Source organism: Sphaerisporangium aureirubrum (assembly GCF_042658925.1).
In the GTDB taxonomy this organism is placed as follows: Bacteria; Actinomycetota; Actinomycetes; order Streptosporangiales; family Streptosporangiaceae; genus Sphaerisporangium; species Sphaerisporangium aureirubrum.
On the sequence record NZ_JBHSRF010000053.1, the window covers coordinates 1 to 57098 of the forward strand.

The 57098-nt window shown below is 71.0% G+C and carries 50 protein-coding genes (1 of these 50 running past the window's edge); 20 read left to right on the forward strand and 30 right to left on the reverse strand.

Annotation, left to right across the window (positions count from 1 at the left end):
- Positions 1-1131: 1131 nt before the first annotated feature.
- Together ACFP1K_RS27720 and ACFP1K_RS27725 are read right to left on the reverse strand one after the other, a co-directional pair.
- Positions 1132-1737, reverse strand: coding sequence for a TetR/AcrR family transcriptional regulator (locus ACFP1K_RS27720; protein WP_380758618.1), 606 nt, complete (start codon positions 1735-1737; stop codon positions 1132-1134).
- Between the two features lie 7 nt (positions 1738-1744).
- Positions 1745-3256, reverse strand: a complete 1512-nt coding sequence (locus tag ACFP1K_RS27725) for an MFS transporter (protein ID WP_380758621.1) — start codon at positions 3254-3256, stop codon at positions 1745-1747.
- 470 nt (positions 3257-3726) lie between these two features.
- On the opposite strand from ACFP1K_RS27725, the gene panB reads away from it, so the two are divergent.
- Entirely contained in the window at positions 3727-4578 is an 852-nt protein-coding gene (gene panB, locus ACFP1K_RS27730; protein WP_380758624.1) for a 3-methyl-2-oxobutanoate hydroxymethyltransferase, read from the forward strand.
- 49 nt (positions 4579-4627) lie between these two features.
- On the opposite strand, the gene ACFP1K_RS27735 is transcribed toward panB, so the two are convergent.
- The 3 genes from ACFP1K_RS27735 to npdG all read right to left on the reverse strand — a co-directional run bounded on the left by ACFP1K_RS27735 (position 4628) and on the right by npdG (position 7560).
- Positions 4628-5539, reverse strand: coding sequence for a threonine/serine dehydratase (locus ACFP1K_RS27735; protein WP_380758626.1), 912 nt, complete (start codon positions 5537-5539; stop codon positions 4628-4630).
- A gap of 83 nt (positions 5540-5622) precedes the next feature.
- Complete coding sequence (locus tag ACFP1K_RS27740) at positions 5623-6807, reverse strand: trans-sulfuration enzyme family protein (RefSeq protein WP_380758628.1); 1185 nt, start codon at positions 6805-6807, stop codon at positions 5623-5625.
- Positions 6808-6891: 84 nt separating this feature from the next.
- Positions 6892-7560 carry an NADPH-dependent F420 reductase gene (gene npdG, locus ACFP1K_RS27745; RefSeq protein WP_380758630.1) on the reverse strand — a complete coding sequence of 223 codons (669 nt, stop codon included), beginning with the start codon at positions 7558-7560 and terminating at the stop codon, positions 6892-6894.
- Positions 7561-7685: 125 nt separating this feature from the next.
- On the opposite strand from npdG, the gene ACFP1K_RS27750 reads away from it, so the two are divergent.
- Positions 7686-8270, forward strand: coding sequence for a hypothetical protein (locus tag ACFP1K_RS27750; protein WP_380758632.1), 585 nt, complete (start codon positions 7686-7688; stop codon positions 8268-8270).
- A gap of 30 nt (positions 8271-8300) precedes the next feature.
- Here the strand turns inward: ACFP1K_RS27750 and ACFP1K_RS27755 are convergent, their stop codons facing one another.
- Positions 8301-8678, reverse strand: a complete 378-nt coding sequence (locus tag ACFP1K_RS27755; protein ID WP_380758634.1) for a VOC family protein — start codon at positions 8676-8678, stop codon at positions 8301-8303.
- A gap of 78 nt (positions 8679-8756) precedes the next feature.
- On the opposite strand from ACFP1K_RS27755, the gene ACFP1K_RS27760 reads away from it, so the two are divergent.
- A complete protein-coding gene (locus tag ACFP1K_RS27760) occupies positions 8757-9278 on the forward strand; it encodes a C40 family peptidase (RefSeq protein WP_380758636.1) in 522 nt (173 codons plus the stop codon).
- Between the two features lie 57 nt (positions 9279-9335).
- On the opposite strand, the gene ACFP1K_RS27765 is transcribed toward ACFP1K_RS27760, so the two are convergent.
- On the reverse strand, positions 9336-9518 hold the full coding sequence (locus tag ACFP1K_RS27765) for a hypothetical protein (protein WP_380758638.1): 183 nt from the start codon (positions 9516-9518) through the stop codon (positions 9336-9338).
- Positions 9519-9623: 105 nt separating this feature from the next.
- Between ACFP1K_RS27765 and map the strand changes: the two genes are divergently transcribed.
- The 3 genes from map (at position 9624) to ACFP1K_RS27780 (ending at position 12173) form a co-directional block, all read left to right on the forward strand.
- The gene (gene map / locus ACFP1K_RS27770) at positions 9624-10472 is read left to right on the forward strand and encodes a type I methionyl aminopeptidase (protein WP_380758640.1); all 849 of its coding nucleotides are present in this window, start codon (positions 9624-9626) and stop codon (positions 10470-10472) included.
- 34 nt (positions 10473-10506) lie between these two features.
- Positions 10507-11535, forward strand: a complete 1029-nt coding sequence (locus ACFP1K_RS27775; protein WP_380758642.1) for a MerR family transcriptional regulator — start codon at positions 10507-10509, stop codon at positions 11533-11535.
- A 185-nt stretch (positions 11536-11720) separates the two neighbouring features.
- On the forward strand, positions 11721-12173 hold the full coding sequence (locus tag ACFP1K_RS27780; protein WP_380758644.1) for a hypothetical protein: 453 nt from the start codon (positions 11721-11723) through the stop codon (positions 12171-12173).
- On the opposite strand, the gene ACFP1K_RS27785 is transcribed toward ACFP1K_RS27780, so the two are convergent.
- From ACFP1K_RS27785 to ACFP1K_RS27795, 3 genes are read right to left on the reverse strand one after another with little or no spacing between them, the layout of a single operon-like run.
- Entirely contained in the window at positions 12121-12483 is a 363-nt protein-coding gene (locus tag ACFP1K_RS27785; protein ID WP_380758646.1) for a hypothetical protein, read from the reverse strand. The genes ACFP1K_RS27780 and ACFP1K_RS27785 overlap by 53 nt on opposite strands.
- A 47-nt stretch (positions 12484-12530) precedes the next feature.
- Positions 12531-12953, reverse strand: coding sequence for a nitroreductase family deazaflavin-dependent oxidoreductase (locus ACFP1K_RS27790; protein WP_380758648.1), 423 nt, complete (start codon positions 12951-12953; stop codon positions 12531-12533).
- Positions 12953-13588 carry an NAD(P)-dependent oxidoreductase gene (locus tag ACFP1K_RS27795; RefSeq protein WP_380758650.1) on the reverse strand — a complete coding sequence of 212 codons (636 nt, stop codon included), beginning with the start codon at positions 13586-13588 and terminating at the stop codon, positions 12953-12955. Before ACFP1K_RS27795 ends, ACFP1K_RS27790 begins: the two co-directional genes overlap by 1 nt.
- 107 nt (positions 13589-13695) lie before the next feature.
- Between ACFP1K_RS27795 and ACFP1K_RS27800 the strand changes: the two genes are divergently transcribed.
- Entirely contained in the window at positions 13696-14061 is a 366-nt protein-coding gene (locus ACFP1K_RS27800; RefSeq protein ID WP_380758652.1) for a winged helix-turn-helix transcriptional regulator, read from the forward strand.
- Between the two features lie 1328 nt (positions 14062-15389).
- Here ACFP1K_RS27800 and ACFP1K_RS27805 read toward each other — a convergent pair.
- On the reverse strand, positions 15390-16322 hold the full coding sequence (locus ACFP1K_RS27805) for an SDR family oxidoreductase (RefSeq protein WP_380758654.1): 933 nt from the start codon (positions 16320-16322) through the stop codon (positions 15390-15392).
- 140 nt (positions 16323-16462) lie between these two features.
- Between ACFP1K_RS27805 and ACFP1K_RS27810 the strand changes: the two genes are divergently transcribed.
- Positions 16463-17032, forward strand: coding sequence for a TetR/AcrR family transcriptional regulator (locus ACFP1K_RS27810; RefSeq protein ID WP_380758656.1), 570 nt, complete (start codon positions 16463-16465; stop codon positions 17030-17032).
- 94 nt (positions 17033-17126) lie between these two features.
- On the opposite strand, the gene ACFP1K_RS27815 is transcribed toward ACFP1K_RS27810, so the two are convergent.
- From ACFP1K_RS27815 to ACFP1K_RS27825, 3 genes are read right to left on the reverse strand one after another with little or no spacing between them, the layout of a single operon-like run.
- Positions 17127-17321: a DUF397 domain-containing protein gene (locus tag ACFP1K_RS27815; RefSeq protein ID WP_380758658.1), complete on the reverse strand. Its 195-nt coding sequence runs from the start codon at positions 17319-17321 to the stop codon at positions 17127-17129.
- Between the two features lie 24 nt (positions 17322-17345).
- On the reverse strand, positions 17346-17543 hold the full coding sequence (locus tag ACFP1K_RS27820) for a DUF397 domain-containing protein (RefSeq protein ID WP_380758660.1): 198 nt from the start codon (positions 17541-17543) through the stop codon (positions 17346-17348).
- Positions 17534-18322, reverse strand: coding sequence for a helix-turn-helix domain-containing protein (locus tag ACFP1K_RS27825; protein ID WP_380758662.1), 789 nt, complete (start codon positions 18320-18322; stop codon positions 17534-17536). The genes ACFP1K_RS27820 and ACFP1K_RS27825 overlap by 10 nt, the downstream gene beginning before the upstream one ends.
- Before the next feature lie 181 nt (positions 18323-18503).
- Here ACFP1K_RS27825 and ACFP1K_RS27830 point away from each other — a divergent pair, with 181 nt between their 5' ends.
- On the forward strand, positions 18504-18908 hold the full coding sequence (locus tag ACFP1K_RS27830) for an ATP-binding protein (protein ID WP_380758664.1): 405 nt from the start codon (positions 18504-18506) through the stop codon (positions 18906-18908).
- A gap of 10 nt (positions 18909-18918) precedes the next feature.
- On the opposite strand, the gene ACFP1K_RS27835 is transcribed toward ACFP1K_RS27830, so the two are convergent.
- Positions 18919-19590, reverse strand: coding sequence for an SLATT domain-containing protein (locus tag ACFP1K_RS27835; RefSeq protein ID WP_380758665.1), 672 nt, complete (start codon positions 19588-19590; stop codon positions 18919-18921).
- A 107-nt stretch (positions 19591-19697) separates the two neighbouring features.
- On the opposite strand from ACFP1K_RS27835, the gene ACFP1K_RS27840 reads away from it, so the two are divergent.
- Positions 19698-22382 carry a metallophosphoesterase gene (locus ACFP1K_RS27840; RefSeq protein WP_380758667.1) on the forward strand — a complete coding sequence of 895 codons (2685 nt, stop codon included), beginning with the start codon at positions 19698-19700 and terminating at the stop codon, positions 22380-22382.
- Complete coding sequence (locus ACFP1K_RS27845) at positions 22379-25039, forward strand: WD40 repeat domain-containing protein (RefSeq protein ID WP_380758669.1); 2661 nt, start codon at positions 22379-22381, stop codon at positions 25037-25039. Before ACFP1K_RS27840 ends, ACFP1K_RS27845 begins: the two co-directional genes overlap by 4 nt.
- A 55-nt stretch (positions 25040-25094) precedes the next feature.
- On the opposite strand, the gene ACFP1K_RS27850 is transcribed toward ACFP1K_RS27845, so the two are convergent.
- Both ACFP1K_RS27850 and ACFP1K_RS27855 read right to left on the reverse strand, forming a co-directional pair.
- The gene (locus tag ACFP1K_RS27850) at positions 25095-25601 is read right to left on the reverse strand and encodes a hypothetical protein (protein WP_380758671.1); all 507 of its coding nucleotides are present in this window, start codon (positions 25599-25601) and stop codon (positions 25095-25097) included.
- A gap of 273 nt (positions 25602-25874) precedes the next feature.
- Positions 25875-26870 (reverse strand): helix-turn-helix transcriptional regulator, encoded by a 996-nt coding sequence (locus ACFP1K_RS27855; protein ID WP_380758673.1) that lies wholly within the window; start codon positions 26868-26870, stop codon positions 25875-25877.
- Positions 26871-27334: 464 nt separating this feature from the next.
- Here ACFP1K_RS27855 and ACFP1K_RS27860 point away from each other — a divergent pair, with 464 nt between their 5' ends.
- From ACFP1K_RS27860 to ACFP1K_RS27875, 4 genes are read left to right on the forward strand one after another with little or no spacing between them, the layout of a single operon-like run.
- Positions 27335-28153 carry a helix-turn-helix domain-containing protein gene (locus ACFP1K_RS27860; RefSeq protein ID WP_380758675.1) on the forward strand — a complete coding sequence of 273 codons (819 nt, stop codon included), beginning with the start codon at positions 27335-27337 and terminating at the stop codon, positions 28151-28153.
- A complete protein-coding gene (locus tag ACFP1K_RS27865) occupies positions 28144-28389 on the forward strand; it encodes a DUF397 domain-containing protein (protein WP_380758678.1) in 246 nt (81 codons plus the stop codon). The genes ACFP1K_RS27860 and ACFP1K_RS27865 overlap by 10 nt, the downstream gene beginning before the upstream one ends.
- 40 nt (positions 28390-28429) lie before the next feature.
- Positions 28430-28936, forward strand: coding sequence for a GNAT family N-acetyltransferase (locus ACFP1K_RS27870; RefSeq protein ID WP_380758680.1), 507 nt, complete (start codon positions 28430-28432; stop codon positions 28934-28936).
- Positions 28937-28996: 60 nt separating this feature from the next.
- The gene (locus ACFP1K_RS27875; protein ID WP_380758682.1) at positions 28997-31909 is read left to right on the forward strand and encodes an ABC transporter substrate-binding protein; all 2913 of its coding nucleotides are present in this window, start codon (positions 28997-28999) and stop codon (positions 31907-31909) included.
- Between the two features lie 591 nt (positions 31910-32500).
- Here the strand turns inward: ACFP1K_RS27875 and ACFP1K_RS27880 are convergent.
- The 5 genes from ACFP1K_RS27880 to ACFP1K_RS27900 form a co-directional block, all read right to left on the reverse strand.
- Entirely contained in the window at positions 32501-32896 is a 396-nt protein-coding gene (locus ACFP1K_RS27880; protein ID WP_380758684.1) for a sensor histidine kinase, read from the reverse strand.
- 256 nt (positions 32897-33152) lie between these two features.
- Entirely contained in the window at positions 33153-35162 is a 2010-nt protein-coding gene (locus ACFP1K_RS27885; RefSeq protein ID WP_380758686.1) for a cytochrome c oxidase assembly protein, read from the reverse strand.
- A gap of 178 nt (positions 35163-35340) precedes the next feature.
- On the reverse strand, positions 35341-35931 hold the full coding sequence (locus ACFP1K_RS27890) for a copper resistance CopC family protein (protein WP_380758689.1): 591 nt from the start codon (positions 35929-35931) through the stop codon (positions 35341-35343).
- A 1027-nt stretch (positions 35932-36958) separates the two neighbouring features.
- Positions 36959-38254: a helix-turn-helix domain-containing protein gene (locus tag ACFP1K_RS27895; protein WP_380758691.1), complete on the reverse strand. Its 1296-nt coding sequence runs from the start codon at positions 38252-38254 to the stop codon at positions 36959-36961.
- 194 nt (positions 38255-38448) lie between these two features.
- Entirely contained in the window at positions 38449-40059 is a 1611-nt protein-coding gene (locus ACFP1K_RS27900) for a PucR family transcriptional regulator (RefSeq protein WP_380758693.1), read from the reverse strand.
- 117 nt (positions 40060-40176) lie between these two features.
- Here ACFP1K_RS27900 and ACFP1K_RS27905 point away from each other — a divergent pair, with 117 nt between their 5' ends.
- Positions 40177-42417: a xanthine dehydrogenase family protein molybdopterin-binding subunit gene (locus tag ACFP1K_RS27905; protein WP_380758695.1), complete on the forward strand. Its 2241-nt coding sequence runs from the start codon at positions 40177-40179 to the stop codon at positions 42415-42417.
- Here the strand turns inward: ACFP1K_RS27905 and ACFP1K_RS27910 are convergent, their stop codons facing one another.
- Positions 42418-44043, reverse strand: a complete 1626-nt coding sequence (locus ACFP1K_RS27910; RefSeq protein WP_380758696.1) for an excalibur calcium-binding domain-containing protein — start codon at positions 44041-44043, stop codon at positions 42418-42420.
- Between the two features lie 321 nt (positions 44044-44364).
- On the opposite strand from ACFP1K_RS27910, the gene ald reads away from it, so the two are divergent.
- A complete protein-coding gene (gene ald / locus ACFP1K_RS27915) occupies positions 44365-45480 on the forward strand; it encodes an alanine dehydrogenase (protein ID WP_380758699.1) in 1116 nt (371 codons plus the stop codon).
- A 4-nt stretch (positions 45481-45484) separates the two neighbouring features.
- Here the strand turns inward: ald and ACFP1K_RS27920 are convergent, their stop codons facing one another.
- Positions 45485-46243, reverse strand: coding sequence for a DUF3105 domain-containing protein (locus ACFP1K_RS27920; protein WP_380758701.1), 759 nt, complete (start codon positions 46241-46243; stop codon positions 45485-45487).
- 126 nt (positions 46244-46369) lie between these two features.
- Between ACFP1K_RS27920 and ACFP1K_RS27925 the strand changes: the two genes are divergently transcribed.
- Entirely contained in the window at positions 46370-47026 is a 657-nt protein-coding gene (locus ACFP1K_RS27925; RefSeq protein ID WP_380758703.1) for a DUF305 domain-containing protein, read from the forward strand.
- A 15-nt stretch (positions 47027-47041) separates the two neighbouring features.
- On the opposite strand, the gene ACFP1K_RS27930 is transcribed toward ACFP1K_RS27925, so the two are convergent.
- The 3 genes from ACFP1K_RS27930 to ACFP1K_RS27940 are packed head-to-tail and all read right to left on the reverse strand — an operon-like array spanning position 47042 to position 50831.
- Positions 47042-48103 (reverse strand): threonine aldolase family protein, encoded by a 1062-nt coding sequence (locus ACFP1K_RS27930; RefSeq protein WP_380758705.1) that lies wholly within the window; start codon positions 48101-48103, stop codon positions 47042-47044.
- Positions 48100-48762 carry an SDR family oxidoreductase gene (locus ACFP1K_RS27935; protein ID WP_380758707.1) on the reverse strand — a complete coding sequence of 221 codons (663 nt, stop codon included), beginning with the start codon at positions 48760-48762 and terminating at the stop codon, positions 48100-48102. The genes ACFP1K_RS27930 and ACFP1K_RS27935 overlap by 4 nt, the downstream gene beginning before the upstream one ends.
- Positions 48759-50831, reverse strand: a complete 2073-nt coding sequence (locus ACFP1K_RS27940; RefSeq protein ID WP_380758709.1) for a DUF6421 family protein — start codon at positions 50829-50831, stop codon at positions 48759-48761. The genes ACFP1K_RS27935 and ACFP1K_RS27940 overlap by 4 nt, the downstream gene beginning before the upstream one ends.
- A gap of 411 nt (positions 50832-51242) precedes the next feature.
- On the opposite strand from ACFP1K_RS27940, the gene ACFP1K_RS27945 reads away from it, so the two are divergent.
- Both ACFP1K_RS27945 and ACFP1K_RS27950 read left to right on the forward strand, forming a co-directional pair.
- Complete coding sequence (locus ACFP1K_RS27945) at positions 51243-52928, forward strand: hypothetical protein (RefSeq protein WP_380758711.1); 1686 nt, start codon at positions 51243-51245, stop codon at positions 52926-52928.
- Positions 52925-54757, forward strand: coding sequence for a serine/threonine-protein kinase (locus ACFP1K_RS27950; RefSeq protein WP_380758713.1), 1833 nt, complete (start codon positions 52925-52927; stop codon positions 54755-54757). Before ACFP1K_RS27945 ends, ACFP1K_RS27950 begins: the two co-directional genes overlap by 4 nt.
- Here ACFP1K_RS27950 and ACFP1K_RS27955 read toward each other — a convergent pair.
- The 3 genes in view from ACFP1K_RS27955 to ACFP1K_RS27965 are tightly spaced (at most 39 nt apart) and all read right to left on the reverse strand, a layout consistent with a single transcriptional unit that may run on beyond the window.
- A complete protein-coding gene (locus tag ACFP1K_RS27955) occupies positions 54754-55395 on the reverse strand; it encodes an adenosylcobinamide amidohydrolase (protein ID WP_380758715.1) in 642 nt (213 codons plus the stop codon). The two genes, ACFP1K_RS27950 and ACFP1K_RS27955, sit on opposite strands and share 4 nt — an antisense overlap.
- Positions 55396-55434: 39 nt before the next feature.
- Positions 55435-56235 (reverse strand): ABC transporter ATP-binding protein, encoded by an 801-nt coding sequence (locus tag ACFP1K_RS27960; protein ID WP_380758717.1) that lies wholly within the window; start codon positions 56233-56235, stop codon positions 55435-55437.
- Positions 56232-57098 carry the 3' portion of a FecCD family ABC transporter permease gene (locus tag ACFP1K_RS27965; protein ID WP_380758719.1) on the reverse strand. It continues 198 nt past the right edge of the window, so the window shows 867 of its 1065 coding nt (coding positions 199-1065); its start codon lies beyond the right edge, outside the window — the gene reads right to left on this strand; it ends in the stop codon at positions 56232-56234. Before ACFP1K_RS27965 ends, ACFP1K_RS27960 begins: the two co-directional genes overlap by 4 nt.

Consider the following 57098-nt stretch of genomic DNA (forward strand, 5'->3'; position numbering starts at 1 on the left):
ATTGAGCCCTTCCCCTCGACCGTCACACGATGGCTCACTTTGTGCTAGCCGTCGATCGCTGATCGTCACCACTTACACCACTCGGCGGGACGTCACCCGCACATCACTCGCGTCGGCGCCGCGGGGAAGAACCAGTCGACCAAGGAGCCGATTATCCGCTTAAAGCGCGCCACCCAGCGTGGACCTCGCCGTCTCGGCGGAGCCACCCAGAGGGGTCCACACTGTCGTTGACGGCCATCCTTGATCTCCTTCGAACTTGATCTACGCACTCGACGGATCTGTGAGTCTTTCGATGGCGCCGTTGGTAGAGCGCTGCCACGCCCGGTGCCGGTGGTCTTGGCTGACTCTCGAAGGATCTGGCCGTCTGCGGGCGTACCCTGCGCGTGACTCGTCGCCGAGATCATCGGCATCGGCCTGGTTCACTTCGCTGACTTGATCAGAAGCCTGTCCGCCGTTGCGGCGTAACTCCTCACAGATATGTCCCCGCGGTGTGGGGAACGAGAAGCCCGGCAGGGCCGGGGGCGCGGGGGTGTCCCCCGCATAAGAGCAGCCCTTGCGGCTTCCGCGCGGAGCGCGCTCTTCGCAAGGACCGTTTCACCGGGCGGCCCGCGCACGCCAGGTTACCCGCCGTAAGACGGCGCCGGATTTGCCCTATACGGACTTCACTGCCTCGGCGCCGGGTGGCGTCCCGCCAAATGGTGCAATTCTGTGCCCGAACCGAAGCACCGAGATGTCCCCGATACCTAGTGGTCAGACCTTCGTACCCTCATCAAGGTGCACAATTCCCGCCACTCCAGGGAACGTCATCACCCGGCGCCGGAGAAGTGACCCGTGAGTGGGGCGGAGGTACGTCTGGGCGGGGTGCGGTGGCGCGGTGGGAACGATGGAGCCCGGCAGGGCCGGGGGCGCGGGGGTATCCCCCGCATAGAGCAGCCCTTGCGGCTTCCGCGCGGAGCGCGGCCTTCGCAAGGACCGTTTTACCGGCGCCCGCGCACGAGCCCGGCAGGGGCGGGGGTGCGGGGGTGTCCCCCGTACAAGAACAGTCCTTGCGGCTTTCGCGCGCAGCGCGCTATCCGCAAGGACCGATTCACCGGCGCAAGGACTATTTCACCGGCGCCCGCGCTACCTGGGTTACGGGAGGAGGCCGGGGAGGATCTGGTCGGCGATTCGGTCGGCTAGGTCGGGGGGGAGGGGGTCGTCGTTTTCGCGCCACTTGGTGAAGAAGAGCATGGCGCCGGTCAGGGAGGCCATGGCTACCTCCACGTCCAGGTCGGGGCGGAGTTCGCCGGAGGCGGTGCCGCGCTGGAGGACGACGCGGAGGGCCTCGCGGCGGGGCTTGATGGCGATCTCGCGGAAGCGTTCGGCGAGGGTGGGGAAGCGTTCGGACTCGCTCATGGCGATGTTCATGATGCAGCGGGTGCGGCGACTGTGGGACTCGTGCTGCATGGCGGCGAGGTAGCGGACGATGTTCTCGCGGACGGTGGGGGCGTCCAGGTCGGGGATCGGCGCCTTGAGGCTGGTCAGGGCGTCGACGACCAGGTCTTCCTTGCCGGACCAGCGGCGGTAGATCGTCGTCTTGCCCACGCCGGCCCGGGCCGCGATCGCCTCGATGGACAGCTCGGCCACCGTGGCGCCCTCGGCGATCATGTCGATCGTCGCGTCGATGATCGCCTTCTCGGCCTTCTCACTACGGGGACGGCCCGGAGTACGGGCCGTCCCTAGCTGATCAGTCACCATGGTGATCTCACACTACTGCCGGTTCCTTGGTTTCCGGTCGCGTCACCGGCACCTCGGCCGCCTCCTTGCCAGGAAGCCACTTCGCGACCACGGCCGCGCCGAACAGCGCCACCACCGCGGCGGCGATGGCCGCGACGTGCATGCCGTCCATGAACGCCTCCTTGGCGGGCGTCACGAGCGAGGCCCCCTGCGGGCCGAGCGACTGCGCGACCCCCATGGTCGCGGTGATCGACTCACCCGCGACGTGCCGCACGTTCTCCGGCAGCACCGTGAGCGAGCCCGCGATGTTGTCGCGGTAGACCGCCGACAGCACCGAGCCGAGGATCGCGACGCCGAGGGCGCCGGCCACCTGCCGGACGGTGTTGGTCATGGCCGACCCCACGCCCGCCTTCTCCCGGGGCAGCGACGACATGACCGCCTCCGTGGCGGGCGCGCCGATGTTGGCCATGGCGGCACCCTGCACGAAGCCGAGCACCTCGAACATCCAGATCGGCGTGTCCGCCTGCAGGAAGACGTATCCGGTCAGCGCGGCCGCGACCAGGAGCATGCTGACCGTCGCGACCTTCTTCCCGCCGAACCGGCGCACCATGCCGGCGCTGAGCGGGGAGAAGATGAGCTGCGCCGCCGCGAACGGCAGCACCAGGGCGCCGGACTGCAGCGGGCTGTACCCCTTGACGATCTGCAGGTAGAACGCCATGAAGAACATCACGCCCATCATGGAGAAGAACACGATGCCGACGCTGGCGACGGCGGTCGAGAACCTCGGAATCGCGAAGGAGCGCACGTCGAACGCCGGGTGCGCCGTCCGCCGCTCGTGCCAGACGAACAGCGCGAGCACCGCGACACCGGCGAGGGTGGGCAGCCACACCTGCGGCTCGGTGACGGTGCCGAGCTCGCCGCCCTTGATGATGCCCCACACCACGCCGACCAGGCCGACGATGGACAGCAGCACGCCCAGCGGGTCGAGCTGCGCCTTGTCGGGGTTGCGGGAGTCGGGCACCAGCACCGCGATCAGCACGGAGCTGATGATCACGACCGGCACGTTGATCAGGAAGACCGAGCCCCACCAGAAGTGCTCCAGCAGCAGGCCGCCGGTGATCGGGCCGATGGCGACGGCCAGGCCGACGCCGCCCGCCCAGATGCCGATCGCCTTGCCGCGCTCCCGGGGCGCGAAGACGTTCGAGATGATCGCCAGGGTGGCGGGCATGACGGCGGCGCCGCCGAGCCCCATCGCCGCCCGGGCGAAGATCAATTGTGTCGGGTCCTGTGCGTAGGCACTGGCCAGGGACGCGAGGCCGAACAGCACCATGCCGATCTGCAGCATCCGCTTGCGGCCGAACCTGTCACCGAGCACCCCGAAGGTGAACAGCAGGCCGGCGAACACCAGTGTGTAGGAGTTGATGGCCCACTCAAGCTGGCTCTGCGTCGCGCCGAGCCCGGCCACCGGGTCGGAGATGACCTTGAGAGCCACGTTGAGAATCGTGTTGTCCAGAACGATCGCCAGCAGGCTGAACACCATCACGCCGAGGACTTGCCATCTGCGCGGGTGACCTGACGCCGTTTCCACTTACTTTGCCCCCCATTAGAGCTGGTACATAAGTTTCGATACGCTGTAGTTTCGCAACGCAACCGTAGCGCTGGGACCTACGATACGCAACCGTCCCGTATCGAAACATCTTCCCAAGTATCCGGACATGTTCCGTTCACCCGCCCGCGCTCGCCCCCACCCCCGCATTAGGGCCGCTTTAGGGATCTTGGCAATACGGCCAGGCCGCCCGGCGCTCTCCCGCGGTGACCCCGCAAGTCAAGCCTGAGCCCCCCGATCGAGGGCAGGCGGCGGGGGAACGGACGCGTCCGGCACCGGGTGTGGACGCCTCGGTGAAGGGACTAGGAAGGGCTGTCCCCGGTGTTGTCAGGAAGGTCGCGCGTGCGATGATGCTGACCGTCCGGGGACGCCACAAGGGCGCCACGAGGCTGGAGGGATCAACGATGTCCTCTGTGTCAAGTATGTCCAGCTCACCGACCATGTTGTACGGCGGTAAGGCTGGCCGAAGGGTAACCGTCCGCGACATCTCCGCCGCCAAGGAGCGAGGCGAGAGATGGCCCATGGTCACCGCCTACGACGCGATGACCGCCAGGGTGTTCGACGAGGCCGGGATCCCGGTCATGCTGGTCGGCGACTCCGCCGCCATGGTCGTCTACGGCTACGACTCCACCCTGCCCGTATCCGTCGACGACCTCATCCCGCTCACGGCGGCCGTCGTCCGCGGCTCCTCCCGCGCCATGGTCGTGGCCGACCTGCCGTTCGGCTCCTACCAGTCGTCTCCGCAGCAGGCGCTGGAGTCCGCGGCCCGCTTCATGAAGGAAGCCGGCGCGCACGCCGTCAAGCTCGAAGGCGGCCGCCGCGTCCTGCCCCAGGTCGAGGCCCTCGTCTCGGCCGGCATCCCGGTGATGGGCCACCTCGGCCTCACCCCGCAGTCCGTCAACGTCTTCGGCGGCTACCGCGTGCAGGGCCGCGGCCAGTCCGGCGACGAGCTGATGGCCGACGCCAAGGCCCTGGAGCACGCGGGCGCCTTCGCCGTCGTCCTGGAGTGCGTCCCCGCCGACCTCGCCGACCGCGTCACCGCCGCCCTGTCGGTCCCCACCATCGGCATCGGCGCCGGCCCCGCCTGCGACGCCCAGGTGCTGGTCTGGCAGGACCTCATGGGCCTGACCCCGCACCCCGCCAAGTTCGTCAAGAAGTACTTCGACCTGGCCACCGAGATGAACCACGCCGTCCGCGCCTTCGCCGACGAGGTCGTCTCCGGGGCCTTCCCCACTCCCGAGCACACCTACCGCTGACCCCGCCTGAGGCCGTGCCGGGCCCGCCCGGCACGGCCTTCCCATCACGTCAGGCCAGGGTCGACGGGTCGGTGTTGGCGCCGCAGACCAGTACGACGACCCGCTCGCCGGGCGCGGGGGTGTAGGCGCCGGAGCGGAGGGCCGCCATCGCGGTGGCGCCGGAGTGTTCGGCGGCGATGCGGTACGTGCGCCACAGGTGGTCGCGGGCCTCGACGATGGCGTCCTCGCCGACCAGGACGGAACGGATCCCGGCGGCGGCCACGGTGTCGTAGGCGACGCGGCCGAGACGGCTGGCGCCGAGGGCGTCGGCGGCCACGCCGCTGACGGGGACCTGGACGGGGCCGCCGTTCGCCAGGGCGTCGTGCAGGGTGGGGATCAGGGCCGGTTCGACGGCGACGACGCCGGCCGCGCCGTCCAGGGCCGCCGTGATGCCCGCGACCAGGCCCCCGCCGCCGACGGCGACCAGGATGGTGTCGAACGCACCGGTCTGCTCCAGCAGCTCCAGGCCCACCGTGCCCTGACCCGCGACCACGTCGGCGTGCTCGTAGGCATGGATCTCCAGGGCGCCCGTCTCGGCCGCCCGCTTGGCCGAGGCCTCGTACGCCTCGGCGTAGATGGCCCCGGTCTGGGTGACATGGGCGCCGAGGGCCCGCAGGCCCGCGACCTTGACCGGCGCGCAGATCTCCGGGACGAAGATCTCGGCCCGGACGCCCAGCATCCGGGCCGCGTACGCGACGCCCACGCCGTGGTTGCCGCCGCTGGCGGCGATGACGCCCGCCTCGGGGAGGTCGCCCGCGGCCAGGATGCGGTTGAAGGCGCCGCGCGCCTTGAACGAACCGCCGTGCTGGAGGAGTTCGAGCTTCAGTGTCAGGTCCGGTGTGTCCTCGAGGACCGGGGTGCGGCGCACGTGCGCGGCGATCCGGGTGGCGGCTCGCTCGACGTCGGGACGTGTCACGACCATGTGCGGCTCCTCGTCTCCAGGCACGGCCACGCGGCCGACCAGGCAGTTTCCTGACTCCCTCGCCGGGTGTCAAGCCGGGACGGTCAGCCGCCCACCTGGTCGAGGGCCTGCGCGAAGTCGTCCCAGATGTCCTCGGCGTGCTCGATGCCCGTCGACACCCGCACACTCCCCTGCCCGATCCCCACCGCGGCAAGCTCCTCCGGAGTCAGCATGCGGTGTGAGGATGTGGCCGGGTGGAACACCAGGGTCTCCACGCCGCCGAGGGACGGGGCGAGTTGCGCCAGCCGTACGGCGGTCATGAACCGCTCCCCCGCCTCCCGCCCGGCGGCCAGGTCGAAGGTGAACATGCCTCCGAAGTCGGACATCAGCTTGGCGGCCAGCCCGTGGGACGGGTGGCTCGGCAGGCCCGGCCAGTGCACGGCGCCGACGGCGGGGTGCTCGGCGAGGCGGGTGGCGAGCACGCGGGCGTTGTCGCAGTGGCGGGCCATCCGCAGGGACAGGGTGCGCATGCCGCGCAGCGTGAGCCAGGCTCCGAACGGGTCGGGGGTGGCGCCGAGCTCGATGGCGTACGACCACACCTTGCGGTACAGCGCGTCGCCGGCGAAGACCGCGATGCCGCCGAGCACGTCGCTGTGCCCGCCGAGGTACTTGGTGGTGGAGTGCACCACGATGTCGGCGCCGTGCTCCAGCGGGCGGCAGAGCACCGGCGAGGCGAACGTGTTGTCCACCACCGAGATCAGGCCGGCCTCGCGGGCGGCCGCGCACATGCCGGGAATGTCGGCCACCTGGGTCATGGGGTTGGCGATGGTCTCCAGGTACAGCAGCCGCGTCTCGGGCCGGATCGCCGCGCGGGCCGCCTCCGGGTCGTCCTGCGCGACGTAGGTGACCGCGATCTGGAACCGGGCCGCCATGTCGGCGATCAGGCCGGCCGTGCCGCCGTACAGGGCGGGCTGCGCGATCAGGTGGTCGCCCGGCTTGAGCAGCCCGAGCAGCACCGCGCTGATCGCCCCCATGCCGGACGACGCCGCCACCGAGGCCACCCCGCCCTCCAGCCCGGCCATCGCCTCCTCCAGCGTCCGCACCGTCGGGTTGCTCAGCCGCCCGTAGACGAACGCGCCGTCCGGCCGGCTCAGCCCGTCCGCCACCACCGCCGGGTCGTCGAACGCGAACCCCGACGTCTGGTAGATGGGCGGCGCCATGGGCCGGGCGCCGTCCAGCGGGGGGACGGGCAGGTGGACGGCACGGCTGTCGAAGTGCATATCGGTCATATGGCTAAGGATGACGCCCTACACACCATTTGTCAGATCTGTCGTTTTCGTCACATATCAGTGTCCGACAGCTCCGGCACGACCTCACACGTCGGTGATCCGCAGCCCCGCGTGCGCCTTGTACCGGCGGTTGATGGAGATCAGGTTCGCGGTCAGCGCCTCCACCTGCCGCGCGTTGCGGAGCCGACCGCCGTACACCCCACGGGCCCCCGGGATGCGCGCCGCGAGGGCCTGCACCAGGCCGGTCGCCTCGCGGTCGTCGCCCAGCACCAGCACGTCCAGGTCCACCGCATCGACGGCCGGGTCGAGCAGCACCACGGCCGACACATGGTGGAACGCCGCCACGACCCGGCTGTCCGGCAGCACCGCCGCCGCCTGCTGCGCCGCGCTGCCCTCCTCGACCTCCAGCGCGTACGCCCCCTGCTTGTCGAAGCCCAGCGGGTTCACGCAGTCGACCACGATCTTCCCGGCCAGCTCGGACCGGAGCGACTCCAGCGTGGCCCGGTGCCCGTCCCACGGCACCGCCACGATCACGATGTCGGCCCCGGCCGCCGCGGCGGCGTTCTCCGCGCCGCGCACCGGCAGGTCCCCGAGGCTCGCCGCCGCCTCCTCGGCCCGGCCCGCGCTGCGCGACCCGATCACCACCTGGTGCCCGGCCAGCGCGAACCGCCGCGCCAGCCCCTTGCCCTGGTCACCGGTGCCGCCGAGGATGCCGATGGTCAGGCCGTCCACGTCTCGAAGCTCATCACCCATGTCCACGATCATGCCAGGCGCACCCGGCGAGGACGGCAGGCGGACCACGCCGTTCCGCAAACCGCCACATCACGCCAGTGGTTTTCGCCGGACGGCGGCGGCGCCGCTGATGCACCATGGAGGCCATGGACGCTGCGTCGGTGGCCTTCCTGCGCGATGTGCTCTCCACGACCGGCTGGGTCGAGCGCACCCGCCATCTCGGTCTCTCCCTGCGCGCCACCCGCACCCCCGGTGGCCTGCTGGTGGTCGGCACGCCGGACGAGGAGCCGTGGCACCTCACCGCCCACCTGAGCGACGAGGCCCGCCTGTCCGGCCTCGTCCAGCTGGCCCCCACGCTGGTCCGCTGGTCCCCTCCCCCGGGCGCGCCGCGCCATCTGGCCGTCGGCATGGAGCGCGTCGAGACCGCCGGGCGCGGCGAGACCGTCTTCGTGGTCGCCGAGCGGAAGGCCCCGGTGCCGCTGCTGGAGCGCGTCGACGACGCCCGCCGGACCGGCGCCACGATCATCGCCCTGGACGGCGGGGACCCCGAGCTGGAGTACCTCGCCCACGACGCGCTGGCCGTGCCCCCCAAGGACGACCTGTTCACCTTCGACGCCGCCCAGCACCTGGTGAGCGCCGCCGCGGGCGACACCTCCCGCTCCCGCACCAAACTGCTGGAGCGCCTGGCCCGCCTGGCCGAGCGCATCACCGGCCCGCGCGTCACGGACTGACGGTCACCGCCCCGGGGTCATCAAGGGACGTCACAGATGGCGGAGCAGGCAGAACGGGTGCCCCGCCGGGTCCGCGTAGACGCGCCATCTGCGTCCCTCGGCCGGGTCCAGCACCGTCGCGCCGCCCGCCAGCACCACCTCGTGCGCCTTCTCCAGGTCCGGGACCCCGAAGTCCAGGTGGAACTGCTGCGGGTGCGCCGGGTCCGGCCACTTCGGCGGCCGGTAGTCCTCGACCCGCTGGAACGCGAAGACGTTCCCGGACGGCAGGTGCAGCGTCGCCCAGTCCTCGTCGACGGACCACCGCCGGTCCGGCTTGTTGACGACCCCGCCGAGCAGCGACCGGTAGAACCCGGCGAGCCCCAGAGGATCGGGGCAGTCCAGGACCACGCATTCCAGTTCAGCGATCATGGCCGCATCCTAGGACGCTCGGCGGACATTTCTCCCCGAGCGTGATCTTCGTCAGAATATTGCAGGATAAATCCTGTTATGAGGATCTCGGGGAGGATCAGACGCGCGGCCCTGGCCGTTGTGCTCATCCTCGTCGTCTCGTCCGCCTCGATGCCCCTGTGGCACTACGCCAACCCGGAGATCGTGCGGATCGCCTACCGGCTGCAGACGAAGGGGATCGTCTACTCGTGGGGCGGCGGGCACGCCGACAAACCGGGACCGTCCAAGGGGACCTGCCTGGGGTACCACGGGAAGATCAAGCCGTGCCCGGCGGCGAAGACCCGCGGGCTGGACTGCTCGGGGTTCACCCGCTGGGTCTACGCGCTCGCGCACGGCACCGACGTGCTCGGACCGGGCAACACCGACGACCACCTGAAGCGGATGCGCCGGGTGCGCACGCCTCGCCCGGGCGACCTGGTCTACTTCGGGAAGATCAAGAAGACCCGGCACGTCGGTGTCTACCTCGGTCAGGGGAGGATGATGAACGCGCCGGAGACCGGCGCCAAGGTGCGCGTCGATCGCATCAAGCGGAAAGACTTCCTCGGCTACTTCCGCTACTGAACGACGGCGCCGGCGCGCCGTGGTCCTCCGGCTCGCCGGCGACACGCGCCGAGGCGGTCAGTCGTCGTCCCACTCCTTGTCGGCCTCCCGCCAGGACTTGTTGCGGGCGGCGGCGGTCTCCAGGGCCGCGGCGGCCTGCTCCCGGGTCGGATACGGCCCCAGGCGGTCCTTGTTGGGGCAACCCTTGTCCGGCTCCACCGCCATGTGCTTCAGGCAGAACCACCACTGCTCACCGGTCATGTCGCCCTCCTCACCGGGTGGCCGTGAGGCGTCTCACCCGGAACGTCCGCCACGCTCGGTCTCTGCCACATCTTGCCCTGCCGGGGCGGAACTAGACTTGGCTCCATGACGACATCGCTCCGGCCCGGACGGCTCTCGCCCACCCGCAAGGTCCCGGCCCACATCGAGCGCCCGGAGTACGTCGGCCGCAAGGAGCCCCGCAAGGGCGGCCCCGATGTCCAGACTCCCGAGACGATCGAGCTCATGCGCGTGGCCGGGCGCATCGCCGCCCAGGCGCTGGAAGAGGTCGGCAAGCACGTGGCCCCCGGCGTCACCACCGACGAGCTCGACCGCATCGGCCACGAGTTCCTCTGCGACCACGGCGCCTACCCCTCCACCCTCGGGTACCGCGGCTACCCCAAGTCCCTGTGCAGCTCGATCAACGAGGTCATCTGCCACGGCATCCCCGACGACACCGTGCTGCGGGACGGCGACATCGTCAACATCGACATCACCGGGTACATCGGCGGCGTGCACGGCGACACCGACGCCACGTACCTCGTGGGCGAGGTCGACGAGGAGTCCCGCCTGCTGGTGGAGCGCACCCGCGAGGCCATGATGCGCGCCATCAAGGCCGTCGCCCCCGGCCGCCAGCTCAACATCGTCGGCCGCGTCATCTCCGCGTACGCCAAGCGCTTCGGCTACGGCGTGGTCCGCGACTTCACCGGCCACGGCATCTCCACGTCGTTCCACTCGGGCCTGATCGTCCCCCACTACGACGACCCGACCCTGACCGTCACCCTGGTCCCCGGCATGACCTTCACCATCGAGCCCATGCTCACCCTCGGCACCATCGAGTACGACCTGTGGCCCGACGGCTGGACGGCCGTCACCCGCGACCGCAAGCGCACCGCCCAGTTCGAGCACACCATCGTCGTCACCGACTCCGGCAGCGAGATCCTCACCCTCCCTTGAGTCTCCTCCAGGAGGAGACGTCAGGCTGAGCGGCATGGACGGCGACACGCTCTACTCGATCGGCGACCTGGCCCGGCGCACAGGCCTGCCGGTCAAGGTCATCCGGTTCTACTCCGACCGCGGGATCGTGCCGCCCACCACCCGCACCCCCGCCGGCTACCGCCTGTACGACCGCGCCGCCGCGGCCCGCCTGGACCTCGTCCGCACCCTGCGCGCCCTCGGCCTCGGCCTCCCCGCGATCCGCGGGGTCGTGAACCAGGAGCTCACCCTCCCCGAGGTCGCCGCGACCCACGCCGAGGCCCTGGCGGTCCAGATCCGCCTGCTCCGGCTGCAGCACGCGGTGCTCACGGCGGTCGCCAGGCGCGAGGCCGGCCCCGAGGAGATGGATCTCATGCACAGACTCGCCCGGCTCTCCGAGCAGGAACGCCGCGACCTGATCGCCGCCTTCCTCGACGCCGCCTTCACCCCCCGCCGCGAGTTCGAGGGCATCCGGCGTACGATGACCCCCGAACTCCCCGCCGACCCCACCTCCGCGCAGCTCGACGCGTGGGTCGAACTGGCGCAACTCTCCCAGGACCCCGGCTTCCGCACCACCATGCGCCACCTCGCCGACCACTTCCGGCCCCCCGTCCCCCGCGAGGACTTCGTCGCCGTCCCCCGCGAGGACGTCCACGGCATCCCCCGGGAGGACATCCCCGCCGTGCCCTGCGCCGTCGCCGCGGCACGCGTCCGGTCCTCCGCTCCCGCCATCCGCCGCCCCACCGTCGCCGCGGTCCTCGACGAGGTCACTCCGGCCCTGAGCGCCGGCGTCGACCCCGCCTCCCCCGAGGCGGCCCCGGTCGTCGCCGCGTTCACCGCCGAACACGCGCGCACCTGCGGCACCGAGGACGGCCCCGCCCTCCGGCGCCGCCTGCTCACCCACCTGGAGACCGCGAACGACCCCCGCCGCGAGCGGTACTTCCGGCTCCTCGCCGTCATCAACGACTGGCTCCCACCGGACAGCCTCACCCTGGCCCTCGACTGGTCCATCCGCGCACTGCGCGCTCACCCGATCCCGGGCTGACCACTACGGCTTTCTCGCACGCATCGTCAAGTGGACGGCACGGAAAGACAACAGCCATGGATCGAATAAATGGCATCGTCATCCGTAGCACTTGATTTTGCCCGGAAACGTCATTCCGGCCAGATCAGCCGCCCCTTTATTGATCCCTGCGTTTGGCGAACGCACCTGTTCCAGATGGAGGAAAGATGACACACATCGGCAGGAAGCTCGGCGCGATCTTAGCGGGCATCGGCCTCGGGATGGCCGCTGCGACCGTTCCCGCGAATCCCGCGGCAGCCGCACCGGAGGTCGACGACTTCTTTGTCTGCGGCGGCTACGAGCCGGCGTGCGAAGGCGGTTACACCGAGGGTACGATCAGGTGGCTGAATCGTAGTGCGCAGATCCACGGAGTTGTTTTCGACCGCGGCGAGGGAAGCACGACAGCCATCTTCGAGGCGTTCACCGCGAGCAACGTCAAGGTCGATTCTCAGACCAGGACCGCCGATGACGACGGATACATCAACGGCAGGACTGTGCCATTCGATTTTCCCATCGGGGATCCGGACCTGGTCGGCGGCATCAACCGCATCAGGATCACCGTCTGCTTCAACCTGACCCCGCGTGACTGCAGCAAACAAGCGAACGAGACAAGGGGTTAGCGACGACGATCACACCGAGGCGCAGGCACCGCTCGTATGTCGGCTCCGCTCGGTCCACCTCCTCCGGCGCGAAGTAGTCCCGCAGCAGAGCGATCTCGCCGTCGCGGAGGCGGAAGATCTGCAACAGGGACATGGTCGTGTCCCCCGCGCTGCCGCTGAGGGCGGTGTCGATCTCGGCGATGAAGACGTCGGGGTCGGTGGTGGAGTGCAGCACGTATCGGCTTTCCGCAACGTTCACCATGCGGTCTCCACGTGCCGGACGCCGTTCGTAGTAGGCGCCCATCCCGGTGCGGATCTGCTCACCGTCCACGGTGAACAGCTCGGCCTGAGCGCGGGGAGGATCGTCGTGACAGGCCGTCAGACCGCGCGCTCGGCGATCACCACGGGGATGTCCCGGCCGGTGGTCTCCTGGTACTCCTGGTAGGCCGGCATCATGTCGACCATCAGCCGCCACAGCCGGGGTTTCTCCTCAGCCGTGGCGGTCCGCGTGACCACGGCGAACGTCTCCGCGCCGACCTGCACCACGGCGCCGGGCTCCGCGACCAGGTTGAGGTACCACGCGGGATGCCGGTCCGCGCCGGAGTCGGACGCCGCGAGGATGTAGCGGTCGCCGTCGCGCGCGTAGAGGAGTGCGGTGCGGCGGAGCTTGCCCGTCCTGCGGCCGCGCGTCGTCAGCAGCAGGTCGTTCATGCCCGGCCGGGCCTGACCACCCGTCTCCACGAACCGGCGGATGTGCTGCGCCACCCACTGGTCCGGGCTGTCGACGATCTCCTCCTCCATCAGCCCTCCTCCACGCCGAGATGCACCCGATGGTGGCCGGGAAAGTCGATCTCGTCGAGCAGCGCGATCGCGAAGTCGGCATAGGAGACGCGACTGGCCGCGTCGGCCGGGGCCGTACGGTATCGGCCCGTGCGGGAGCCGCCGTGGTCGAAGTCACCGGCCGGGCTGACCACCAGCCAGTCGAGCCCGGTGGCGGCGCCACGCAGCACCTCGGTCCCGGCCGCGTGCCCGAGGTAGAACGACCGGTACTCCTGCGGGTAGCCGGGCGTGTCCATGAGCGGCACCCCCGACGCGTCCTCCAGCACCGACGCCAGTCCGACCACCACCAACCGGTTCACCCCGGCCTTCGCCAGCCCGGCGGCCAGAGCGCGTGCGGCGCCGGGGAAGAAGACGCCGGCCTCGACGCCCCAGTCGTAGACGGCGCTGATCGCGGCGTCGTGCCCCTCGGCGAGCCTCGCGACCCCGCCCGCGTCCGTGACGTCCCCGGCGGCGACCCGCACCCCGTCCGCCGCCAGATCCCCGTACTTGCCCGGGTCCCGCACCACCGCGGTGACCTGGTGCCCCCGCCGCCGCGCCTCGTGCACGGCCGCCCGCCCCGCCCTGCCCCCCGCGCCGAAGACAACGATCTCGCTCATCCGAACCCCTGCCGTCCAGGGCCGGGGTCCTTCCTGATCACCGGCCACTGCCCGGGAGGCTAGCCGGACAGCTGGTTACCACCGGGATACCCGGCTACCGTGGACCCGTGCCAGAGCCCCTGGATCCGGACATGTTCGACCCGGTCTGCCCGTCCGACCTCGCCCCCATCCGCTTCGGCGACAAATGGTCGGGAATGATCATCCGTTGCCTGGAACAAGGCCCCCGCCGCTTCTCAGAACTCCGAATCCCCCTCCACGGCATCACCGCGAAGGTCCTCACCCGCTCCCTACGCACTCTCACCCGCGACGGCCTGGTAGAACGCACCGTCCACCCCGCCCAAAGAGTCGAGTACGCCCTCACCCCCCTCGGCCGCAGCCTGCTAGAACCAATGAACGCCGCCTGCGCCTGGACCGAGCAACACTGGGACGAACTCCTAGACGCCCGCGAGTCCTCCCCACTCACCCCCTCATAACGTCATCGCAGCCCGATCCACACCACCCTCGCACCACCCAGCCACACCGCCCCGGTCCGCGCCGGTCCGCGCCGGTCCGCGCCGCCCGGTCGCACCGCCCCCGGTCGCCGCCGCGCCCAACTGCCTATATCAACGGCGCCGCGACGGCGAGACCCACGTACGGCGAACTCGGCGCCGTCGTACGGCGAGCAACCCGCCATAAGTTGCCGAACGGGGAATAGTCGACGTCAAGGGGATCGACGAGCTCAAACCCGTCTTCGGTTGGAGTAGATGGGCCCACCCGTTTGTCGTTTTCCCCCGTGTCGACAGTTGCCCACCCGATTCTTGGGCCATCGATCACCGCATGTGCACGTCACCCCGCGAACGCAGGCGCCCCAGGCCCCGCCTCGGTGGACTGCGTCCCTACCTGTCCCGTAGATGGCACCGGGTCGGCGGGGGGTGGTACGGCGAATTCGGCGCCGTTGTACGGCGGGACACCGGCCCGGCGAAACGCGTCGTGGTGGAGCACATGAGCCCGGCAGGGCCGGGGGCGCGGGGGTGTCTCCCGCACAGGCACAGCCCTTGCGTCCTTCGCGGAGCGCGGCCTGCGCGAGGACCATTTCATCGGCGCCGCGCCCACGCCGGGTTGTCCACCGCACGACGGCGCCGTGTTCGCCGTCCACCCTCCCGCCGACCCGGCGCCGGTAAGACAAACCCGACGGCACCTCGGCGGCGCCGCCGTACGGCGCCCCGCCGGTCCACCCCCCACGGCCCCGCGCGATCCCCCCGCCATCAAGACCTCACCTATCTGGCGCCGAAGCGGCAAGACGTAGGTCGGCGAATCCGGCGCCGCCGTACGGCGGGAAACCCGCCACAGGTCGCCAGGCCCCACTGCCCGCCACCCCCACCGACCCGAGCCCCGTCCGTTCAGGACGTTCTCTTTCCGGCGCCGCGACGGCGGGACGAGGAACGGCGAAATCGGCGCCGCTCTACGGCGGACAACCCGATGCGCGTGGCCACGCGGTGAAACGGTCCTTGCCAAGGGCGCGCTCGACGCGAAAGCCGCAAGGGCTGCTCGCATGCGAGGGGTACCCCCACCCCCCGGCCCTGCCGGGCTCATCACGTCCCACTGCACCACGTACACCACCTGCACCAGGATCACGCGAAGACCTGCACCACCTGCACCACCAGCACCACCCACGGGAAGGTATTCCGGCGCCGACACGGCTGGATCCACGTACGGCGAAGCCGTTGATCAGAGCCGCCTGACCAGCCCCGCCGACGTCCGTGGGTCAACGCGCGGGGCAAGGCTGGTGGCGGCAAGGCGGAGAAGTGGCACCCGGACGTGCTCAGGCGAAGTAGTGGCCCTCCTTCAGGTCGGCGATCAAGCCCGGACGGGTCGGCTGCCACCCGAGCAGGTCGCGAGTGATCTGTGCCGAGGCGGGACCGTCGACCCCCCAGAAGCCGCCGAGCCAGCCGACGTACTCTCCGGCCCGCTCGGGGGTGACGGAGACGGCGGGAACGCCAAGGTGGGAGGCGAAGACCTCGGCGACCTCGCGGATCGGCACGCCCTCGTCGCCGACCGCGTGCAGCACCGACCCGGCCGGCGCGGACTCGAACGCGAGGCGGAACAGGCGCGCGGCGTCGTCCCGATGGACGGACGGCCAGCGGTTGGCGCCGTCGCCGACGTAGGCCGCGGCCCCTTTCTCGCGCGCGAAGCCGACCGCGGTCGGGATGAACCCGTTGTCGCCCTCGCCATGTGTGGCCGGCGGAAGACGCACGACCGAGGAGCGGACCCCGTGGCCGGCGAGCGCGAGAGTGTGGCGGGCGTTGCCCATCCGCCCGTTGGCGCCACCGATCGGACCCTCGAGATCCCCGGCATCCGCCAGCCCGTCGCGTTCGGTGGCGACGGCTCCAGGCGGGAGTCCGAGCACGCCGAGGATGCCGGAGGCGATGACGAAGGGCTTGCCGGTGCCGGTAAGGGCCTCGCCGAAAGCCTCGATCGCCGCACGATCGGCGTCCGTGGCACCGGCGTAGTCGCCGGCGAAGGCGATGTCGTGCTTGAACGCGAGGTGGATGACCCCGTCGGACGACGCGGCGGCGTCGCGCAGGATGTCGAGGTCGTCGAGTGATCCCGACCGGACCTCGGCCCCCGCCCCTCGCAGGGCCTGGGCCGAAGCATCGAAGCGGGCGAGCCCGATGACCGTGTGACCGGCGGCGATCAACTCGGGAACGAGCCCGCGGCCGATCCAGCCCGACGCTCCGGTGACGAAAACGCGCATGGGAACCTTCCAGGACGTGGACGCCTGCCGGGCGGATCCGCGGCAGGCGACCCTTGAAGCCAGTCACCATTCTTTGTACAGTCGTACTAGAAAAGTCAAGCCGAGACCAACAGCCGGAGGCAGTGATGGCGGGGCGGCCCGTGGACCATCAACGGCGGGCCGAGTTGCTCGACGCCGTGGTCGACTACACCGTCGAGCACGGGTTCTCCGAACTGTCGTGGCGCCCCGTCGCCGCCGCCCTCGGCGTTTCGGCCACGACGTTGGTGCATCACTTCGGCACCAAGGAGCAGATGCTGGAGACCATCCTCGGCCGCCTGCGCGAGCGCATGTTCGTGGCCACCAGCGACACGGCCGGCGAGCAGCCCGACCTGGCAACGGCGGCGCGCGCCGTCTGGACGCGAACCTCCGACCCGCGACAGTGGCCGGAGTTCAGGCTGTTCTTCGCCGTCTACGGACGCGCCCTCCAGGCGCCACACCAGTTCACGGATTTCCTGGACCACGTCGTGGCCGACTGGATGAGTGCCCTAGTCGACGCACAAGGCCCGAACACCGACCCGGCGACGGCGACCCGCACAGCCACACTCGTGATCGCGACAATCCGCGGCCTACTGCTCGACCTGCTCGCCACCGGCGACCAAGCCCGCGTCCAAGACACGGCCGAGAGCTTCCTCGCCACTCTCGAACAAAGCGCGGACACCGGAGGGGCATAGGGCTGCCCTGAGCCGTCACCCGCGCGAGGTGACACATCACGCGGCCGAGTCGAGCGATCGCTACGACGACCAGACGGGCGAGCGCCACCACGCACTACCGGTCGAACTCACCAACCTTGACCGCGGCCAGAAAGCCGCGCCACCCACTCGGGGACACCCACAACATGCCCCGAGTACGTTCCTTGGTATCCCGCACCGCGACGCCCCTGGCCCCTCCCGCCACCTCGACGCAGTTGCCACCGTTGCCGCTGCTGTAGGACGACTTCCGCCAGACGCCGATCACGTCCATGCGAGGATCCCCTCCGGATTGGGATCAGTTGTCGAGGTCACCCTGCTCCAGGGTCCCGAGGAAACGGTGCCACTCACTCGCCGGAACCCGCAGCATGCCCCGGGCCCAGTCCTTCGTGTCTCGGATGGCCACGACTCCCGCCGAGGCCGCGACCTCCACGCAGTCCCCGCCGTTGCCGCTGCTGTAGGAGGACTTGCGCCAACGCATCCCGCTTACGTCCATGTCTCGGCCACCTTCGCCATCAGGTCGATCGAATTCCTTATGGGCAGCGCCTCGGCCCGCAACGCCTCCCACAGGCGTCTCAGTGTGACGACGTCGTCGGAACGCTGTACGACGTCCCCGCTGAGCGCGCTGTCCACATAGACGACGTCCTTGTCGTCCGATTTGGCGATGACGAACGGACCGGCGAGTCCAGCGTAAGCACCTGCTTCAAAAGGCACAATCTGGATCAGAACCCTTGGCCGCTCTGCCATTTCGAGTAGATAAAGGACCTGTTCGCGCATAACGTCCGGACCGCCGACGGGACGGCGCAGTACGTCTTCATCCATGACAGCAACCAGCATCGGCGGGTTAGCTCGGGACAAAATACCGCGCCGTTCCAGACGCGCCTCTACCTGCTCTTCGACATCGAACTCCCTGCCCGAGGTCGCGATGACTTCCCGTGCGTACGCCTCAGTCTGCAGCAATCCCGGCACCACCAGCGGCTGATACGACAGCAACGACGTCGCGTCACCCTCGATCGACAACCACTTCCCCACCCACTCCGGAGGCATGTTCCGGCAGACCAGATCTTCCGCCAGACGGGTGAGGATGCCGCCCGTGGACAGGAGTTGATCGCACCGCTGAGCGAAGTCCGGTTTGGGAACCCTGCGAGCGGTCTCGACCATCGCGACGAACGAGGGAGAGTAGCCGACGATCGCCGTGGCGAGCTGCGCCTGACTCATCCCGGCGGCCTCCCGCGCCCGCCGCAGTTCCCGCGCGAAGAATTCAAGCGAGGTCATTCGATTAACACTCACGCTTCCTCACAGACGCTCACGGGGGGAACTCCGCGCTCACATTTCGCGGGTACTGACGACGCCTTCCCCCGCAGCTTACGACGCTGAATACCCACCGGTCCGGAGGATCGGCAAAACGTCGAAGGGAAACACTGTGCGGGCAGTAATTGATTTAATGTGGTGGCAATTGCCCGTTTTGCCAACGGCCGCCGGCGCAGCCCGGCGGCACGTTCGCCAAACCCTCACCGAGTGGCACCTGACCGCCCACTCCGACGACGCCCAACTGATTGTCTCCGAACTGGTCACCAACGCCACCCGCGCCGCCGCCATCCCGCACCCCCGCCCGACCCCCGACGAGCCCCACCCCCGCCTGGACGTCATCCACCTGGGCCTGTTCCGCAGCAACACCGGCCTCGTCATCGAAGTCTGGGACGGCAACCCCGGCAACCCCATCCTCACCCCCACGAGAACCGACGACGAGAACGGCCGAGGCCTCCACATCGTCAAAGCCCTGACCACCCAATGGGGAATCCGCCGCCCCCCAAGCGGCGGAAAAGTAGTCTGGTGCGAATTGCCCACTCCCCCACCATGAACCCACCCCATCAGGTGGACAGATCCCCCTTATGACTCCAGGTCATCAGATCAGAGGTAGACGTCACCGCAGGCGTCGACTGCTGCCGAAGCGAAGCGACAGAGGTATTGAATTCCGCGATCCACTGCGCCGTCTCACTCTCCGACACCCGCACGATGTCCGAAACCAGCCGATCGATAAGCGCCAACCCCTTAGCCGTCCTCTCCGGAGCGGACGGGTCCGCCTGCCAAGCGGCCCAGTCCAGATGAAACCGCGTAAGCCGCCCCCGCAACGACATCAGCGCCGCAATGTCCCGCATCCACCCCGAAGAGATCCCAAAGAAGTGATCAAACGCCACACACCCCGCCGCCATAGCAAGAAACACATACCCAAGGTTCGCCCCCGCCCCCTCATGCAGAACCAACGGCGCCACACCCCCCGCCACCGCCAGCACCACAGCCCCAGCCCGCAACCCCCGCGAAGCAACCCTCCGTATCCGCTTATCCCGCGCATACCAGTCAATCAACTCCAACGCCCGCCCCTCAGCCCACTCCCTCAGCTCCTCCAACGCCCGCAACGGATCTGCCCACTCCTGCGCCCCTGTTCCGGGCCGAGGCAACGGCGGAAGATCCCCTCTACCCCATCGACGTCTCGGCCGAGGGTCAGGAGCAGGTGACGCCTCTTCGGCGGGAACACCAGACACCCGTTTCCCTCCTTATGCGAGTATGGCCATCACAGTAGCCTCTCGATGGAATACCGGCCGGTCAGGTGGGACGCAAAACGGTGCCAACGGGAAATATCCCCCCAAGCGTGACAATCCTTCATGTCTCGGATACGCAATTCGGGCAGTATCACCGTTTCGGGGCAGAGGATTCGCTGGCCCGGAATATCATTCGGGACCTGGAACGGCTGAACTCCAAGGAGCAGGCGCCGAAGCCGGATCTCATGATCCTCTCGGGGGACATCACCGAGCGGGCAAGGCCGGACGAGTTCCGTGAAGCACTGGCCTTCATCGACGAGATCTGTACGGTGACGGGGCTGGGCCGCGAGCGTGTGGTGGTCGTCCCGGGCAACCATGACGTGAGCTGGCCGTGGAGCAAGGTCTACTTCGCCGAATGCGAAGCGCTCGACATGCCGCCCGCAGTGCCCTATGCCAAGAAGTGGGCGAACTACCAGCAGTTCGCGGCCGAACTGCACGGCCCGACCGACTTCACCGAGGAGCGGCCATACCGGCTGCACCGGTTCCACGACCTCAGGGTCGCGGTGGCGGCGATGAACTCGACGATCATGGAGAGTCACCGGGCCGAGGACCACTATGGCTGGTGCGGAGACCAGCAGCTCCGCTGGTTCGCGGGCGAACTCGGCAGGCTGGACGGGGATCTGCGCATCGGCGTGCTGCACCACAACGCGCGCCGCAAGGCCGTCGCCGACAACGAGAACCTCCGGGACGAGGACGCCCTCAGCGCCATCCTGCACGGAAAGGTCGACCTCCTCCTGCACGGCCACACCCATGAGGGAAAGGAAGATCGCCTACCGAACGGCACTCTGGTGCTGGCGACCGGATCCGCCGCCATCACCGAGGACTGGCGTCCTGGAGAGACTCCGAACCAGTACCAGATCCTTCATGTCCAGGCGCAGGCCGTCACTCGCTGGGCGCGGCAGTGGGACGGCAAACGGGAGTGGATGCCCGATGTCCGAGCGGATCCCGAAGGACGCCGGACGAAGGTGACGATCGGGTATCCGATCCAAAGCTGGCGCACGAGCACCCATCAAGGTGAAGACAAAGCCCGGCTGGATGTGCTCAGGGAGAAGGCAGATCAGTCTCGGGAGTTCGCCGTACAGGTCGAGCAGACGACAAGACGAGACCTCGGCGACGAGGCGTGGATCGAGCGGCGCACGCTCGGAGATCCACCACTGCACTATCTGATCACCAGTTGCCCCGGGAGACCCTGGTGCTACATCGGCATCGTGGACGGCTGCCTGGACTTCGCGACCCTCGATGACTTCGACCAGCGGGTCTTCGATCCGGTGCGCCCCCGCAACGTCGAGTTCATTCTGGTCCATCGCGGCCCTGACGAGCCCACACTACGCGGCGAGGCGCTGCGGAAGGGGATCCGCGTCAAGACGTGGACCGAGTACAACGATCTGCTCGACGCGAGCGCGTACAGAGCGTGGCTCCAGCGTGAACTGGCCACGGACCGGTTGTATCCGCAACGGCTCTACCAATCGCAGCGCTACCGCGACATCGACAGGTGGGGCGGTACTCAGTCCGAGATCCACGACGACCTCTTCGCCAAGGTGTTCATGGAGCTTCTGGAAGAGGAAGCCCGATTCGTGCTGATCCTCGGTGACGCGGGGTACGGCAAGTCCTTCCTGGTCCGGCGACTCGCGCACCAGATGCTGGCGAATGACCGGCTCGGCATCACTCCAATCGTGATCTACCTTCGAGACCGCGACAAACGCCACACCCTCGACGAGATGGTGTCGGCCGTGTTGATCCCCAGCGGATCGACCTTCCGCCTCCGACATTTCCGGCACAGCCTGGAAGCCGGCACCCTGGCCCTGCTGATCGACGGCTACGACGAGTTCGCGGTCCGGGTCGGCTACGACAGCGCCGCCGCCCAGCTCCGCACGTTCCTGGACGCCATGAATGGCCGCGCGAAGATCCTCCTCACCACCCGCCCGAGCCACTTCCGCAGCACCGAGCAGGTCACGAGCAAGCTCTTCGACAGCCTCCGGACGATCCACCATGGCCAGGTCTACCTGCTGGAAGCCTTCGACGAGGAACAGCAGCGAGCCTTCCTCATCCGGTACTTCGACCTGAGGAATGATCCGAATCCGAGCACATCGGCCTACGACTGGATGGCCGCGCTCGGTGCCGTGGACAACCTCCCGGAACTCGCCAGAACTCCCCGGATGTTGTCCTTCATCGTGGAGGATCTGAGCCTGACGGAGATCAGGTCTGCCGCCGGACAGGGGATGGTGACAGCCGCTGACCTCTACAACCGGCTGGTCACCCGCTGGCTCGGTGAAGAGGCGCTGCGGATCGATCCCCTGAGCGACAGCAACATCTCTCCCCAGAAGCGCAGGGAACTGCTTGAGGAGATCGCCCTGCGGATCTGGCGGGCAGGGGAACGGGACGTCACCGAGGCCGCGCTTCAGCAGGCCGCCCGAGACGTCATCGACCTCCCTCGGCTCAGGTTGACCGTCGACCAGGCCGCCCAGATCGCCGGCAGCCGGACACTGCTCCGAGTGGACGACCGGCAGTGGAAGTTCGCCCACCAATCGGTCTGGGAGTACCTCCTCGCCAGCCGCCTGGCCGTACTGCTCCGTGCCGGAAGCGGCGACGAGGTACTCGGGGAGGCGGAGCTCACGGGCTTGACCATCCGTTTCCTGCGCGACATCGAGCCCGGCCTCGCCGCCGCCTGGGTCGCCCGTGTCGGCGATCCAGGGGGGTCCGACACCACCACCGAGGACGGCCTGGGGGAGGAATGAGCGACTGGCGCAAGCGGAACGCCCGCGCGCTGCTGCGTGACTTCCAAAAGCATGGACTCGCCCTCGACACCCGCCTGCTGAACTATGCGGGGGAAAACCTTCGCGGCGAGGTGTTCGCCCCCAAGGAGAACCTGGCCGGAGCGGACTTCCGCGGCGCGGATCTCACCGGCGCACGTCTGGCCGAGGTCATACTGACCAATGCCAACCTGTCGAACGCCCGGCTCGCCGGCGCGAACCTCATTAGCGCGAAACTCACCGGCGCCGACCTCACCGGCGCCGACCTCACCGGCGCCTCCCTGATCGGCGCCGATCTACGAGATTGCACGCTCGCCGGTACTACCTGGCATCGAGCCAAACTCACCGCCGCCCAGACCACGGCCCCCTCTGCGACAACCGGCTGGGGCACCGCGCTGCCAGACCCGAGACCACGCCTCCAAATCCAGCCGGGCGCCAGTGCCTATTGGGAGGTCGCCTGGCATCCTCTGCAGAATCAAATCGCCGTTGCCAGCGGCAACTATCCCCAGCTCCTGGACCCGGCCACCGGCACCCTGCTCCACACCCTCACCGGCCACACCAACCGGGTCCGCGCCCTGGCCTACTCCCCCGACGGCACCCAACTGACCACCGCAAGCGACGACAGCACCGCACGGATCTGGGACCCGGCCACCGGCACCCTGCTCCACACCCTCACCGGCCACACCGACACGGTTAACGCCCTGACCTACTCCCCCGACGGCACCCAACTGACCACCGCAAGCGACGACAGCACCGCACGGATCTGGGACCCGGCCACCGGCACCCTGCTCCACACCCTCACCGGCCACACCAACTGGGTCCGCGCCCTGGCCTACTCCCCCGACGGCACCCAACTGACCACCGCAAGCGACGACAGCACCGCACGGATCTGGGACCCGGCCACCGGCACCCTGCTCCACACCCTCACCGGCCACACCGACACGGTTAACGCCCTGACCTACTCCCCCGACGGCACCCAACTGACCACCGCAAGCGACGACAGCACCGCACGGATCTGGGACCCGGCCACCGGCACCCTGCTCCACACCCTCACCGGCCACACCGACACGGTTAACGCCCTGACCTTCTCCCCCGACGGCACCCAACTGGCCACCGCAAGTGGTGATGGCACCGCACGGATCTGGGACCCGGCCACCGGCACCCTGCTCCACACCCTCACCGGCCACAACAGCACGATCCGCGCCCTGACCTTCTCCCCCGACGGCACCCAACTGGCCACCGCAAGTGGTGATGGCACCGCACGGATCTGGGACCCGGCCACCGGCACCCTGCTCCACACCCTCACCGGCCACACCGGCACGATCCGCGCCCTGACCTTCTCCCCCGACGGCACCCAACTGACCACCGCAAGCGACGACAGCACCGCACGGATCTGGGACCCGGCCACCGGCACCCTGCTCCACACCCTCACCGGCCACACCGACACGGTTAACGCCCTGACCTACTCCCCCGACGGCACCCAACTGACCACCACAAACAACGACCGCACCGCACGGATCTGGGACCCGGCCACCGGCACCCTGCTCCACACCCTCACCGGCCACAACAGCACGATCCGCGCCCTGGCCTACTCCCCCGACGGCACCCAACTGACCACCACAAACAACGACCGCACCGCACGGATCTGGGACCCGGCCACCGGCACCCTGCTCCACACCCTCACCGGCCACAACAGCACGGTCCGCGCCCTGGCCTACTCCCCCGACGGCACCCAACTGACCACCACAAGCAACGACCGCACCGCACGGATCTGGGACCCGGCCACCGGCACCCTGCTCCACACCCTCACCGGCCACAACGACTGGGTCCTCGCCTTGGCCTACTCCCCCGACGGCACCCAACTGACCACCACAAGCAACGACCGCACCGCACGGATCTGGGAGCCGGCCACCGGCACCCTGCTCCACACCCTCACCGGCCACAACAGCACGGTTAACGCCCTGGCCTACTCCCCCGACGGCACCCAACTGGCCACCGCAAGTGGTGATGGCACCGCACGGATCTGGGACCCGGCCACCGGCACCCTGCTCCACACCCTCACCGGCCACAACAGCACGGTTAACGCCCTGGCCTACTCCCCCGACGGCACCCAACTGACCACCGCAAGTGGTGATGGCACCGCACGGATCTGGGACCCGGCCACCGGCACCCTGCTCCACACCCTCACCGGCCACACCGACTGGGTCCTCGCCTTGGCCTACTCCGGCGACGGCACCCAACTGACCACCGCAAGCAACGACCGCACTGCACGGATCTGGGACCCGGCCACCGGCACCCTGCTCCACACCCTCACCGGCCACACCGACACGGTTAACGCCCTGGCCTACTCCCCCGACGGCACCCACCTAACCACCGCAAGCGGTGATGGCACCACACGACTTGTCCGACTGGGCGCGCTAACCGATATACATAACAGCCGCTGCAAGGACACCATCCTGATCGGCCTACCAGCCGAGGGGTGGGCGGCGATCTACGGAACAGACCGCTATCGCCTGCACGGAGACAGTGCCGGTCGCTTCTGGTGGGTGTCAGGCACGTGCAGGTTCGAACCAGGTGAACTCGACGGCTACACCGTGGAACGACTGCCTATCGAGCCGACCCCGGCCCCAAGCGACAAATAAAACAGCCCCGGGCACCAGCACGAGGCCCGTACCCGGGACCGGATGAACGCTCAGGTCACACGTGCGCGGCCCAAGGCACGTCGTCATACGCCGCGTTCCGGGACGACGCCACGGTCAGCGCCTGGAACACCCGATGACGGCGCCGGATCAGCTTCGCCGCGTTCCGCGGCATCCCCACCCGTAGGTGGAGGACGTCGCTGGACGGTGTGCCGATGCCGCCGATGTCAGGTAGCCCGATCTGCGTGAGGTCGCCCGCGCGGGCGGTCACACGGCAGTGGGAGGCTCCTGGGAGGCCGATGATGTCGAAGGTCATTACTCCCGCGGGGCAGGCGATCTCCACGTGGAGGCCGGCCTGGGTGCGGGTTACGGGGACTGGGTCGCGTGTGAGTTTCTCCCTTGTGGTTAGTGCGGACTGGCTGGCGATCTCGGCTGCGGTTTCCGGGGGCAGTGGGAATTCGGCGGAGACCGGGGCCTGTGCGAGGCTCCCCCTCCGGTTCATCCGGCCGAATGCCACTGCGGAGAACAGCGCTGCCGCGAGGATGGCGATGGTAACGGCTTCCATGCCAGACTCCTTCTCGCGTCCGTACCCGGACGGCCTCCCCCCGGCCATCTCGCACGTCGGTCCGACGTGACGGCCAGAAAGCCGCCAGGTACCGACAAATCCCTCCCTTATGACAATAGGACGATATAGGGATTGATTGGCCGGAGCTGGGCCGTCCTAGGCGGGTTTTTGGCGGCGGGGGGCAGTACTAAGTACTACCTGTGTCGCGGGATGAACGCCCATGAACCCCGGGTGACATAGCGCGGGCCACAGCAGGCCTCACCGCGCGGGAGGCTACTCGGTGAATTCGGCGAGCTTGGTGGCTATGCCCGAACGTTGTTCCACACCGAGTTTGCGGAGAATTCTGGAGACGTGGCCTTTGATAGTGGACTCGGTGACGAATACCTGGGCCGCGATCTCCTTGTTGGTCATGCCGCCGCGGGCGATGAGCAGGGCGATCTCTCGCTCCTTGGACGACAGGGAGTTGAGCAGCGTCTCGGCGTGGACCGTGGGGCGGGCGATGATGTCCATGGTCTCGGTCTGGAACTGCTCACAGCGTTGGCGCAGGGCGGTGACCATGCGGGCCAGCTCGGGCTGGGTGACCGGGACGGACTCCTCGATGCGGCAGATGCCCCGGTGCAGTTCCCGCAGGGACTCCGACACGTCCTGGACGACCTCGACGACGGACAGGCGCTCGGACTCGGACGTGAGGTCGGGGACGGCCAGCTCGGCGCGGTTCAGGTCGTCCTCGCGCTCGCGGGACAGGACGGTGGCCACCGAGTGGGCCGTCCACTCGAACGCCCTCACGTGCTCGTCGGTGTAGGAGTGGGGCTTGTACGTCTGGATGGACGCGACGCCGATGACCGCCGAGCCGGGGGCGGGGGTGTCGAAGATGGGGATGGTGACGGCGTCGGCGGACATGCGCCTCTCGTCGCCGAACGCCACGCCGTTGCGCAGCAGCAGGCCGCCGTCCATGGAGAACAGATACGGCCGGCGGTGCTGGAGAATCCACGCGGCCTGGCCTTTGGGCCCGTAGGGGAAGACCTCCGGCCAGATGTACTTCTCGGTGGGCAGCGTGTCGTCGAAGGTGTACGGATAGACGATTTTCCGGCCCTCGCGGTAGAAGCCCACGTAGAACGCGTTCACCGAGCAGAGGGTGCTCATCGCGAAGCGCCAATAGTCGAACAGGGCGTGGTGGTTGCCCATACGGCTGCGGATTCCCCGGTCCGCCTGGCCCAGCGCGGTGGCGGTGTCGGGGGAGAACCCGGTGCTCGGACGGGAAACGGACACTCAGCCCTCCATTGAGTCTGCGGTATCGAGCCCGAACCGGGCTCACCAGCGAGCTTTACTGACAAGAGTGCACCTCGTCACCTATTTCTCCGGATTTGGTGCCGTTTAGAGATCATTCCCACCGGGTGCGAACGGCCTCCGGCCTGCGCAAAGGCGGCGAGCGGCGTCACCACCTGCGCCGATGCGAGTTGGTTATAGAGAGATCGGACCCCGGACGGCGTGGCGGCTCCGGCGGCGCCGGCGACGCGTTGACGGGCGGCGAAAATCCCCAGTCAAGCCGCCCGGGACTTTATGGAACGATTCACCGGCCCCGATGCGGGGCAGGACCGTGGGTTTCGCCGTCGCCCGGTCGCCGCGATCCACTACGTTGGGTAGCCGTCCGACCACATCGGGGAGTCACGCCAGCGTGGGCGGGCCACTCGACGGCCGCCTCCCCGCACGACGCGGGAGTGGGCATGCCGCACATGACGAAGATCGACCCAGAGGACTCCGCGCGCGCCCGCTTCGCCTACGAGCTGCAACGTCACCGGCTGCTGGCCAAGCTCACCCAGGGGCAGCTCGGGCGGCGCATCGGCTTCTCCGGGAGCCTGATCGGCGCGGTCGAGAATCTCAAGCGCACGCCGAGCGACGACTTCGCGCGGCGCTGCGACCGGGCGTTCGGGCTGGAAAGCCTCTTCACCACTCTTCACCTGGAAGGATGGCCGCCCCCGCCGCCGGTGCCCGAGCACTTCCGCAACTGGACACTGGAGGAGCGGCGGGCGTCGGCGCTGCAGGTCTGGGATCCGCTGCTGGTGCCGGGCATGTTCCAGACCGAGGCGTACGCGCGCAGGGTGTTCGAGCGGGCGCCGGGGATCACGGCCGAGGAGGTCGAGGAGCGGGTCTACGGGCGGATGCAGCGCAAGAATCTGCTGTGCCAGGAGAACCCGCCGGCCATCCTCAGCATCATCGACGAAGGGGTGCTGCGGCGGCCGATCGGGGGGCCGCGGGTGATGCGCGAGCAATTGGAATATCTTCTGGAAATCTCCCGGCATCCCAAGGTGACCATCCAAATAGTCCCTTTTGAGGCGGAAGCGACGCCGGGATTACTTGCCGCATTCGTTATAGCTGAACAGCGTGGCGCGCCTTATACGGTATATGTGGATTCAATACCCGAGGGGCGGACGGTGACGGACCGATGCGTGATCGCATTGCTCACCGCCCGGTACGACGCCATCCGAGCGGAGGCACTTCCACAGTCCCTGTCGCTCAAATTAATCAAGGAACTTGCCGACAAATGGATTTAAGTACGGCGCATTGGCACAAATCAAAGTTCAGCGGGGACACGGGAGGGCACTGCGTGGAGGTGGCGAGCAACCTCGCGGGGGTGGTCGCGGTGCGCGATTCCAAGCGCCCGGCGGCGACCGTCCTGGTCACCAGCCCGGCCGGATGGTCGCAGTTCCTGGACGACCTGAAGGTGGGGTGTTTCATCTTCACCCGCAAGATCGCCGGACGGGTGGGACGGCGGGACGCCACCGGGTAAAACACTGTTCATGAGCAGGTGGGGCGACGACAATGACCCGATGAGCATTCGAGTGGCCGGTGCGGAGGAACTCCCCCTGCTCCAGGAGATCGAGCGGGCCTCCGGGGAGGTCTTCCGGGGGTTCGGGATGGGACCGGTCGCCGACGACGAGCCGTACGCCATCGCCGTGCTGGCGGCGTACCAGCGGGCGGGGCGGGCCTGGGTTTCGGTGGACGAGGACGACCGGCCGGTCGCGTACCTCATCGCGGAGGAGGTCGACGGGAACCTCCACCTGGAACAGGTGTCGGTGCATCCGGCGGCGGCGCGGCGCCGCCTCGGGCGGGCGCTCATCGAGCACGCGGCCGACCACGCCAAGGCCGCGGGGATGCCGGCGCTCACGCTCATCACGTTCACGCGGGTGCCGTGGAACGCGCCGTACTACGAGCGGTGCGGGTTCTGGGGGCTGGACGACGCGGAGCTGACGCCCGGGCTTCGGGCGCGGCGCAGGCGGGAGGCAGAGCTGGGGCTGGATCGATGGCCGCGTGTCTGCATGCGCCGCGATCTTTGAAACGCCTTAGCTTGGTAAGCGCCGGTATCGGAGCGTCACCCGCTTCGGGAGGAGATCCACGTGAAATCGATCCCCCCGTCCCCCCCGTTCTCCGAGGAGGTCCCGCGCCCCGGTGACCCCGAGGAGAGCTACCGGCGCTCCTACGAAGGCGTGCGCGAGTTCCTGCGGGTGTTCGACCAGATCCGTATCCGTCCCACCTGGCGCAGCGGCGACGTGCCGGTGCCGGTGTTGTGGGTGACCGGGCCGTACACGGCGACCGCGGCGGTGACACAGGCGCTGGAGGAACGGTGCGACGGCACGCCGTTCGCCCACCTCGGGCCGGCTCCCGACCCCGAGGCCGCCGCGCCGCCGCCCGTGGAACGGAGCGCGCCGTACGCCGACCTGATGGCACGGTTACGCGAGGCCAGCCGCGACCTGGCCTCCATCGCGCCGCGCGGCGAGGCGCACCTGCGCTTCCCGCTGCTGGCGCAGGTCCTGTGGCTGCTGGACCTGCAGATCTCCGACGACGAGCCCGACCGGCTGCACGACGGCGTCAAGCGGGCCGTACGGCAGCGGCGCAGGCAGGTCCGGGCGGGCAACCCCCAGGACCGCCGCAACTTCTGGGCCAACGTGCGCGCGTACGCCGAGGGGCCGCTGCCCGCGTGGGCCGCCGCCACGGCGGTGCTCAGCGCCACCGCGGCCGACCAGCTCTCCACCGTGCTCGGCATCTGCGCCATCGTGGCCGGCCCCGTCTTCGGAGCGCTCCATGTGCTGCTGCTGTCGCGCAGCTGGGCCGGGCGGCGCCGGTACAAGTGGTTCTGCCACCAGCCGTACCTGATGCCGGGGCAGCGCCGCAACCAGCCCACCGAGTTCACGAGGTTCGCGGTGCGGGTGATCCAGGCCCGGCGCCGCGCCCTCACCCTGCCGGCGCTGGAGGCCGGCCTCGGGGCCACGCCCGCCGACCCCGCGGCGCGGGCGGTCGTCCCAATCACCGGCCCCGACGACGGCGACTCGGCCGAGGAGCGCAAGCGGCAGGAGGCCCTGCTCGCCGTGCAGGGCATCGAGCATCTGCTGGTGAACGCCTTCCTGCACGACCTGCGGCAGGGGTACGCGCGCAGCCTGTGGAAGTTCTGGCGCCGGGTCGCCTGGGCGCGGACCTCCTACCCGGTGCTGCTGGTGAGCGGCGGCGGCACCCGCCTGGTCACGCTGATCGAGGAGGTGCGGGCCGGGACGCGCCAGCCCGACCCGCTGCTGGTCGTGGTCACCGGCTCGCCCGCCCGCCCGGCGCTGCCCCCCGGCCGGCCGTCCGTCGGCGGCGTGCCGGTGCTGGCCGGGCGGCCCGAGCGCACCGAGGAGCTGTGGGAGCAGTGGCGCGCCGAGCTGGACAGGGACCGGGCGCTCGGCTCCCACCGGCTGATCCGCGTCGACATGGAGGCCAGGGACGCCCCGCTGCTGGAGAAGCTCAACGTGCCGGTGCGGGGGCGGCGGCGCCCGCTGCTCGCCCACCCGCTGCTGCCGCTGCTGACGGTGGTGGCGCTGCTCGCGCTCTCCCTGGTGCGGGTGGTGTCCTCCGCGACGACCAACTGCGCGCCGTCCATCTGGCGGGCGCCCACCGGCGAGTGCATCGGCCTGGGGTACGGCGACTTCGCCTACACGCCACGGCTGGCCAAGGTGCTCACCGCGATCGACGCCGCCAACCGCACCGTCGTCGACTCGGGCAAGCCGTACTCGACGGTGGTCTACTTCGGCAAGCTCACCAACCAGGCGGGCGTCGAGGACGCGCTCACCGACATCCACGGAGAGCTGGCCGGGCTCGCGGTGCGGCAGCGGCAGCTGATCCAGAACAGCGGCGACGGCAGCAAGCTCCAGATGCGGGTCCTGGTCGCCAACGCCGGCGCCGACTTCCGGTACGCCGAGGACGTGGCGCGGGCGGTGCTGCGGCGGGTCACCGAGGACCCGACCATCGTCGGCGTGGTGGGGCTCGGCGAGAGCCGGCAGCAGGTGCAGAACGCGCTGCGGATCCTCAGCCGCAAGGCCCTGCCGGTGGTCGGCACCACCGCGACGTTCGACGATCTCGGGTCGAGGGCGGGCGGCGGGTTCATCCCGTCGTACTTCCCGCTGGCGCCGCCCAACAGCGAACTGGCCGTCACGGCGGCGCGCTGGGCCCGGCTCGGCACGCCCAGCCAAGCCATCGCGCCCGCGAAAAGGGCGGCGGTCTTCACCGACCTCATGATCACCGACCTGTTCGGCAAGGACCTCGGGGCGCGGTTCGTCAAGGCGTTCGGCGACGGCGCGACGACCGTCGGGTACGCGAACGCGGCGGAACTGGAGCAGAAGGTCGCCGAGGTGTGCTCGGCCGCCGAGCGGCCCGACCTGGCGTACTACGCCGGGCGTTCCGGGCAGTTCGGGGCGTTCATCGAGGCGATCGGCAAGTCCCAGTGCCACCAGCTCACCGTGATGGCCAACGACGACATCACCCAGTACGTCAACGACAACGCCCCCCAGCTGGGCCGCAACAACCGGGTCCGGGTGGTGTACGTGGCCCTGGCGGCGCCGAGCGCGTGGACGGCCGTGCCGAGCCAGTTCACCCCCAACTTCTACACGGAGCTGGAGAGCCTGGTCACCTCCCTGGACATGAAGAACCTGCCCAGGACCGACCTCCCGTCCGACGCCTACGCCGTACAGGCCTACGACGCCGCCGAGACCCTGATGCGCGCCGCCCAGTCCGCGTACGGCGGCCAAGGCGGCTCCGCGTCCGTGGACGGCGAGCCCGGCGTGGTCGACCGTGGCGGCGTCCTGCTGGCCCTGGAGAACCTCGGCGAGGTCGACGGCGCCAGCGGCCTGATCAAACTCCACGGCGCCCCCGACACCCGCCACGCCGTCGACCGCCCCATCCTCCTGGTCACCGTAGACCCCAACGGCCGCCAGGTCGTAGTCCGCCACTGCGGCCGCCTGTACGCCCAGCAACCTCTGAGCGCCACCTGCGGAACCTGACCCCGGCGCGTCGCGGAAGCATCGGTTCGACGCGACTCAGCAGGACGCCACCCGCCCCCGCCGGCCACCACCTGGGCCGTCTCTTCGGCGCCGGAGCGGCGGGACGTTGTACGGCGAACTCGGCGCCGCCGTACGGCGCCCGACTACATCGGGACACCCCATCACAGGGAGAGACCATGAGCCCGGCGGGCCCGGGGGCGCGGGGGTGTCCCCCGTATGAGAGCAGCCCTTGCGCCTTCGCGCGAAGCGCGCCACCGCAAGGACCATTTCACCGGGCGCCCGCGGACAGCCGGGTTGTCCGCCGTCAGGCGGCGCCGGGTTCGCCGTACAACGTCCCGCCGTACCGGCGCCGGGAAGTCTGTGGCGAAAGCACCTGGCGAAAGCACCTGGCGAAAGCACCTGGCGAAAGCACGTGGCGAAAGCACGTGGCGAAAGCACGTGGCGAAAGCACGTGGCGGAAAGCCGGAGACGGAGATGCGTGTGGACGGGGCGGGTCCGTGGGTGGGGCGGGGGTCCGTGGGTGGGGGTCCGTGGGTGGGGTGGAGGGGGTGGATAGCTCGTGGCGCGGGACGGCGGAGGGTGGCGGCTGGGTTAGATGTGGCCGGTTACGGTGGTGCCTTCGCCTACGACGCTGTTTACGGTCAGGGTGCCGCCTACTTCGCTGAAGCGGCGTTTCATGGTGTCTATGCCGCGGCCGGTGCGGCCGGGGGAGAAACCTATGCCGTTGTCGCTGATGGTGAGTTTGAGGCCGGAGCGGCCGGTGGTGAGGGCGATGGAGAGGGTGTGGGCGCCGCTGTGCTGCTCCACGTTGGTCAGGGCTTCCTGGACGACGGCGTAGACGGCGTCGGCGACGGGGCCGGTCACCCGGTCGGCGGGCAGGGCCCAGACCTCGACGGTGATGCCGGTGCGCTCCGACCATTCCGTCAGGTAGTCCTCGATCGCCTGCGACAGGCCGCGGCGGCCGCGCATGCGCAACTCTTCGTACAAAGTCCCCCAACCCTCCTGGGAGCACCGCTCCAGGCGACGTGACCCCGGCCCCACCGCGTCCCCCCTGGTTCGCGGAACCACGGTCGACGCTACCGGTGCGCGCTCAACGAGCGATTGAGATTGGTTTGGCGCAGACGAGGCATCCACCCGGGAAGGACCGGTTGAGTCCCGTCCAGAGTGGTTATGCCCGCCACGGCCACCTGCCACGCTACCCGCGGGTACCTTCCGGTGCGCTGAGTGACGATGGCGCGAGAGTCTATTCCTGGTCGGCCCGGTCCAGCTTGCGGTCGCCGCGGTCCAGCCGGGCGAGGTAGTCGTTGTAGGCGTCCAGCTCGGCGTCCCCGGTGCCGCCCTCCTTGGCGGCGCGGGCGTCGGCGCGGCGGTCGGCGACGCGGGCCTTGCGGTTGTCGTCGCGGTACCACTGGAACGCAAGCGCGATCAGCACGATGAGGGTGGGGATCTCGCCGAAGGCCCAGGCGATGGCGCCGCCGGTGCGCTGGTCGGAGAGCGTGGACGCGCCCCAGGTGCGGCCGAGCTGGTCGTACCAGTCGGCGGCGATCACCGTGCCCATGTTCATCAGGGCGATGCCGAAGAACGCGTGGAACGGCATCGTGACGAACAGCAGGAGCAGGCGGCCGACGTACGGCAGCTTGGTGGGGGCGGGGTCCACCCCGATGATCACCCAGAAGAACAGGGACCCGCTGACCAGGAAGTGGAGGGTCATCGCGATGTGGCCGAGGTGCTCCTCCATCGCGGCGCCGAACAGACCGGTGAAGTACAGCGCGTAGGTCGAGGTGATGAAGATCGCGGTGGCGATGGCCGGGTGGGTGATCACCTTGGCCGCGCGGCTGTGCAGGATGGTGATCAGCCACTCGCGCGGGCCGCGGTCGCCGCGCCGGACGGCGGGCTTGAGGGCCCGCAGGGCGATGGTCACCGGGGCGCCGAGCACCAGGAAGATGGGCACGATCATGGACAGCACCATGTGCTCGGCCATGTGCACGCTGAACAGCACCGGGGCGTAGCGCGCCACGCCGGTCTGGGTGACGAGCAACAGCAGGAGAACGCCGATGCCCCAGCTGACGGTGCGGCCGACCGGCCAGTGGTCCCCGCGGCGGGCCAGCCGCACCACGGCGGCACCGTACAGGCCGGCCAGCACCGCGGCCAGGGCCGCGAAGAACAGGTCGAACCACCACAGGGTCAGCAGGTTGACGACCGACACGGGCGGCGGGATGAGGTAGCCGAGCAGCTCGAAGGCGCGGTCCACCGGCAGGTCCAGCGGCGGCGGGGCGGTGCGGGACAGCCCGACGGCCAGGCCGACGGCGACCAGCATGACCAGGCCCTCGCCCATGGCCAGCCGGACGAAGGCGCCGGACCGCCCGGCCGACAGCTCGGGCAGCGTGCGGCCGCGGTGCCGCCAGCCGAACACGCCGAGGCCGGCGAACGCGACGATCTTCGCGAGCATGATGAGGCCGTAGGAGCTGGTGACGAGCTCGCTGAGCGCGGTGAGCCGGGCGAGGGCGCTGAACAGGCCCGACAGGCCCACCCCGACGAAGCACCAGGTGGCGGCGCGGGAGAAGCGCTGGGCGGCGACGCCGAGGTCCGGGCCGCCGCGCAGGCCGTGCGCGCACAGCACCAGCAGGCCGCCCACCCACACCGCCAGCACCAGCAGGTGCAGGGCGACGCCGGTGGTGGCCAGGCCGTGGTTGGGCGATGAGCTGGAGTGGCCGGTGAGCGCGGGGGGCAGCATGGTGGCCAGGGCGAGCAGCAGCAGGCCTGCGGCGGCCCCGGCCGTGATGGCGCCCCGGCTGAACAGCGCGATCGCCGTGCCGAACAGCACGACGAGGGTCAGGGAAATGCCCTGGGAGACCTGGCTGGCGTAGCTGGTGAGCTCGTCGCCGCCGAGCACCTCGGCGACGGGGAGGCCGAGCGTCTCCGACAGGCTGAACACCAGGGTGGAGGCGCCGGCCGCCGCCCAGATCAGGCCGCCCCAGGACGCGGCCCTGGTGTAGGTGAGGGCCGTCTTGCCGAGCAGCCCCTTGTCGTTCGGCAGCAGCGCAGAGGCCATGAGGAGCATGCCGACGGTCAGCACGCCCGCGGCGTCCATGGCCAGCTTGGACAGCGGCAGCGCCCATCGGGTGAGCGTGCCCTCGTCCGGCAGGCCGGGAATGATCCGCGGCGTCGCGGCGCCCCCGAAGATCAACGCCACGGCGAGCGCTCCGGCCGCGACGCAGGCGCCGGCGATCGCCAGCCGGAGGGTCTTGCTCATGGCCGCGCCTCCGGGCCGGTGGCGGTGCCGGTCGGCGCGAAAATCGGACCGGTCGGCGAAAAGTCGTGGGCCCGGGCCACGCGGGGGTGACGCCCCGTGGGCGCCACGAAGGCGAGAGGCCGGGCTGGGTGGGGGTTACGCGGGCCGGGGGGGAGGGAGGCCGGGGGCGAGGGGTGGGTCATGTCTTCTTCCGCATGCTGAACGCGAGACCGATGCCGATGCCCGCGATGCCGAAGACCACGATCCAGACCCAGGCGGGGATGCCGCCACGCTGCTCGCTGGAGTCGGCGACCGGGGCGGCGGTCACCTCGGACGGGGCGGTGGAGGGGGCGGCGGTGGGGGGCGCCGGGGTGGCCTCGGGAGCGGCGGCGGTCGCCGTGTCGGTCGGCGACGGGCTCGGCTCCGGGGCGCGGACCGTGAAGGGGATCTCGCCCTCCACCGGGTGGCCGTCACTGGAGACGACGCGCCAGGCGATGGTGTACTTCCCCGACGGCAACGAGCCCGCGACTTTCTGAGTGATCACCGGCCCGTCGGCCTTCGGCTTGCCCTCGTGGTACGCCTTGCCCCCCGCGTCGCGCACCAAGACCACTGGAAATTTCACGGATTCCGTGAAGGTCAGCTTCACCGAGTCCAGTGTCCCGACCGTCGCGCCCTTCTTCGGGTCGCTGCTCTTCAGGGCCGTGTGCGCCAGCGCAGGGGCCGCGAACGCCGTGCCGAGAACGGCGGCGACCAGCAGCGCGAGCACGGCGGCGAGCGGGGAAGTCCTCATAACCCCTTAAGGCTACTCACCACCACGCCCGGTCCCCACCACGCGTTGCCCGCCCGCAGACGGCCGGGGAACGCCGTGAGGACAAGAGGTCCGCGAACCGGGCCCACCACACGTTGCCCATCCATGGACACCGGGAGACCCCGGAAGGGTAAGCCGGTCCGCGAACCGGCCCCGCGACGCACGGCCATTCCTGCGGACGACGAGGGCACGGGGCGGGGGTGCAAACGCCAGCCAGGGGCACGGCACGAGGCTGAGGTGCAGACGGCCCCAGGGGACGACGTCGGGAGCGCAAGATCATCGTGACTCGACCACTCCGGGGAACGTCACCTACGCCGCGCGTACGCAATCCCTCCGTAACCGGCTCGATCGTCCTTTCGGCGCCGGAGCGGCGGGACCGTTGTGCGGCGAACTCGGCGCCGCCGTACGGCGCCACACCCAACTCAACTGGGACACCACATCACAGGGGGCCCACCATGAGCCCGGCAGGCCCGGGGGTGCGGGGGTGTCCCCCGCATGAGCACAGCCCTTGCGCCTTCGCGCGAAGCGCGCCACCGCAAGGACCGTTTCACCGGGCGCCCGCAGACAGCCGGGTTGTCCGCCGCTAGGCGGCGCCGGGTTCGCCGTACAACGTCCCGCCGTACCGGCGCCGGGAAAAGTGCGTGCAGGCGGGGAACGGTCCGTGCGCCGTCCGTGGACGGCCGGTTGCGCCCCCGGGACGGGCGGTGGAGGGGCGATGGATCGCCCGTGGACAAGCGGTGGAGGGGCAGTGGATCGCCCGTGGACGGACGGGATGTCCGTGGGCGGCGGGGGAACGCCCCCCGTAGGCGGGCGGGGGGACGCCCGTGGACGGGCGGGGGACGGCTGATGGGCGTTCGGGGGCGATGGTGACCCACCGTTCAGGGGCGGTGGGTCACGGGGGGTGGTGGGTGACCCACCGTCCCGGGGGCGGTGGGTCACGGGGGGGGCGGGCCCCGTGACCCAGGGGCCGCCCTGGGAGCGCGGTCGAGGGTGTGGGGGCGTTGTGGGGTTAGAGGCCGGCGCAGGCCAGGGCTCTGCGGTAGGCGACTTCGCTGGCTTCTTCTTCGCCCAGGCGTTCCAGGGCTGTGGCGGCGGTCAGCCAGCCTTCGGCGGCCTTGCGGGACGGGGGGGCGTTGACCAGCATGTGTTCTACGGCGGCGAGCTCGGCGGAGGCCTCCTCGCTCTGCTGGAAGAGGAGCAGGGCGTTGCCGAGGACCAGGTGGGCCTCGGCCAGGAGGGCGGGGGTGCGGTCGTCGAGCATGTCGCGGCCGCGGCGGGCGTACTCGACGGCCTTGCCGGGGTCGCCCAGGGCGATCTCGGCCTTGGCGAGGTCCACCGCGCACCGGGCGAGGTCGACGGTGCCCGCCGAGGACTCGCGCAGTTCGCGCTCGGCGCGCAGCATCAGGTCGCGGCAGGTGAGGGCCTCGGCCGGGCGCACGCGCAGCAGCAGCAGGGCGTACGCCATGCGCAGCCGGGCGAGGTTGCGGGGCTCGCCGGTCTCGGACTGCACCGCGAGGGCGCGCTCGGCCATGCTGAGCGCCTCCTCGCCGCGGCCGGTGAGGTCGGCCACGACGGCGGCGTTCCAGCAGGCGGCCACGGTCGCGCGCGGGGTGTTGAGCATCTCGGCCGCGCTGAGCAGCTCGCCGGAGAACTGGCGGGCCCGCAGCAGGTCGCCGCGCACGATGTACGCGCCGAGCAGCGTCGCGCCCAGCTCCACCAGGTCGTCGTTCCACGCGGGACGCCCGGCGCCGAGGAGTGCGTCCTCGCCGACGCGCACGGCCGCCGCGAGGTCGCCCCTCTCGCGGAAGCAGCGCGACAGCGCGACCGCCACGGCCACCGCCCGTTCGCCACCGAGCGTGTCGCCCGCTCCGTGCAGACGGGACAGCACCGTGATCGCCTCGTCGAGGTCGCCGCAGGCCTCGCTGGCGAGCGCGTAGCCGTACTCGGCCCTCTGTCGCAGGGGGGCCAGGCCGGCCAGGCTTCCGTCCTCGAGAAGCTCGGCGTACCTGCGCCTGGCCTCGGTGACCTCGCCGTTTTCGAGGGCCATCCCCGCGTAGTTCAGCCCGAGTTCAAGATCGTGCATCTGTTCGGCGGTAACGCCATTGATCAGATACGTTAGAGAGCACTCGAGCTTCGCAGCCAGTAGTTCAAGCACCGCCGCGGTGGGGGTTCGCTTCCCACTCTCGATCAGTGATACATAACTATCTGACAACTCAGGGTGTGCCAGTTGTGCTTGCGAAAGGCCGCGTTGGCGGCGGATCGTCTTGATTCGCTGGCCTATAAGATCTTGACCGCTCACCGGCACCCCTTGAAGATGTAAGCCCCGAAAGACTGCGACAGACGGGAGTCAATCATGCGTCGCCGCCGCCTCGCACTATGTGCCCTAGTTGTTTCCTTCTCAGCCATCTTCGGCCTCGCTGGCAATGTTACGTCCGCGAACGCCGCGTCATCGCCGCAGAACCTGCGCGCGGACTGGCTTTGCTGCTGATCCATAGCAAATCAACTCGCCCGTAATGCAAGGAAAAGATCCACTCTGTCCGCCATAGAGGACAGATCACGCCCGGTCAACTCCTCGACGCGTCGAATACGGTACCGCACTGTGTTCACATGCACGTGCAAACGCTCGGCGCAGATGTTCCAGGACCCAGCGGAGTCCAGGAAGGTCCCGAGGGTGCGGACCAGCTCTGACTGGTGGCGACGGTCGTAGACGAACAGCGGAGCCAGGATCCGGTTGGCGAATGACCTCCGCACATCGTCGGGAACGGTGGCCAGCAACAGAGCATGAGTGTAGATCTCGTCGCTGGTCACCACTCCCCCACCACGTGCCTCGGCCAGACGGCGGGCGTGGCCCGCCTCCTCGGCACCGCCGCGGATGGCTCCGGGGCCGGTCAGGACGGCACTGACGCCGACCGACACCCTGCTGGCGGGCAGGCCCGCCTGGAGCGTCGCCACCCGCTCGGTCAGCAGGTCCGATAACGCTCGCACGCTACGCTGCACTTGCATCTGCACGCGATTCCGTTCTTGCACATGCACGAGCTCCGAATGTTGCAAATGCACGATCTCATCAGTACCCAGAGTACGCAATGGCACGAGGGCTACAGCCCCGTCCGCTCCCGCCGCCGCGACCACCCGGCGCTCCAGCATCTCCTCGATCACCCGCCCGCCCAGCACCGCCGGATCGGGCCCGTCGGTGGCGCCGGGCCGCTGCACGGTCGCCGTCACCACCGCGTACGGCTCGGCCGGATCGATCCCGCACGTGCGCAGGCGCGCGGCCAGCTCGGCGGTGTCGGCGGTCCCCGAGGAGGCGGCGCCGATCAGTTGCTCGGCCAGCCGCCGCTCCACCCGGCGGCCCTCCTCGCGGCGGCTGCGCTCCAGTGCCGCGCACGCGGCCAGCTCGTACCCGGTGTCGGCCCGGTCCAGCAGGTCGGCCCCGCACACCAGCGCCCACCCCGCCGCCCGGTGCGCCCGGTCCACCGCGAACAACGTGAACGGACCGCCCGGGGTGCGCACCAGGTGGGGCAGCCGGGTCGCGGCGAGGTACTCCCGGGCCAGCAGCGCCGCCGTCTCGGCGTCCAGGCCGCCCGCGACGACCGTGCCAACCGCCGAGATCACCGCGCCGGTCATGCCGAGCTCCCCGGCGATCAGCGCGCACAGCTCGTGCAGGTCGGCGCCCTCGGCCACCGCGGCGACGATCCTGCGGTGCCGGCCGAGCGCGCCGCGCAGGTCGACGGCGTCCGCGCCGCCGAGGCGGGTCTCCACCACGTCGCCGAGCGTGCGGAACGACACCTCCTCGGGGACGTCCAGCAACGGCAGATCGCGCTCGCGGCACGCCTGGACCAGGTCGTCCGGCACGTGCCCGAGCCACGCCCGGCCCGCGGCGAGCGCGCCGACCCCGGCCCTGGCGAGGATCTCGACGAAGCGGAGGGAGTCGCCGGGGTCCCTGCGCCACATCATGCCGGTCAGCACGAGCTCGCCGCCCGCCAGGTAGCGGCCGGGATCGGGCAGGTCGGTGACGTAGACGCCGGTCACCCGGCGGTCCAGGTGATCCTCGCCCGTCAGCAGGGTGACGGCACCCAGTCCCTCGGTCGCCAGCAGCTCACGTATCCGCACATACACAGGCTAGACGGGGTTCTTTGGACGAACCTACAACCGGCCGCCGCCGGGGGGCGCGGCGTTTCGCGGCTGGGTCAATAGGCCGCCCCGCCGAGGGGCTGATGTACTGCCGAGGTGAGCCAAACCGCGAGCGGCCAGAGCCGGACCAGGCCGAGCGGCCAGGGCCTCGGGGAGAGCGCGCCCCGCCCGGACGGCACCCTGAAGGTCACCGGCGAGTTCGCCTACTCCTCCGACCTGTACCTCGCCGACATGTTGTGGGGCGCCACGCTGCGCAGCCCGCACCCCTCGGCGTGGATCAGGTCCGTCGACATCGGGCCCGCGCTGGCCATGCCGGGCGTGTACGCCGTGCTCACCCACGAGGACGTGCCGGGCGAGCGCTTCTACGGCCTGGACCGCAAGGACCAGCCGGTGCTCGCCGTCGACCAGGTGCGCTACCAGGGAGAGCCGGTCGCCATCGTCGCCGCCGACCACCCGGAGACCGCGCGGCGCGCCGCGGCGGTGATCGTGGTCGAGTACGAGGAGCGCGAGCCGGTCACCGACGCGCGCCGGGCCGTGTTCGACGCGGCCTGTCCCGAGGTGCACCCCGGCGGGAACATCGTGCGGCACCAGCCGGTGCGGGTGGGCGGCGAGTTCACCGCCGACGTGGTGGTGCGCGGCGAGTACGAGGTCGGCATGCAGGACCAGGCGTTCCTCGGGCCCGAGTCGGGGCTCGCGGTGCCCGCCGAGGACGGCGGCGTCGACCTGTACGTCGCGACGCAGTGGCTGCACGTCGACCGGGAGCAGATCGCCCCCTGCCTCGGGCTGCCCCCCGGCAAGGTGCGGCTCACCCTGGCCGGGGTGGGCGGCGCGTTCGGCGCCCGTGAGGACCTCTCGATGCAGGTGCACGCGTGCCTGCTGGCATTGCGCACCGGGCGGCCCGTCAAGTTCGTGTACGGCCGCCAGGAGTCGTTCTACGGGCACGTGCACCGGCATCCCGCGTGGATGCGGTACGAGCACGGCGCCACCCGGGACGGGCGGCTGGTGTACGTGAAGGCCGAGATCGTGCTGGACGGCGGGGCGTACTGCTCTTCCTCCCCCGCGGTGGTCGGCAACGCCGCGTCGCTCGGCGTGGGGCCGTACGAGGTGCCGAACGTCGAGATCGACGCGTACGGGACGTACAGCAACAACCCGCCGTGCGGCGCGATGCGCGGCTTCGGGGCGGTGCAGGCCTGCTACGCCTACGAGTCGCAGATGGACCGGCTGGCCGAGGCGTGCGGGCTGGACCCGGTGGAGATCCGGGTGCGCAACGCGGTGTCCCAGGGGTCGCGGCTGGCGACCGGGCAGGTCATCGAGTCGCCCGCGCCGCTGGCCGGGATGCTGCGCGAGCTGGCCGCCATGCCGCTGCCCGCCGGCGAGGCGGCGACGGACCTGCGGTCGATGCCCGGCGGGGTGGCGCAGACCACGCACGGCGAGGGGGTGCGGCGCGGCATCGGGTACGGCGTCGGGATCAAGAACATCTGCTACTCGGAGGGGTTCGACGACCACTCCACCGCGCGGGTGAAGATCGAGGTGCTCGGCGGCGAGCCGCACGTGCTGGTGCACACCGCCGCCGCCGAGGTGGGACAGGGCCTGGTGATGGTGCAGGCGCAGATCGCGCGCACCGAGCTCGGCGTCGAGCGGGTGACCGTCGCGCCCGCCGACACCACGGTCGGCTCCGCGGGCTCCACCTCCGCCTCCCGCCAGTCCTACGTCACCGGCGGCGCCGTCCGCGAGGCCTGCCTGGCCGTGCGCGAGCGCCTGGACGACCTGCGCGCCGAGCGTCCCGGCGTGCCGCTGGCCGACCTGCTGGAGCTCTCCGGGCCCGTCGAGGAGACCCGCGAGTACCGCCACCGGCCCACGTACCCCATGGACCCGGTCACCGGGCAGGGGGACTCCCACACCCAGCTCGCCCTGTGCGTGCACCGCGCCGTCGTGGACGTCGACGTGGACCTCGGCCTGGTCAAGGTCGTCGAGCTGTCCGCCGTCCAGGACGTCGGGAAGATCCTCAACCCCATGGCGCTGGAGGGGCAGATCCACGGCGGCACCGCGCAGGGCCTCGGGCTGGCCCTGATGGAGGAGATCCAGGTCCGCGACGGGCGCATGCTCAACCCGTCGTTCACCGACTACCTGATCCCCACCATCCTCGACATGCCGCCCATGACCATCTCCATCCTGGAGAACCCCGACCCGGACGCGCCGTACGGCCTCCGCGGCGCCGGGGAACCCCCCACCCTGTCCTCGACCCCGGCCATCGCCGCCGCCGTGCGGGCCGCCACCAGTCTTCCCCTCACCCGGATCCCCATCCGGCCGTCGGACATCGCCCTGCCGGACGCCTGATCAGGTGAGGTCGCCGCGCTCGCAGGCGACGCCGTCCTGGTCGCCGTCGACGTACCAGGCGTATTCGGCGTGCAGGCCCTTGGTGTACGGGCCGTAGCCGGCGGCGTTGGCCTGTTTGCAGCTCGCGAAGCGGGGGTCGGGTTTGCGGGTCGAGACGCTCGTGGGGCGGGCGGACGTCGTCGCGCCGGGGGTGCGGGCGGCGGGGGTGCGGGCGGCGGGGGCGGTGCGGCCGACCGGGGTGGAAGGGGTCGTGGAGGGGGGCGTCAGAGGGACGGCGCCGCCCGCGCCGGGGCCGTTGGACGGAGCGCCGGCGGAACCGCTCGTGGACGGGCCGGTGGGGGGAGGCGTCACGGAGGGGCCCGTGGAGGGGGCGCCCACCGAGGGGCAGTCGCCGGTGCCGGGCACGCCTGGTGAGACGGGGGCGCCGGGCTGGGAGGCGCTCGCGGGCGGGCAGGTGGGCGCGGCGGTGGGGACCGGGGAGACGGGGCCGCCGGAGGCGGAGGCCGCCGGGGAGGGGCCGGTGCCGAGGAGGCGGGCGACCATGGCGTCGGCCTGTTCCTTGGAGAGGCCGGAGATGCTGAGGCTGTCCACCGTCACCTGCTGGGCGACCCGGGGGGCGGCGACCACGCGGTCGGTCACCACGACGGCGAGCTGCTGCTCCAGGGCGTCCTTGGTCAGGTCGGCGAGGCGGTCCCGGCTCTCGGGGGCCAGCACGATGCGGACGGCGTAGGTCTGGTCCGGCTCGGGGATCGCCTCGACCTTGAGCACGGAGGTGACGGTGACCCCGGGCGCGACCTGGTAGCACGTGGTGCCCGCGTCGTCCAGCACGGCCTCGGCCCCGGGGCAGGGGGCGGCCCGCACGCCGGTCACGGGGGCGAAGTGGATGGTGGTGGTCAGGCGGCGCGGCGGCTTGGCGCCGAGCGGCACGTCCGGCTGGCGGGTCATCAGCACGGCGATCGTGCCGAGCACCCCGGTGACCAGAACCACGACCACCAGCGCCGCCACCAGCGCGATCGTCGTCGACCGCGCCGCGCGCGGCGGCCCGGGCGGTCCCGCGGGCGGCCCGGCGGCCCCGGGCTCCCCCGGCCCCGGCGGCGGCCCTCCCGGCCCGTCGGGCCCGGACGGCCCCTCCGGCGTGCCCGGCCCTCCCGGGCCGGACAGCTCCTCCGGATCGCCCAGCCCACCCGGCCGGTCGGGTCCGTACGGATCCCCCGGCCCTCCCGGACGGTCCCAGCCAGAGCCCCCGCCGTACAGCTTCGTATCGCCCTCGCCGTCCGGGTCCGTACGGTCCCAGGAGGCGGCCGCGAGCGGCGCGGGATCTGCCGGACGGTCCCAGGAGGCGCCGCCCGTGAGCGGCGCGAGATCGGCCGGACGGTCCCAGGAGGCGCCAGCCGCCGGCGGCGCGGGGTCGGCCGGGCGGTCCCAGGAGGGCCCGGGGTCGGCCGGACGGTCCCAGGAGGCGCCGTTCCCGAAGGGCTCGAGATCGGACGGGCGGTCGCCGGAGGTGCCGCCGCCGAGGGGCTCGGGGTCGGTCGGGGGGTCCCAGAGGAAATCGGGGTCGTCGAACACGCTGGACGGCCCGTCCGGGTCGCCCTGCCCGCGTGGCAGGTCATCGTGACCGTGCACCGACGGATGGTTACGCATCCTCACCCCTGTGACCGTTATCGCTCGGGCGAGCCTATCGAGGAGTCATGTGATCGGGCTAACCGCCGGAACAGAGGGCAGGTGGCCGCCTGACGGAAGATGTCCCGGAAATTTCCGCCGTTCTGGGGTTAATTCCCGGCAACTTGATCCATGTCCCGGGTTTTTCTGGGAACGCAGAGTGGTAACAGGGCCCGGCCGACGCCTCGTCACCCCCGCCAGGGCCGGTACGCCGCCGCCCCATGCGGGCCGCGGGCGAGCACGGCGGGGGGATGCCCGCCGGACAGGGTCGATGGAGGGAATCCCATGAAGGTCGGAGTACCCCGAGAAGTGAAGGACAACGAGTACCGGGTCGCCCTCACCCCGGCGGGCGCGCACGAGTTCACCTCGCGCGGCCACGAGGTGCTGGTGGAGCGCGGCGCGGGCGCCGGGTCCTCGATCCCGGACGATCAGTTCGTCCGGGCGGGCGCGGTCATCGCCGGCTCGGCCGAGGAGGTGTGGCGCGAGGGAGACCTCGTCCTGAAGGTCAAGGAGCCGATCTCCTCGGAGTACCACCTGATGCGCCAGGGCCAGGTGCTGTTCACGTACCTCCACCTGGCCGCGTCCAGCAAGCTCACCATGGCCATGCTGGAGGCGGGCGTCACCGGCATCGCCTACGAGACCGTGCAGGCGCCGACCGGGGCGCTCCCGCTGCTGGCCCCGATGTCGGAGGTGGCGGGCCGTCTCGCCCCGCAGGTCGGCGCCTACCACCTGATGCGGCAGGGCGGCGGCCGGGGCGTGCTGATGGGCGGGGTGTCCGGGGTGTACCCGGCCAAGGTGGTCGTGCTCGGCGCCGGGGTGTCGGGCATGAACGCCGCCGCCATCGCGCTCGGCATGCAGGCCGAGGTGCTGATCCTGGACATGAACATCGACAGGCTGCGCCAGGCGGACACGATCTACCGGGGCCATCTGCTCACCGTCGCGTCCAACGCCTACGAGATCGAGCGGGCGGTGCTGGACGCCGACCTGGTGATCGGCGCGGTGCTGGTCCCGGGGGCCAAGGCCCCCAAGCTGATCTCCAACGAGCTGGTCTCCCGGATGAAGGAGGGCTCGGTGCTGGTGGACATCTCGATCGACCAGGGCGGCGCGTTCGAGGACTCCCGCCCGACCACGCACGCCCACCCGACGTACCGGGTGCACGAGTCGGTGTTCTACTGCGTGGCCAACATGCCCGGCGCGGTGCCGCACACCTCGACGTACGCGCTGACCAACGTCACGCTGCCCTACGCCACCGCCATCGCCGACAAGGGATGGCGGACGGCGCTGGCCGAGGATCCGGCGCTGGCCCGCGGGCTGAACACGCACGCGGGCCGGCTCACCAACCGCCCCGTCGGCCAGGCACATGGCATCGAGGCGGTGGATCCGGAGCAACTGCTCGGCTGAAGGCTCAGGAACTCGGCGTGGCGCTCGCCGCGGGCGAGGCCGAGGCCGAGCCGTCGGGCGCGGGGGCCGTCGCGGAACCGTCGGGCACGGGAGCCGTACCGGTGGCGCTCGGCGCGGGGGTGGGCACCGAGGTGGGCAGCGGGTTCGCCGAGGCGGGCTGGTCGGTGCTGCCCTGGCCGCTGCAGGTGGCGCCGTACTCCGGGGTGGTGGACGGGTTCTGCTTGTACTTGGTGATGTACTTCGGCAGGCGCGGGTCGTCGGCGCTGTTGAGCTTGAGCTGGTGGTTCCACGAGCTGACCACGACCGGCGAGGGCAGGCCCGGGTAGGGGCTCAGCAGGATGTAGTCGGTGGTGACCAGGGCCTTGAGCTTCTCCACCTCGGCCTTCGGCAGGTCGGGCCGGTAGGTGATCCACACGGCGCCGTGCTCCATGGAGTGCACCGCGTTCTCGCTGTTGATCGGCACGTCGTAGACCTGGCACAGCTGCCACGAGGGGTTGTGCTGCCCGCCGACCGGCGGGTTCTCCTTGTACGTCACCTTCGAGGCGACGTGCCCGGCGCCCTTGTAGGTGTAGCTGCTGACGCCGTCCAGGGACGAGCGGGCGCGCTCATTGATCACGTAGTAGCCGACCAGGCCTACCAGCAGCACGATGACGAAGGCCCCGCTCCCCCACATGAGCATCGCGGTGCGCCGCTCCTTCCGCTTCTGTGCGGCGCGCAACTGGGCGAGCTGGTCCCGCCGAGCCTGCGTCCTCTCCTTGGCCATCGTGATCCTCCACCACCGCGTCAGGTTTCGTTTGCTCAAGCTGCCTGGCTTATGTGGAGGATAGTGGGTACGTAATAAGGTTCGCGTCTATCGCCCCGGTCATCCCATCTCTGGACTCTCTCTGCCATGAATGTTTCACGGACCCGTCTGATCCTGGTCGTGCTGGTGGCCTGCGCCCTGGCCGTCGTGGCCACGCTGTTCGTCACCCGCGGCTCGGCGCCGCCCGGTGACGACTCGCCGGAGGCGGGCTTCGCCCGGGACATGGCGGTGCACCACGCGCAGGCGGCCGAGATGGGATTCGCGGTGCGGGACGCGAGCGGCGACGCGGCGGTGCGCAACCTGGCGTACGACATCATCACCACGCAGACGGCGCAGCGCGGCGTGTTCATGGGGTGGCTGCAGCAGTGGGACCTGACCCAGGCGGGCAGCCGTCCCCCGATGGCCTGGATGGCCGGGCACGGTGGGCACGCCGCGGCGCCCACGGCGTCCGCTCAGCCCGGCGGCGGGGTGACGCTGATGCCGGGCATGGCGACCGACGCGGAGATGGACCGCCTGAAGGCCGCCAAGGGCAAGGACGGCGAGATCCTTTTCCTGCAGCTGATGATCCGCCACCACCAGGGCGGGGTGGACATGGCCAAGGGGCTGCTGAAGCTGTCGGACCGTCCGGAGGTCCGCACGATGGCCCAGCACATCGTGGACACCCAGGACAGCGAGATCCAGCTCATGACCGAGATGCTCACCGCGCGCGGCGCCAAGCCCTACCCGCCGCTCTCCACCGGATAGCCGGGGAGCCCCGGGTCAGCTCGCCGCGACCTCCTCGGCGACGGCGGCGGCGAACGCCTCGACGTCGGCCTCGGTGGTGTCGAAGGACGTCATCCAGCGCACCTCGCCGGTGGCCTCGTCCCAGATGTAGAACCGGAACCGCTTGCGTACCCGCTCGGCGACGTCGCGCGGCAGGATGGCGAACACCGCGTTGGCCTGCACCGGCCGGGTCAGGGTGACGCCGGGGATGCCGCGCACGGCCTCGGCGAGCCGGGCGGCCATGGCGTTGGCCTGCCGGGCGTTGCGCAGCCAGAGATCGCCGGCCAGCAGGGCCTCGAACTGCGCCGAGACGAACCTCATCTTGGACGCCAGCTGCATCGAGCTCTTGCGCAGGTAGATCATGCCGCGCACGGCCTCGCGGTTCAGCACGACGATCGCCTCGCCGAACATCAGCCCGCTCTTGGTGCCGCCGAACGACAGCACGTCCACCCCGACGTCGGTGGTGAGCGCCCGCAGCGGCAGGTCCAGCGCCGCGGCGGCGTTGGCCAGCCGGGAGCCGTCCAGGTGGACGAGCATGCCGAGCTCGTGGGCGTGCGCGGTGACCGCGGCGATCTGCTCGGGGGTGTACAGCGAGCCGAGCTCGGTGCTCTGCGAGATGGACACCACCCGCGGCTGGGCCCGGTGCTCGTCGCCGAAGCCCCACGCCTCCTGGTCGATCAGCTCCGGGGTCAGCTTGCCGTCGGGGGTGTTCACCATGCGCAGCTTGATGCCGCCGCTCACCTCGGGGGCGCCGCCCTCGTCGGTGTTGAGGTGGGAGGAGTACGCGCAGACGACGGCCTCCCAGGAGGCGGTCATGGAGCGCAGGGCGACGACGTTGGCGCCGGTGCCGTTGAACACCGGCCACGCCTCGGCGCCGTCGCCGAAGTGGCGGCGGAAGACGTCGCCGAGCGCCTCGGTGTAGACGTCCTCGCCGTACGCGACCTGGTGGCCGCCGTTGGCGAGGGCCACCGCCTCGAGGATCTCCGGGTGCGCGCCCGCGTAGTTGTCGCTGGCGAACCAGCGCACCCGGGGGTCGTGGCGTCGCCGGGCGTCGGTCATGGCGTCAGGTCCAATCGTTCGCCGTTGATCTCGCTCGCCGGGCGGTCCCACAGCCCGGCCACGGCGTCGCCGAGGTCGGTCACGTCGGTGAAGCCGGGGAAGGAGCGCTCCGGGCTCGCGGCGCGCATGGCGTCGTTGACCAGGGCCTTCACCACCAGGATGGTCGCGGCGGCGGAGGTGCCGCGCAGCGCGTCGGCCAGGGCGAGCGTCCACGCCTCGGCGGCGGCCTTGGCGGCGGAGTACGCGGCGCCGCCCTGGGTGGGCGCCTGCGCGGCCTTGGCGGAGACGATCGCGAACCTGCCCTCGGCGCTGCGGCGCAGCAGCGGCTCGAAGGCCAGCGTGACGTGCTGGAGGGTGCGGATCAGCTGGGTGTGCAGGGCGTCCCAGTCGGCGAGGTCGGTCTCGGCGAAGGTCTTGGACCCGCGCCACCCGCCGACCAGGTGGACGACGCCGTCCACCCGGCCGTGCTCCCGCTCGACCCGCGCGGCCAGCTCGCGCACGGCCGCGAGGTCGGTCAGGTCGACGGCCTCGACCCCCTCGGCGGCGTGCCTGCCGACGCCGATCACGATGTCGCCGCGCGCCGCCAGGCGCCCGGTGACGGCCTGGCCGGTGGGGCCGCCGGCCCCGGCGACGACGACGACACGGGGCTGGCTGCTCATGGACGGATTCCCTTCGTCGCCTCGATCACGGCGGACAGCTTACGGCGCAGGGCCTCGTAGAACATGCTCAGCGGGAACTCGTCCGGCAGCACCGCGTCCACCACGGCCTTGGGGAAGCCGTCCACCGGCAGCGCCTGCGCGCCCCTGGCCCACACCGACGCCGGGTGCGGCGCGACGTAGGAGGCCACCAGGTGGTGCGCGGCCAGCCAGTGGGCCAGCTTGGAGCGGTCGATGCCGTCGCGGTACAGCTTCTCGACCTCGCCGCGCAGGTCGGCGACGCAGGGCGCGACGCGGTCCCAGTCGACGCTGAGCCGGTTGTCGGTCCACCGGACCACGTCGTTGCGGTGCAGGTAGGCGAACAGCAGCTGGCCGCCGAGGCCGTCGTAGTTGCGCACCCGCTCACCGGTGATCGGGAAACGGAACAGCCGGTCGAAGAGGATCGCGTACTGCACGTAGCGGGCCTGGGGCACGCCCTCGGCCTCCAGGGCGACCGCCTCGCCGAAGGCGGTGAGGTCGCAGCGCAGCTCCTCCAGCGAGTACAGCCAGTACGGCATGCGCTGCTTGATCATGAAGGGGTCGAACGGCAGGTCGCCGTGGCTGTGGGTGCGGTCGTGCACCAGGTCCCACAGCACGAAGGTGTCCTGCGCCAGGTCCTGGCTGTCCAGCAGCCGGGCGGCGTCCGGGGGCAGCGCCAGCTTGAGGGTCTCGGCGGCGGCGCGGCTGACGCCGCGGAACCTGGCGGCCTCGCGGTCGCAGAAGATCGCGCCCCAGGTGAACCGCGGCGGGGTCTCCCGGACGGCGACCGTCTCGGGGAACAGCACGGCCGAGTTGGTGTCGTATCCGGCGGTGAAGCCGGAGAAGGCGATCGGCACGAACATGGGGTTGTCGTAGCGGTCCCGCTCCAGGGCGGCCAGCCAGTCGGGCCACACGGTGCGGATCCAGACGGCTTCGAGGTTGCGTGCGGGGTTGCCGTTCTGGGTGTACATCGGGAACACCACCAGGTGCTCCAGCCCGTCCTGCCGCTGCTCGTCGGGGTGGAAGGCGTTCAGCGAGTCCAGGAAGTCGGGCACGCCGAAGCCGCCCGCCTGCCACTTGCGCAGGTCGGTCCGGACGGCGGCGAGGTACTCGGCGTCGTGCGGGAAGCGCGGCGCCAGCCGCTCCACCCCGGCGAGGACGCGGTCCAGGATCGGCTCGGCGGCCAGGGCGTCCTCGATGGAGCCGTCCTTGGCGGTGAGGGGGCGCAGTTCCTCGACGGCGGCGGCAAGGGCGGCGAAGTCCGGGTCGTCGTCGCGGCGCGCGGCGGCGCCGCCCTCGGGGACCCGGGCGGCCCAGGTGACGACGTTGGCCCACAGGCGCTCGTGCCGCAGGTCGCCGATGGAGTCGTCGCCGAACAGGTCGGAGTCGGCGAAGACGACCACCCGGCCGCGGCCGTGCCGCAGCGCGACGGCCAGGGGACGGCCGGCGGGGTCGGCGGCGGGCGAGGTGCGGAACAGCACGGTGGCGTCCCCGGGGGCGGTGAGCACGCCGGCGCGGTAGAAGCACGCCTCGCGGGCACCCGCCGTCAGGTCCTCGCCAGCCGGGCCGGTGGCGCCGGCCGGGGTGCCGAGCACCCAGGTGGCCACGCCGTTGAGGCAGGAGGCGGGGTCCTGCACGGTGAGGTGCTCGACGCCGACGCCGAACCTGGCGAGCAGCTCGTCCAGGTTGTTGCCGTACTTGTCCTGCTCGCACTCGGCCAGCACGATCAGGCCGCCGCCGTCCGCGACGTACCGCTCGACGGCGTCGATCTCCTCGGCGGGGAAGGCCGGGCTGCCCTGCCCGGTGGTGCGCTCCCAGCGGGCGCCGGCCGGGTGGGCGACGACGAAGGCGTCGTGCGCGGCGAGCAGGGCGGCGGTGAGGGGGCCCTCGGTGTGCGCGGCGACGGTGTGCCCGAGGCGTCGCAGGACGCCTGCGGCGCGGGCGTAGCTGTTGTCGTCGGGGTGCGCCGGATTGATGGCCTCGGCGACCTCACGGCGGATCGTCCACGACTCGCTGTGCGCTTCGTCGAACAGCACCCGCGGGAAAGCCGTCATCGTCGTACCCCTCCGTTCCTGCGTACAGAAAATCTTCGGTCCACCTCGGATATATACGAAAAATATACACAAGAGCCGAGGTGGTCCGGGAACTCATCCGGCCAAAGCCCTCGGGGACGGGGAATCGCGCCGCCCGCCGCGCGGCGCGGACCGGCCGCGCCGGTCGCAGACCGCTCAACGACCGATTGCAAGTCCGTGACGTCGGCCCGATATGGGTTGTACGGGGCCGGTCACGCTGCGACGCTGGGAAAGCACACTGATCGGGAACAGGAGGCGGAGATGCCCCGCCTGTACCATCTCGTCGCGGGGTTAAGCGCTCTCGGATCGCTCACCCTCGGCATGCATCCCCACCCCAGCGGATCAACCGATCGCGTAACACCTGGAACGGTCCGGGTCGAGGCGCGTTCACATGTGACGATCAACCTGTTCGACGACCGGGGGGTCATCCAGCAGGTGGTTCGCGAGTACGACGCCCCGGTGGGCACCGGGAGCGGCTTCGTGGTGGCGCCCGAGGGGGTGGTCGTCACCGCGACCGGCGTCGTGCAGTCCGGCAAGGATCCGGCCGTGTACGCCGCCAACCGGGCGTTCGCCGAATACTTCAACGTCAAGATCCCCGCCGACTTCTCCCGGCACACGCTGAAGGACGCCGGGCTCAACCGGCGGCTCCAGGCCTGTTACCCGCCGCAGGGGCAGAACTCCACCTGCATCGCCACGGCCACCACCAAGGTCACCGTGTTCCCGTACGCCGACCCGCCCGCGCCGGAGGGCTACCCCGCCGACCTGCTGCACACCGGGGCCTCCGCCGGAGCGCCGGCCGTGCTCAAGCTCACCAAGGGCGGCGAGGACGCCACGCTTCCCACCGTGCCGCTCGGCACGTCGCTGGGCAGCGGCATCGAGTCAGTGGACGTCATCGGGCTGCCCGCCCGGCCGAACGCCAAGGCGCCGCCCAAGGTGGCGACCGCGCACCTGGACCCACCCGGAGGACGGACGTTCAAGGCGTCCGAGCGGGCCAAGCTCGAAGACTTCCTGATCGCCGACGGCCAGGGCGGCGCGGTGATCGACGACGGCAGGAGCGAGGTGATCGGGCTGCTCGCCGGGGGGAACGGGTCGGCGCTGACCCTCACCCCCGTGGACGACATCCGGACGGCGCTGGTCGCGGCGAACCTCACCGCCCGGCGGGGCCCGGTGGACGTGGTCTACGAGACCGCGCTGGCGCCCTACCACAACAAGTTCTTCGGCAACGCGATCCCCGTGCTGGAGCAGGTGCTGAGGCTGCGCCCCGACCACGCCGTGGCCCAGGACCACCTGCGCTTCGCCCGTGCCAACCGCGCCGCCGTCCCCACGCCGTCCCGCACGGGTACCGCCGCCGCCGGCGTCCCGGCCCCCGGCCGCGCCACCCTCTCACCGCTGGCACTCGCGGCGGGCGGCGTGGTGCTCGCCGCCGCCCTGGTCGCCGTGGCCGTCCCGCTGACCGTCCGCCGCCGCCGTCGCCGGGCCATGGCCCCACCGGACCGGTCCCCGCTCGAACCCATCGGCGCCGCCGCCACCTGGCCTCCCCAGGGCGGCCGCACCGTGGAGTTCCCCGCCGTCACCAGCGGCGGCTCCTACCCGCCCCGTTCCCAGGGGGGCAACGCCCCGACCGGCAAACCCTCCGAGTCCGCCCCCGGCGGATCCGGGGCGCCGTTCCCGGGCGGGCCGGGGGCACCGCTCCCGGCCGGGCGTGCGCCGGGCGCGCCACCTGCGTCCGGAGCGGGCGGCCCGGAGGCGGGTGCCGCGGGTGCCGCCCGCGCGGAGGACTCCGGCGCGGGAGCGTCCGCGGCGGGAGGGCCCTCACCGGGAGGGTCTTCGCCAGGAGGGCCCTCGCCGGGAGGCTCTTCATCGAGGCCGCCGGGTACCTGGGTGGCCGGTCCGGGGGCACCTGGCAGCGGAGCGGCGGACGCGCCGCCGTCCGGGGCGGGAGCCTCAGGAGCCTCCGGGGCGGGAAGCTCCGGGCCGGGGGCCTCCGGCGGGCAGGTTCAGTTCTGTACGCAGTGCGGGATGCGGCTCGGTAAGGCGCATCGGTTCTGCGGCTTCTGCGGGCATGCGGTGGAGCGATGAGCGAAGAGGGGTTTCCGATGCCGCCGCTGGTCGGGGCGCAGATCGCCGACTACCAGGTGGAGGCGGTGGTCGGGCGCGGGGGGATGGCCACGGTGTACCGGGCCAGGGACCGGCGGCTCGGCCGCGCGGTGGCGCTGAAGGTGCTGGCGCCGCAGCTGTCGCAGGACCCGCGCTTTCGTGAGCGGTTCGTGCGGGAGTCGCGGCTGGTGGCGGCCGTCGACCACCCCAACATCATCCCGATCTACGAGGCGGGCGAGCGCGACGACCTGCTGTTCATCGCGATGCGGTACGTCGAGGGCGCCGACCTGCGCAAGGTGATCCAGTCCGCGGGGCCGCTGCCAGTGGCCCGCGCGTACCGGCTGTTCACCCAGATCGCCTCGGCGCTGGACGCCGCCCACCAGCAGGGCCTGGTGCACCGGGACGTCAAACCGGCGAACATCCTGGTCACCGAGGGGTCCGACCGCGACCCCGAGCACATCTACCTGACCGACTTCGGGCTGACCAAGAGCACCTTCTCCGAGGCGGGGCTGACCAGCCACGGCCACTTCATGGGCACGCCGCGGTACGTCGCCCCCGAGCAGATCCGCGGCCTGGCCGTGGACGGGCGCAGCGACCTGTACGCGTTCGCCTGCGTGGTGTACGAGACGCTGGCCGGGCAGCCGCCGTTCCAGCGGGAGACCGAGCTGGCGCTGCTGTACGCGCACGTCTCGCACGACCCGCCGCCGCTGACGCCGTACCGGCCCGACCTGCCGCACGCCGTCAACCGGGTCATGGCCCGTGCGCTGGCCAAGACGCCCGCCGAGCGGTTCGGCACCTGCGGGGAGTTCGTCACCGCGCTGCGCGACGCGATCAGCGGCGAGGACGAGGCCCTCAGCCCGCCGGAGGGCCGCCCGGCCTGGAACTCCCCGCAGAACTCCCAAGGGGGCCAGAGGCACCACGAGGCGCAGGGACAGCAGGGACAACAGAGGCAGCAGGAGCCGCACATGGCTCAGGCGTACGGGGGCCAAGGGGCTCAGGCGTACGGGAACCAGGAGGCCTACGGCTCCCAGAGCGGCCCGCGGCAGCAGGGGCACGGCGAGCTCAGGCCCCACGGGCAGCAGGGCGCCGCCGTCCAGCACGAGGGATACAACTCCCCGGCCGGCTACGGCGGCAGGGACGAACGGGGATCGCTGACCCGTCCGGGCTCCGAGCCCGCGCGCAGGAAGCGGCGCCCGCACGTCGCGCTGCTCGTCGGGGGCGGGGCCGTGGTGGTGGCCCTGGCCGTCGCCGCCACGCTCCTGTTCGGGCAGGGGACCTCGCCGCTGGCCACCAAGGACAAGACCTACCCGGGGACGACGGCCGCGCCGTTCACGTTCCAGTACCCGGGCGGGTGGTCGGCCGTCACGCACGCCGACGAGTACGTCGTGGCCTCCCCCGCCGCGGCGCAGTTCGACACGCTGTTCTCGGTGCCCATCGCCTCGGACTGGTCCGCCGTGAACCAGCTGCTGGCCACCACCCCGGACCAGGCGACCGGCGTCTTCGCCCGGGTCAGCGACACGATCACCACCTCGGACTCGCCGGAGGAGCTGAAGCGCAGCCTGAGCTTCGTGCTGCCCGGCCCGGCGGACTTCGCCTCGGCGCCGTCCACCGCCACGGTGGCCGGGCGCCCGGCGTTCAAGCTGACCGGCGTGGTCAACGACCCGGCGCAGCAGGGCCGCCTGGACCTGGTGGTCTACATCGTCAGCCGGGGCCAGGGGCAGCCGGTCGTCCTGATCGCCTTCTTCTGCCCGCCGGCCCGGTGCAGCGCGACCGCGATGGACCACCTGATCGGCACGGTGGCGTTCACCTAGGGTCCCCGCGCCCAGGCGCGGGCCCCGTCCAGCACCGCCGCGTGGACGGCGCGGGCGACGCGGGCGCCCCACACCGACCGGGGCCCGCCGAACGGCTCCGGGGGCCCGTGGACGGGGACGGCCACGCAGACGGCGTCCGAGGCGGTGCCCGTGCAGGCGTACCCGGCTTCGATCAGGGCCTGGGTCTTGGCCTCGGTCACGGTCATCACCGCGTTGACCAGGGCGGCGTCGCTCATCGCCACCGGGACGGCCACGATGATGTTGATCGTCCCGGGGCGCGGCGACGGGGGGCGCAGCTCGGGGTCCGCGGCGCCCTCGGGGGCGGCGGCCCAGGTGGGGACGCGCAGGCCGACCGTGGCGACCGCCTCGGCGCCGTGGTCGGCGGCGCGGGTGTGACGGCCGACCGACGCCGCGGTCAGCATGCCTACGCCGGGGCCGGGCGGCGCCATCTCCCGCAGGTGCTCCACCGGGTCGGTCCGGGAGTACCCGGCGTCCACCTGGGCGTTGAGCACCCACTCGGCGGGACCGATGCCGCCGCCCAGCACGGCGGAGGAGATCATGCGCCACCCGGGCCCGAACCGCCACAGCAGCGAGGCCAGCCGCGCGCCGTCCTCGTGCCGGTGGCTCAGCGACAACATCGGCTCTCCTCGCGTCGGGGGACCCGGAAGCCTACCGGCTCAGCTCACCGGCCCCGGGGAGTGAGCGGGGCGGACGAGGCTGACCTGGGGGCGCCCGTCGGCGCCGGGGGTGACCGCGACCCTGGCGGCGAAGTGCCGGGACAGCAGCGGCTCGGTCAGCACCCGCGCCGCGGGCCCGGACGCGACCGGCCTCCCGCCCGCGAGCAGCAGCATCGAGTCGGCGTACTGCCCGGCCAGGCCGACGTCGTGGATCGTGGTCACCACCGTGAGCCCGTCGGCGAGCCTGAGCCGGTCCACCAGCTCCAGCACGTGCTGCTGGTGGCCGAGGTCGAGCGCGGTGGTGGGCTCGTCCAGCAGCAGCACCGGGGCCTGCTGCACCAGCGCGCGGGCCAGCACCACCCGCTGCCGCTCGCCCCCGGACAGCTGCCCGAGCGGCCGGGCCGCGAGGCCGGCCAGGTCGAGCCGTTCCAGGACCGACCAGGTGACCTCCCGGTCCCGGGGGCCCTCCCTGCCGAGGTAGGCGATGTAGGGGGTGCGGCCGAGCAGGGCGTACTCGTACACCGTCAGGCCCGGCGGGAGCACCGGGGTCTGCGGCGCGTACGCCATCAGCCTGGCGCGGCGGCGCGGCGGCAGGCCGCGCACCGGGGTGCCGTCCACCAGCACCTCGCCGCGCGCCGCCAGCAGGCCGCTCATCGCGCGCAGCAGGGTGGTCTTGCCGGCGCCGTTCGGCCCGATGACGGCGAGCCACTCGCCGGGCGCGACGGTCAGCGCGACCTCCGACAGCACCGGCCGCCCGCCGAGGTCGGCCGACAGGTCCCGCACGACGACGCCGCCGGTCACGTCTCGGCCTGCCGGGTGGCGCGCAGGACGGCGACGAAGAAGGGCGCGCCGATGAACGCGGTGACCACGCCGATGGGCAGCTCGGCGGGGGCGAGCGCGGTGCGGGCCACCAGGTCGGCGAGGACCAGGAACGCCGCCCCCGCCAGCAGGGACAGCGGCAGCACCACGCGGTACGAGCCGCCCGCGAGGCGCCGCACGGCGTGCGGGACGACCACCCCGACGAACCCGATCAGGCCGCCGACCGCGACCGCCGACGCGGTCGCCAGGGACGCGGCGCACAGGATCACCAGCCGGGCCCGGCCGGCGTTCACCCCGAGCCCGGACGCCTCGTCGTCGCCGACGGACAGCACGTCGAGGACGCGGCCGTGCGCGAGCAGCACGACGGCCGACACCACGGCGTACGGCGCGATCAGCCAGACCTGCGACCAGTCGGCGCCGATGCCGCCGAGGATCCAGGAGTAGATCCGCTGCAGCCGGTCGACCTCGACCTGCTGCACGAAGGCCTGCAGCGCGGACAGGAACGACGCCACCGCGATGCCCGCGAGCAGCAGCGTCGCCGTCCCGCCGCCGTCCCGCCCGGCCGTGCGCCCGAGGCCGTACGCCAGCAGCACCCCGCCGACCGCGCCGCCGAACGCCGCCAGGGGCACCAGGGACTCCACCTGGACGATCACGATCACCAGCGTGGCGGTGAACCCGGCCCCCGCCGCCGCCCCCAGCAGGTACGGATCGGCCAGCGGGTTGCGGAACACCCCCTGGTACCCCGCCCCCGCCATGGCGAGCAGCCCGCCGACGACGGCGGCCAGCACCACGCGGGGCAGCCGGAGCTGGAACAGCAGCCCGTACTCGACCGGCGACAGGCCCGA

Bases quoted from the DNA above. Each gene is read 5' to 3' on its own strand.
- ACFP1K_RS27850 (WP_380758671.1), bottom strand. From the start codon at position 25,601: ATGGAAGCCGTTACCATCGCCATCCTCGCGGCAGCGCTGTTCTCCGCA.
- ACFP1K_RS27940 (WP_380758709.1), bottom strand. From the start codon at position 50,831: ATGACGGCTTTCCCGCGGGTGCTGTTCGACGAAGCGCACAGCGAGTCG.
- ACFP1K_RS27890 (WP_380758689.1), bottom strand. From the start codon at position 35,931: ATGAGGACTTCCCCGCTCGCCGCCGTGCTCGCGCTGCTGGTCGCCGCC.
- ACFP1K_RS27755 (WP_380758634.1), bottom strand. From the start codon at position 8,678: ATGATCGCTGAACTGGAATGCGTGGTCCTGGACTGCCCCGATCCTCTG.
- ACFP1K_RS27865 (WP_380758678.1), top strand. From the start codon at position 28,144: ATGGATTTAAGTACGGCGCATTGGCACAAATCAAAGTTCAGCGGGGAC.
- ACFP1K_RS27740 (WP_380758628.1), bottom strand. From the start codon at position 6,807: ATGACCGATATGCACTTCGACAGCCGTGCCGTCCACCTGCCCGTCCCC.
- ACFP1K_RS27765 (WP_380758638.1), bottom strand. From the start codon at position 9,518: ATGACCGGTGAGCAGTGGTGGTTCTGCCTGAAGCACATGGCGGTGGAG.
- ACFP1K_RS27790 (WP_380758648.1), bottom strand. From the start codon at position 12,953: ATGGAGGAGGAGATCGTCGACAGCCCGGACCAGTGGGTGGCGCAGCAC.
- ACFP1K_RS27780 (WP_380758644.1), top strand. From the start codon at position 11,721: ATGACACACATCGGCAGGAAGCTCGGCGCGATCTTAGCGGGCATCGGC.
- ACFP1K_RS27870 (WP_380758680.1), top strand. From the start codon at position 28,430: ATGAGCATTCGAGTGGCCGGTGCGGAGGAACTCCCCCTGCTCCAGGAG.
- ACFP1K_RS27825 (WP_380758662.1), bottom strand. From the start codon at position 18,322: ATGACCTCGCTTGAATTCTTCGCGCGGGAACTGCGGCGGGCGCGGGAG.
- ACFP1K_RS27860 (WP_380758675.1), top strand. From the start codon at position 27,335: ATGACGAAGATCGACCCAGAGGACTCCGCGCGCGCCCGCTTCGCCTAC.
- ACFP1K_RS27795 (WP_380758650.1), bottom strand. From the start codon at position 13,588: ATGAGCGAGATCGTTGTCTTCGGCGCGGGGGGCAGGGCGGGGCGGGCG.
- ACFP1K_RS27930 (WP_380758705.1), bottom strand. From the start codon at position 48,103: ATGACCGACGCCCGGCGACGCCACGACCCCCGGGTGCGCTGGTTCGCC.
- panB (WP_380758624.1), top strand. From the start codon at position 3,727: ATGTCCTCTGTGTCAAGTATGTCCAGCTCACCGACCATGTTGTACGGC.
- ACFP1K_RS27775 (WP_380758642.1), top strand. From the start codon at position 10,507: ATGGACGGCGACACGCTCTACTCGATCGGCGACCTGGCCCGGCGCACA.
- ACFP1K_RS27820 (WP_380758660.1), bottom strand. From the start codon at position 17,543: ATGGACGTAAGCGGGATGCGTTGGCGCAAGTCCTCCTACAGCAGCGGC.
- ACFP1K_RS27955 (WP_380758715.1), bottom strand. From the start codon at position 55,395: ATGTTGTCGCTGAGCCACCGGCACGAGGACGGCGCGCGGCTGGCCTCG.
- ACFP1K_RS27805 (WP_380758654.1), bottom strand. From the start codon at position 16,322: ATGCGCGTTTTCGTCACCGGAGCGTCGGGCTGGATCGGCCGCGGGCTC.
- ACFP1K_RS27925 (WP_380758703.1), top strand. From the start codon at position 46,370: ATGAATGTTTCACGGACCCGTCTGATCCTGGTCGTGCTGGTGGCCTGC.
- ACFP1K_RS27725 (WP_380758621.1), bottom strand. From the start codon at position 3,256: ATGGTGTTCAGCCTGCTGGCGATCGTTCTGGACAACACGATTCTCAAC.
- ACFP1K_RS27845 (WP_380758669.1), top strand. From the start codon at position 22,379: ATGAGCGACTGGCGCAAGCGGAACGCCCGCGCGCTGCTGCGTGACTTC.
- ACFP1K_RS27920 (WP_380758701.1), bottom strand. From the start codon at position 46,243: ATGGCCAAGGAGAGGACGCAGGCTCGGCGGGACCAGCTCGCCCAGTTG.
- ACFP1K_RS27720 (WP_380758618.1), bottom strand. From the start codon at position 1,737: ATGGTGACTGATCAGCTAGGGACGGCCCGTACTCCGGGCCGTCCCCGT.
- ald (WP_380758699.1), top strand. From the start codon at position 44,365: ATGAAGGTCGGAGTACCCCGAGAAGTGAAGGACAACGAGTACCGGGTC.
- ACFP1K_RS27885 (WP_380758686.1), bottom strand. From the start codon at position 35,162: ATGAGCAAGACCCTCCGGCTGGCGATCGCCGGCGCCTGCGTCGCGGCC.
- map (WP_380758640.1), top strand. From the start codon at position 9,624: ATGACGACATCGCTCCGGCCCGGACGGCTCTCGCCCACCCGCAAGGTC.
- npdG (WP_380758630.1), bottom strand. From the start codon at position 7,560: ATGGGTGATGAGCTTCGAGACGTGGACGGCCTGACCATCGGCATCCTC.
- ACFP1K_RS27950 (WP_380758713.1), top strand. From the start codon at position 52,925: ATGAGCGAAGAGGGGTTTCCGATGCCGCCGCTGGTCGGGGCGCAGATC.
- ACFP1K_RS27815 (WP_380758658.1), bottom strand. From the start codon at position 17,321: ATGGACGTGATCGGCGTCTGGCGGAAGTCGTCCTACAGCAGCGGCAAC.
- ACFP1K_RS27935 (WP_380758707.1), bottom strand. From the start codon at position 48,762: ATGAGCAGCCAGCCCCGTGTCGTCGTCGTCGCCGGGGCCGGCGGCCCC.
- ACFP1K_RS27760 (WP_380758636.1), top strand. From the start codon at position 8,757: ATGAGGATCTCGGGGAGGATCAGACGCGCGGCCCTGGCCGTTGTGCTC.
- ACFP1K_RS27735 (WP_380758626.1), bottom strand. From the start codon at position 5,539: ATGGTCGTGACACGTCCCGACGTCGAGCGAGCCGCCACCCGGATCGCC.
- ACFP1K_RS27750 (WP_380758632.1), top strand. From the start codon at position 7,686: ATGGACGCTGCGTCGGTGGCCTTCCTGCGCGATGTGCTCTCCACGACC.